Here is a 57,671-nt window from a genome sequence, read left to right on the forward strand (position 1 = left end):
TAACTTTATTAAGGATAATAAAGTGACAAACCCAAAGGACATCACTGTCGTAGTGCCAGTTTATAACTGTGTGGCATACCTCGCGGAACTACTTGATTCATTACGTAATCAATCTGGCCCATCATTAGAAATTATCGCGGTTAATGATGGGTCGACTGATAGCAGCCTTTCTCTGTTAGAAAACATGGCCCGCCTTGACCCGCGAATAATCATTATTAATCAGCCTAATCAAGGGCTTTCTGTGGCCCGCAACACTGGAATAGCGCGCGCTACCGGAACCTGGATTGCATTTGCTGACGGGGATGACTGGCTCGCTCCCGGTGCTTTATTCACTTGGTTTGAGCAGGCAAAACAGCAGCAACTCGACTTACTGATTGGCAATGGCTATATCTTCAATTTGGATCCGCAGCAACCGACCCGCCGCCCACTGCTGCATAAGCAGCCTTGGGGTCAGGTACTCGGGGGGAATCAGTGGGTTATCCAGAGTGTCGAAAACAATGAATGGCCGCATTATGCTTGGCTACAACTCATTCGCCGTGATTTGCTCCACACTCATCAACTGGCATTCATTCCAAAGATGTTGCATGAAGATATTCTGTGGACAACTCATTTGGCATTAGTGGCCCAGCGTATCGGCTATTGTGCTAAACCCTTTTATGGTTACCGGAAGAATCCTGAGTCAATCACCCACTCCCACGCCCCTCAAGCCTTACTCCACCGTGCTAACAGTTATATGCATATTATCAAAGGATTAGTTGATATAGCCGAGACCTTAGAACCGGCCTTACGCCATGCGCTATTTCGTCATGCTAATCAGGAAAGTCGCCATTTTTTGGGATTAATACGTAAACGGCTACCAGCCTCACCAGCCCGCAGTGCGCTGGCGGCCGAGTTCAGTCATTTGGGATTATGCTCTGCTCTGTTCCGTGGAACTAGCAATCTGCATGAGTTCTGGCGGGCACTACGTTGCACGCTAATTATTAGCGGTTATGCGCGGCAAAAGTATTTATTACCTAAATAGAAACTAAATTAACGCTTATTTTTGTTATTGCTCGGAAGATTTTAATGTTTAATAAGGCATCAAATTATTTCTGGGAAAAAAGCATCAATGCAGCGGATTTTAGTCATTCGGATTGATTTCCTTGGCGATATGATATGCACCACTGCTTTATTACATGCATTGAAACAGCGTTGGCCTTCTGCTGAAATTCATGTTTTAGCCAATAAATATAATCAGGAAGCATTAGCACGTAACCCCGATATCAGCGCTGTTTACACTTACGTTTACAGTAAACAATGTGAACGAAACCAAAAATCTGGCCGAGTTAAGGCCATTTTTGACCGGTTGGCTCTGATTTGGCAATTACGGCGTTTGCGTTTTGATCTGCTGGTTATCCCCAATGGCGGCGTGAGTAAAAATAGTATTCAGTTCGCCAAACAACTGAATGTGGTAGATAGCCGCTGGCATACCGATGCCACAGAGTTTGATGACCGCAATCCGGAGCATGTTGCCAACCGCCCAATACACCATGAGGCACTTTCTGGTTTCGCGCTGCTGCCCGAATTGGGCCCGGTGGATATCAATAAACTCAAGTTATTCCTCTACCCTGATCCACAATTGCAAGCCAAATGGCGGGTAAGATTCGGCGACAGAAACCGGCCGCGTGTCGGGCTGTTTGTCTCTAATAAATCTCCGCAACGGCGTTGGAGTTGGGAAAAGTGGCAACAATTAGCACTGAATCTTAGCGATCAAGCCGATGTCGTGATTTTATATGACCCCTGCGCCCCCCCGAGCGAACAGCAGTTGGCCAGCATAAAAGGCCGCCATGTGTTAACGCCGTCAGTCGATGAGTTTGTTGCTGCGGTGAGCCAATTGGACGTGGTTATTTCCGCCGATAGCGCGCCGGTGCATATTAGCTCAGCATTACAAATACCCGTCGTCGCCTTGTTTGAGTCGCGACCAGAAAAATACCTACGCTGGTATCCACTAACCCGTCATGTTCTGTTGCACGCCGGGCCAGAGATCGAAGATATCAGTGCCGATGCCGTCGAAACTGCCGCCCGCGAGTTATTGAGCCAGATACCCTCAACTCTAACAGCAGAGACGCCAAGGCGAAGGTATACCTCGCCTATCGCAGTTTAAAAGGTGTTAAAGAGATGGCGAAATTTCACCTTTGAGGAAAATGCGGGCATCGCCGGAGATAATGGTGCGATCGCCCGCCAATGTGCAGAAAAGCTCGCCCCCGCGTGCAGATACCTGGTGAGCATGCAGTGATGCCCGGCCCAATCTCGCCACCCAATACGGCATTAAAGTACAGTGGGCAGACCCTGTCACCGGATCTTCATTGCTGCCAAGGGTAAAGTAGCGCGAGACAAAATCCACCTGATCCCCCGGCGCAGTGACAATCACCCCACGGCCAGTAAAAGCAATCAGTGCCGCAATATCCGGCTGCAACTGGCGCACCTGTTGCTCATTCTCCAGCACCACCAGCAGCGATTTTGCCTGCCACAGTTGCCTAATTTCAGCACCCAGTAGGGTTACCAACTCGGCCGAAACCACGATTTGCTCGGGCGGCAATGACGGGAAATTCAGCGATAATCGGCCAAAACTATCGGCGGTGCGCTTCACATGTAAATCACCGCTGGCGCTGCGAAAACAGATATCTTGCAAACCGGGATTCACGCGACTGAAAATCACGTGTGCCGCCGCTAAAGTACCGTGGCCACATAAATCGACTTCGCGTTCTGGTGTGAACCAACGGATCGCCAATTTATCCCCTTCATCCCAGACAAAGCTGGTTTCTGGCAAATTAATTTCAGCGGCAATACGTTGCATCTGCTCTGCCGACAGCGGTTTTTTCAACAAATACACCCCGGCCGGGTTACCGGAAAGCCCTACGCCGACAAAAGCATCAACGTGAAAATAGTTATAATCCATCAATTAGCTCCGGTGATTCATTAATGCCAGATCAACAATACACAGGCCGCCGTCAGCAACCCCATCGAGATATTAAAGGTAAACCAGGCACGGCGACTGCTTAGTAAGCGGCCAATCAAAGTCCCAAAACCCAGCCAAATAATACCGGCCACCAGATTCACCATAAACATGCCAAAGCTTATCATGACGATGGAATGGTTATATTGAGCACCAGCCAGGCTAAAACTGGCTACCGACCCTAATCCCATCAGCCAGGCTTTTGGATTAAGAAACTGTAATAACCAGCCTTGATACAAACGCAGTGGTTTTGGCGGCACCAGATTGGTTTCTAATTTTTCATAGGCCGAAGTGGCAACTTTCCATGCCAGCCACAGCAGATAAAGGCTTCCCAAAACTTTCAGTATGAAGTGAATGGAAGGGTAGACCAAAATCAAGCCGCCCACGCCAAATGCCACCATCAGCAGCATGCTTTGCATACCTAACATAATGCCAAGCATCAACCAGATAGAGCGCCTAAAGCCAAAATTGGCGCCAGCGGAGGTCAATAACATATTATTCGGGCCAGGGGTAATAGCAGCAACCCAAAGAAAACCCACCATTGAAAGAAATAAACTCAGTTCCATGAGACGGGTGCCTCCCACCCAAAATGATGCGCAATATACCCATGAAGCTAACAGTGTGCTATTGATCACACAAGAGCAACAACATGATTTCCATTCATCATATGCATGAAACATTCCGTCCACTGGCCGGTGCCAGTAACCCACACTTACAGACGCTGCTGCCACGGCTGGTCAGGCGGCGGGTACAATTGCAGCCTTTTTGGCAACGGCTAGAATTGCCCGATGGCGATTTCATTGATCTCGCCTGGAGTGAAAATCCTGAGCTGGCGCGCGATAAGCCCAGGTTAGTGTTATTCCACGGTCTGGAAGGAAACTTTTACAGCCCCTATGCCCACGGTTTGTTACACGCCGCTCAAGCTAAAGGGTGGCTGGGTGTGGTGATGCATTTTCGCGGATGCAGTGGCGAGCCAAATCGCAAGTCGCGCATTTATCACTCTGGTGAAACTGAAGATGCCCGCTTTTTTCTGCGCTGGTTACCCGAAAACTATGGCCAAGTGCCCACCGCCGCCGTCGGTATCTCTTTGGGTGGCAATATGCTGGCGATGTATTTAGCTGAACAAGGGCAAAACAGCCGGTTACAAGCCGCTGTCGTGGTTTCTGCGCCCTTAATGCTGGAACCTTGCGCGGATCGTATGGAACAAGGTTTTTCCCGCGTTTATCAGCGCTATTTACTGAACCAGCTCAAGTTAAATGCCACCCGGAAACTGTTGCATTACCCCGACAGCCTGCCTTTGAGTCTGGCTCAATTGAAAGGACTGCGGCGAATCAGAGATTTTGATGATGTCATTACAGCTAAAATACATGGCTTTAATGATGCAGTGGATTACTATCGTCGCTGTAGCGCCCTGCCGCTATTGCCGCAGATTACAACTCCGTTGCTTATCATTCATGCCAAAGATGATCCTTTCATGACTGCCGAGGTTATTCCGGATCTCCGCGCCTTGCCGGGCAATATTGCTTATCAGCTCACTGAGCATGGCGGCCATGTGGGTTTTGTCGGCGGCAGTTTAAAGCAACCAAAAATGTGGCTGGAACAACGAATTCCAACCTGGCTTTCCCCTTATCTGGAGCAGCAGTAATGATTATCCCCTGGCAACAAATCGACAGTGAAACACTGGATAATTTGCTTGAGACTTTTGTACTACGTGAAGGCACTGATTATGGTGAACATGAGCGCTCGCTGGCGCAAAAAGTCGAGGATGTCCGCCGTCAATTGGTGACGGGTGAGGCGGTGCTGGTGTGGTCTGAGTTACATGAAACTATCAATATTATGCCCCGTGGTGCCTTGCGCGCGGGTGCTGAAGAGTCGCTATAACTCTCGTCTTATCACCGCAGGTTTTGTGTAAAATCAGAGTGACAAGCGGGACTCTTTGCCCTAAAAATAACCATCGGCGAAAAAACAGGCCATTACCGGCTGTTTATCGTGGCTCTCTACCCAATAGATTTCAAGTTGCAGTAGGCAGCAACCTAATCAACCTAACATACTGATATAAATAAAATAGTTAGGTTAGCCATGCAGCCAATACCCCAGCATCTTGAAAGATGACGGGCATAACCCCGCGGAGTTACAGCTACTATGTCAATTAAACATCCGGTTATTGCCGTGACCGGCTCCAGTGGTGCCGGGACGACCACCACCAGTCTGGCGTTTCGCAAAATTTTTCAGCAATTAAATATTCGTGCCGCGCAAATTGAAGGTGACAGTTTTCATCGCTATACCCGCCCAGAAATGGATGCAGCCATTCGTAAGGCCCGGGATCAAGGGCGGCATATTAGCTATTTTGGCCCTGAAGCCAATGACTTTGGTCAGTTAGAGGACAGCGTGTCGCAATACGGCGCGCACGGCACTGGCAGTTCCCGTAAATATTTGCATACCTATGATGAGGCGGTGCCTTATAACCTTATTCCGGGCACCTTCACGCCGTGGGAGGCGCTGCCAGAACCTACCGACGTCCTGTTTTATGAAGGATTGCACGGCGGGGTCGTGACTGAACATCATGATGTGGCAAAACATGTGGATTTACTGGTCGGCGTGGTGCCAATCGTCAATCTGGAGTGGATTCAGAAATTAGTGCGGGATACCGGCGAGCGCGGTCATTCTCGTGAAGCTGTGATGGACTCCGTGGTGCGCTCCATGGATGATTACATTAATTACATTACCCCCCAGTTCTCCCGCACCCATATAAATTTCCAGCGCGTGCCAACTGTCGATACCTCCAACCCCTTCGCTGCCAAAGCTATTCCATCTTTGGATGAAAGTTTTGTTGTCATTCACTTCAGGGGCTTAGATCAGATTGATTTCCCTTACTTACTGGCAATGTTGCAAGGGTCATTTATATCGAATATCAATACGTTGGTGGTGCCGGGTGGGAAAATGGGGCTGGCAATGGAGTTGATTATGGCCCCATTAGTGCAACAGTTACTGGAAGGCAAAAAGATTGGTTAACTTAAGCTGACCCCAGCTACAGGTAGGCAACAGCGCCTCCTGTAGCTTCAAACATCATGCGGTTAACTACACAATGTCTTTGATTTCAAAACTGTGGGTGATGGTCGCCGCCTTACCCAACATCAAAGACACCGAGCAATATTTCTCTGCTGACAACTCAACCGCCCGCTCAACCGTTTTATCGGTTAGCCCTTTGCCGCTGACAATAAAGTGCAGGTTGATTTGCGTAAACAAACGCGGGGCTTCTTCCCGGCGCTGAGAGGTCAATGTCACTTCGCAATCGCGCACATCATTGCGCCCTTTTTGCAAAATAGAAACGACATCAATGGCACTACAGCCACCGGCCGACATTAACAACATTTCCATTGGGCTAGGCGCTTTATCTCCAGAGTTCCCATCCATCAAAATCTGGTGACCTGATGCCGATTCACCCAAAAATGTTAGCCCCTCAACCCACTTTACACGTGCCTGCATAACTCACTCTCCCGGTTAAATTTATCACTCCAGACTACCCTTTCATTTACAAACTCGCAATGTAACCAGATGTTCATCATGCTGAAGCGATACAACACAAGACACTGGCCTCATCCTGTGCTACAAACAGAACCGAAAGTATTGCTTCTGGAATTAAATAGGGTAGCTTCTCAATACTCAGTGAAGGGTTTCTATCCGGTACGTATCTTGGTTATACCTTTCGGCAGTTGAGCAAATTAATATGCTAAGAGAAAGTGTATTTTATAAGCACGCCGCGCAGGGAACTCTGAGCCCTGTTAAGTTAGGCAGCGATAACAACAGAGGATAACAGCGAATGGTTCTCGGCAAGCCACAAACAGACCCGACTCTTGAATGGTTCCTGTCTCATTGCCATATCCACAAATATCCATCAAAAAGTACGCTTATTCACCAAGGTGAAAAGGCCGAAACGCTTTACTACATCGTGAAAGGCTCCGTTGCGGTGCTTATCAAAGATGAAGAAGGTAAAGAGATGATTCTTTCCTATTTAAACCAGGGAGATTTCATCGGTGAGCTTGGATTATTTGAAGAAGGCCAAGAACGCAGTGCTTGGGTAAGAGCAAAAACTGCCTGTGAAGTGGCTGAAATTTCTTACAAAAAATTCCGTCAGTTGATCCAGGTAAATCCAGATATCTTGATGCGCCTGTCTTCACAAATGGCGAATCGCTTACAAATCACATCAGAGAAAGTGGGTAACCTCGCCTTCCTTGACGTGACTGGGCGCATTGCACAAACACTGCTTAATCTGGCAAAACAACCTGATGCCATGACCCACCCAGATGGGATGCAGATTAAAATTACCCGCCAGGAAATTGGTCAAATAGTTGGCTGTTCCCGCGAAACTGTGGGGCGGATACTAAAAATGCTGGAAGATCAAAATCTGATCTCCGCACACGGTAAGACGATTGTCGTTTACGGCACCCGTTAATCCCACATCAACCGGTGCTGATAATCTCAGCACCGGTTTTCTTTATCTACGCAATTAATAAATTTCTGGGGCCGACATGAAATGGCAACGGTTGATTTATCATCCTGAAGTTAATTATGCCCTGCGGCAAACCCTTGTTCTCTGTATACCTGCGGCATTGGGCTTTGCTTTTGGCGATTTGCGGCTGGGGTTGATGTTTTCCCTGATACCCGCCTGTTGTAATATCGCGTCGCTAGATACCCCGCACCAACATTTTTTCCGGCGTCTGATTATTGGCGGCGCACTCTTTACACTGAGCAGCTTCTTAACCCAACAGTTGTTACTGTGGGAGATTCCATTACCTTGGATAATGCTGGGGCTGGCGCTGACACTCGGTGTCACCGGATCTATCAGCCAGCTCAATGGCCGCATGTTACCCGCCGCCATGATCGCGGCTATTTTTAGCCTCAGCATGGTAGGCCGAGCCCCTATTTGGCAAGCACCCTTGATGTGTGCGGTCGGCACCCTCTGGTACGGCGTATTTACCTGGCTATGGTTCCGGCTATGTAAAGACCAACCGATCCGCGAGCCTTTGAGCCAGCTTTATCATTTACTGGCAAATTATTGCGATACTGAATTCCGTTTATTTATTCACAATCCTGAGCCAGAAAAATCATTGCCGCAGATGCTCGACCGTCAGCAAGGGATAATGGATAAAATTAACCAACTTTATCAACAATTTAACCTTCTCCCTAACACGCCAAAAAAAGAGCAAAAACGGCTATTGAGCTTGTTTCAGATGGCGCTCGATTTACAAGAGCACATCACGGCGGCGCTGAATCAGCCAGATAAAATGCAAGAGTTAATTGAGCAAAGCCCAATAGAGGATGTTCTTGACCGCAATATGCAGGCTATCTCAGCTCAAATGCGCACTATTGCTGATGATATTCTCTATCACCACCATGCGATGGAACATTTCAGCACCAGTGATGCTCTGATAGAACTGAAAAATATCGCCCAGCAGCACCCTAATAACTCGGTGGCGCAATTCTGTTATTACCATATCAGCAATATTAGCCAGCTCCTCAGTGAACGGCGTCCGCAATATGACCGCGACTTGATGTCCAGCCAACTATATCAGCCTTTCTGGCCAGCGCTTGTCAGCTATTTATCTTTTAAATCCATTGCATTGCGGGATTCAGCTCGGATAGGGGTAACTCTGGCAGCAGGCAGTTATATCGGCAGTTTGATCCACTTGCCAAAACCTTATTGGATCTTACTCACCGTGATGTTAGTGACGCAAAACGGCTATAACGCCACCAAAATTCGCATCCATCACCGCGCCCTTGGCACCCTCATTGGGCTGATATTGGCAGCTGGCTTATTACATTTGCAGATGTCTGAAGGGATTACATTGAGCATCATGTTGCTCATCACCCTGCTTTCTTATCTGGTGCAACGCAAAAACTATGGGTTAGCGGTCATCGGCAGAACCATCACTGCGGTTTATATCTTGCAATTATTGACCGGAGAAGGCGCTGACTTCTTAGTCCCGCGGCTGCTTGATACCTTGATAGGCTGTGCTTTGGCTTTTGCCAGCACCTTATGGCTGTGGCCTCAGTGGCAAAGCGGTTTACTGCGTAAAAATGCGCATCAGGCGCTGGAGAATGACCAGAAAATCCTAAGGCTCCTGCTGACACCTCACCCAGATATTACCCAGTTGGAATATGAGCGCATTCATGTGAATAAGGCCAGCAATGCTGTTCTGAACTCACTGAATCAAGCCATGCAAGAGCCGGGATTTAACTCGAAATACTTGGCTGATATGCGGCTATGGGCAACCCACAGCGAGCTTATTGTCGGGCATATCAACGAGATGACCATCCTGACGCGCGAACATCCGTTAACAGAATCGCCCCCGACGTCCAAAGATAATCATCCTCACCTGAGCATTACAATCGCGCAGAAATATTTACAGCTATGTGAGATGGCGATTCAGCAATGCCAACAACGGCTGGAATCAGATAACAGTGAGGGAAATAACGATTTTGTGCAAATGCCGGACATCTCTGCTGACACACAACTATCTGAAATAGAAAGAAATACACGGCGTATTTTATCGCATCTCAATGTGATGCATACCGTGTCATCCTTGGCCTGGCAGCAGCAACCACACCACGGTATTTGGCGGCGGAAGTTGCGGGCTAAGGCCTAAAAAGAAAAGAGAGGCCCAGAGCCTCTCTTTTTTACTGTGCTTTGCTGCTAAACAACCAGACTGGCAATGGCCGCATCCAAACGCGCCATTCCTTGCTTGATATCTTCTAATTCAACCACCAGCGAGGGGGCTAAACGCAACACATCTGGCCCTGCATTGAGGATCATTACACCATTCGCTGCCGCCACCGTCAGGAACTCCCGCGCCCGCCCACGGTATTGCGGCGATAATTCTGCGCCAATCAATAACCCCATGCCGCGAATATCACTGAAAACTGAATACTTATTATTGATAGCTTGCAGAGCCTGCACAAACAGGCCGTGGCGCTGTTCAATGCCATCAAGTACCTCAGGGGTGTTAATGACATCCAAAGCCGCCTCTGCGACCGCACAGGCCAAAGGATTACCACCATAAGTGGTGCCATGAGTTCCCACCGCCATCACCGACGCAATTTCTTCCGTCGTCAGCATGGCACTGATAGGGAACCCGCCCCCCAAGGCTTTTGCCGTGGTGAGGATATCCGGCGTCACACCATAATGCATATAGGTAAACAGTTTGCCGCTGCGACCCATCCCACTTTGGACTTCATCAAAGACCAACAGCGCTTTATGCTGAGAACAAAGCTCGCGCACGCCTTGCAGAAATTCTGGTGTGGCGGCAGTAATGCCCCCTTCGCCTTGAATTGGCTCCAAGACCACCGCACAAGTGTGGTCATCCATTACCGCTTTCACTGCTGCCAAATCATTAAATGGCACGTGGATAATATCGGCAGGTTTTGGGCCAAATCCATCTGAGTACTTTGGTTGCCCACCGACTGAAACAGTAAACAGGGTGCGACCATGAAATGCATGGTGGAAAGCAATAATTTTGGTTTTATAGGGGCTATGGCGCTCAATGGCGTAATGGCGGGCAAGCTTAAAAGCGGCCTCATTTGCCTCAGCCCCCGAGTTGGCAAAGAACACCCGGTCAGCAAAGGTGGCGGCAATCAGTTTTTGTGCCAACCGCAGTGCCGGTTCGTTGGTGAATACGTTACTGGTATGCCATAACGTTTCCCCTTGCTGATGCAAAGCTGCCACCAGCGCCGGATGACAGTGGCCCAGTGCAGTTACCGCAATACCACCTGCAAAATCAATGTATTCCTTGCCTTGTTGGTCCCAGACGCGGCTGCCTTTCCCTTTAACCGGAATAAACTGCGCTGGTGCATAAACAGGCAAAATAACCTGATCAAATGTACTGCGATTTACTGCTAACTTATCTGCCATTGCGCTGCCCACCCTAAGAAACCATTAAACTGCCGATTACTGGAATGTGAAAATATAATCACAAAATATGCATAAAAAATCACAATCAGGCAAACAAAAAAATCATTTAATTAATGTGTTTGGTTCAACGCTCTAATTTTTAAGAAAATTATCTAATAACTGATGGCCTTGTTCGCTGAGAATGCTCTCTGGGTGGAACTGCACACCTTCAAGGGGCAGTGTTCGATGGCGAATCCCCATAATCTCATCCACCACACCCTCTTGTTCTGTCCATGCCGTCAGTTCAAAGCATTCTGGCAATGAATCGGGCGCAATCACCAGAGAGTGATAGCGGGTAACCGTCAGTGGCTGGTTAAGCCCCCGGAAAACCCCCTGCCCGTTATGACAAATCGCCGTGGTTTTGCCGTGCATCACTTGCCGCGCCCGTACAATTCGCGCACCAAAAGACTGCCCCAGAGCTTGATGCCCCAGACAAACACCCAATATGGGCAATTTATCGGCAAAATGCTGGATAGCCGCTAAAGAAATCCCGGCCTCGTTAGGTGTGCAAGGGCCGGGAGAAATGACCAGATGGGAAGGTGATAATTTTTCAATATCAGACAGTTGTATTTCATCATTACGTTTCACTACCACCTGTGCGCCCAGCTCACAAAAATACTGGTACAGGTTGTAGGTAAATGAATCGTAATTATCAATCAGTAACAGCATTTCATATCCAAAATCAGGTTAACGCTTGCGCCCACCGGTAATTGAACCCAGAACACCGCGCAAAATTTGTCGACCCAAATCGCGCGCCATACTTTTGGCCGCAGTCTGGACGATACCATCTCGTTTTCCACCACGCGGGCCGGTAGAGCCAAACAGCAAATCATTCAGCCCATCCATCAAACCACCGCCTTGACTGGCAGGTTGCTGAGGGGTGGCCGCTTCACCTGCTGCCGCGTCGCCCATCGTGCTAAATCTGCCGGAGGATAATTTCTCATACGCAGATTCACGATCCACACTCTCTTCGTAGCGGCCATACAGCGGCGAATGATTGATGGCGTGATTACGTGCCGCCACATCCAGTGCGCCCATTTTGGATTGCGGGGCAATCACCATCCCGCGCTCAACCACATTCGGCCGCCCTTTCTCATCAAGAAAAGAAATAAGTGCCTCGCCAACGGCCAGCTCGGTAATCACCTGCTCGGCACTGAAGGCCGGGTTGGCTCGCATTGTTTGCGCCGCCGCTTTAACTGCTTTTTGATCCCGTGGAGTAAAGGCGCGCAGGGCATGCTGCACCCGATTACCCAATTGCCCCAGGATTTTATCCGGGATATCCAGCGGGTTTTGTGTCACGAAATAGATGCCAACCCCTTTTGAACGAATCAGCCGCACCACTTGCTCGACTTTATCCACCAGCGCGGTCGGTGCATCAGCAAACAACAAATGGGCCTCGTCAAAGAAAAAGACCAGTTTAGGTTTATCCACATCGCCCACTTCCGGCAATTGCTCGAAAAGTTCTGACAGGAGCCACAGCAAGAAAACCGCATAGAGTTTGGGTTGGTTGATCAAGCTATCCGCCGCCAGCAGATTAATAACCCCCTGCCCATCACTGTCGGTTTGCATTAAATCATGAATATCCAGCATGGGTTCGCCAAAGAACTGATTGGCACCCTGCTCTTCCAGGGTCAGCAACCCGCGCTGGATAGCCCCAATCGACGCCGGCGTAATATTGCCGTATTGCGTGCGGAATTGTTTGGCATTGTCGCCCACGAATTGCACGATGGCGCGCAAGTCTTTCATGTCCAGCAACAGCAGGCCATTGTCGTCTGCTATCTTAAACACCAATTGCAGCACGCCGCTTTGCACCTCATTGAGATCAAGCAGACGCCCCAGCAATAGTGGGCCGAGGTCAGAAATGGTGGCCCGGATCGGGTGGCCTTTTTCAGCAAAAATATCCCAAGGGATAATCGGGCAAGCTTGGGGTTGCCAATCGGTGACACCTATTGCCGCCAGCCGTGCCAGCAGTTTTTCTGACTCAACACCTTCAGCACCAATACCGGATAAATCGCCTTTTACATCAGCCAAAAACACGGGCACACCAATGCGCGAGAATTGCTCCGCCATTTTTTGTAAGGTGACAGTTTTACCTGTACCGGTTGCCCCAGTAATCAGCCCGTGGCGGTTCGCCAATGCCGATAAAATCGCTAAATCCTGTGTCGGCGGTACTTTCGCGATAAGCAATGTTTCACTCATAAACCTTACCCCAGCTGAGTCAGATAATTGATTATAAGCAACCTATTCGGGCAGGCGAGTGAATTTATAGCGGGGGGAGGGAATATTTACCCAAAGTCATTGGCGTTGCAGCTCGCCAGCAAGTGAACTTATCCGATGAGCTTACTTAACTGAGTCATTCGGGTAAGTGGGTGCAGCTAACACCCCTGCAACGTCAAGGACAGCGGGTAATTTAAGGTAAAACTTTCGCGGACAAGATGGTGATCGGCTTAACAGGCACATTCTGATACGGGCCAACATTTTCGGTCTGAACTTGAGAGATTTTCTCTACTACATCCATACCCTTAACCACTTTACCAAACACGGCATAACCAAAGTCGCGTTGACCGTGGTCGAGGAAAGCATTGTCTGCCACATTCAGGAAGAACTGGCTGGTGGCGCTGTCTTTATCTGCGGTACGGGCCATTGAAATCGTGCCGCGCAAGTTGCGCAAGCCATTATCCGCTTCATTTTTGATTGGCGTTTTAGCGGTTTTCTGTTTGAAATCAGCAGTAAATCCCCCGCCCTGAACCATAAAGCCAGGGATGACGCGGTGGAAAATAGTGTTGTTGTAGTAGCCGTCATTAACATAATCAACGAAATTCTGTGTTGAAATGGGTGCCTTCTGGCTATTGAGTTCTAACTCAATATTCCCAGCCGACGTTGTTAACAAAACATGAGGTTCACCGGCAGCTAAAGCAGCGGGCACCACGGCGCTAAGGGAACAAAGGGTGATGAAGGTCACTAAAGTACGTTTGAACATTAACGGTTCCTTTCTGTGGGATGCGAACAACGGAAAAGCGCTTTGATTCTAGAGAGCTGACCTGTGCAATGCCACCAATTTACCGATTTTTACGTAACAGAATGCACATTCTTGCTAAAAAACCGCGTCACCGGCAGATAAAGTGGGTTAGAGGAGAAAGGTGCCCAATGGGCCGCAGCGGCCAAAGCGCCTCTCTGTGCAACTGCCCTGACGGGCACGAAATTGCCACTGAAAACGTCAGTTTTTCATTCACCTCTGTGGTTATTCCTTCGCCAATTTAAACTATGCAGCCAATCCCTGACAACAGTGAAATTCTGCAACCGAGATCACGTCTTGCTGATTCTTTTACCCTCTTCCTGCCATTTTTGGGAGAACCATCTCATTTTGTTTTTGCTGAATCGCTAGTCTGCTTCCAAATGAGAGCGCTCTCATTTCTAATTTACCCATTTGGAGGCCCAAGATGAAAACCTTTAAAATTGCCATTATTGGCGGTGGCAGTAGCTATACCCCAGAGCTGGTGGATGGATTAATCCAGCGTATTGATGAGTTACCGGTCACTGAACTGGCGCTGGTTGATGTCGAGTTGGGCCGCCAGAAAGTAGAAATTATTGCGGCATTGACCCGAAGAATGCTGGATCGCCACGGACTGGAACAAGTGAAGGTCAGTGTTCATTTCTCACTCGAGACAGCTATCACCGGTGCCAGCTTTGTTCTGACGCAATTTCGTGTCGGCCAACTTCCGGCACGGGCAGCCGATGAGCGCCTGGGGCTGAAATACCATCTGCTCGGTCAGGAAACCACCGGAGTCGGGGGCTTTGCCAAAGCGCTACGCACTATTCCAGTGATGTTGGATATTGCCGCGAAAGTCGAAAAACTGGCCCCAGACGCCTGGATAATTAACTTCACCAATCCGGCCGGCATTGTCACCGAGGCCGTCACTCGCTATAGCAAAGCGAAAATTATTGGCCTGTGTAATGTCCCTATCAGCATGCATCATATGATTGCGAATTTGCTGCATGCACCTTATGAAGATATCCAGCTGCGCTTTGCCGGACTCAATCATATGGTATGGGTGCACGAAGTTTTACAACAGGGTAAAGATGTCACTGCGGATGTGCTCAATATGTTGTGCGACGGCGCTTCGCTGACCATGAACAATATTAAAGAAGCACCTTGGCCACCAGAATTCCTGCGCGCAATGGGGGCGATCCCTTGTCCATATCATCGCTATTTTTATCAGACACAAGATATGTTGGCTGAAGAAATGGCCGCCGCCGCCGAACGTGGCACCCGAGCCGAGCAAGTGATGCAGGTGGAAAAAGAGCTGTTTGACCTGTACGCTGACCCCCATCTGGATAGCAAACCAGAGCAACTCAGTTTCCGTGGCGGATCATTTTATTCTGAAGTTGCACTGGAACTTATTCGTTCAATTCATAATAATTTAGGTACACAACTTGTTGTGAATACCACAAACCGTGGGGCAATCCGCGGCTTGTCGGATAGTTCAGTGGTAGAAACCAACTGTATTGTTGATGCGAAAGGTGCTCATCCACTCACTTTTGGCCCTTTACCGGTGGCAATGCACGGGCTAACTCAGCAGGTAAAAGCCTATGAAAGGCTAACCATTGAAGCTGCGGTGCACGGAGATCGTCGGAGTGCTTTGTTGGCTTTAGTGACCAACCCGCTGATTGCTAATGCCAGTATTGCGCAACCGCTGCTGGAAGAAGTTCTTCAGGTAAATAAGCCTTACTTGCCTCAGTTCACAGATCTGTGATGGTAAATTAATTATTGTGGCGACCTTTGTTTTTAGGGTCGCCTATTATTGGGAGCTGCAAATGGTAACACTGGAAGACGTCGCGGTATTAGCCGGGGTTTCCCGCGCTACGGTATCCCGCGTGGTCAACGGTGATACCAATGTAAAATCCGTGACCCGCGAGAAAGTCGCACAAGCCGTCGCAGTATTGGGATACAGCCCAAATCCGGCTGCGCGCGCGCTGGCCTCCAGTCAAAGTAATACCTTGGGATTGGTTACCACCTCATATCGAGGCGGATTTTTTGGTGCGCTGATGGATTTTGTGCAAACCGAAGCTGAATCTCAGGGCAAACAGCTATTGGTCACTCAGGGGCGGGATAACGCAGATAAAGAATGGCAAGCTATTCAGCGCCTGTATAACTTACGCTGCGATGGTTTAATTTTGCATGTCCGTTTTCTCAGTGATGAAAAATTGCGCCAGCTCGCGGCAGCAGGTAAATCATTCGTGTTATTGGACAGGTTGGTTCCCGGTTTAGAAGCCCGCTGCGTCTCTTTTGATCATCGCCATGCCAGTCAAATAGCAACTCAAGTACTTATTGATGCGGGCCATCGCCGCATCGCGTGCATCAGTGGCTCTGCGCAACGCCATGCCAGTGGGTTACGCCGTCAGGGTTTTATCGATGCAATGAAAATGGCAGGTTTAGAACCCGTCGCTTGTATGGAAGGGGTTTATGATCTGGAGAGTGGTTATCAGCGCGCCAATGAAATCCTTAGCCAGCCACAACTCCCAACAGCCATTTATTGTTGTAATGAAGAAATGGCTATTGGCGCACTGCTGGCCATCAATAAGCATCACTTGCAGGTGCCGCAGGATATTTCATTGCTGTGCTATGACAGTGGGGAACGCGCCCCTTTTGTGAGCCCGGCATTAACCAGTTTGCATTTTCCTATTGCGGAAATGGCGCAATACGCCACGCAATTACTGATTAACCCGCTCATTCCTACTGCCAATTTCCCGCCAGCCATTATCTTGCGCAATTCGGTGACACCGCCCAAAAATACCCCTTAGCAGCTGACACGCGAGTAAATCCTGGGGCTGTTTATTACCAACTCAGATAAGGCATTGAGGCCTTTTGCGGGCTCTCCACCACCAAACTTGTGACGCATAACCGTTTATCGCCATCAAATTTCATCTATTACATTAAAAATTGAATGTATATCACAAAAACTCACTATGCCTGTGCTAGGATCCGCGACCTCAGTACTGAACTGGTTTTAATCTTTTTTGTACTTGTTCTTACTATTATTGTCTTAATCCTATGCTGACACAGGCCCCATCTATGAATAACAGCAATCGCATTCGACTAACTTGGATCAGTTACTTTTCTTACGCCCTTACTGGTGCGTTAGTTATTGTCACCGGGATGGTGATGGGGAATATCGCAGAGTATTTCAATCTGCCTATTGCCAGTATGAGTAACACATTTACCTTCCTTAATGCCGGCATCTTAATCTCTATTTTCCTTAATGCCTGGTTGATGGAAATCATTCCATTAAAACGTCAATTAGTGTTTGGTTTTATTCTGATGTTAATTGCCATTGCCGGATTGATGGTTGGCCATAATCTATTGGTCTTCTCAATCAGCATGTTCATCCTTGGGGTGGTCAGCGGGATAACAATGTCGATAGGTACCTTCCTGGTTACCCATATGTACGAAGGGCGTCAGCGCGGTTCACGTCTGCTATTTACCGACTCATTCTTCAGTATGGCGGGGATGATTTTCCCGGTGGTCGCGGCAATGCTATTGGCTCGCCACATTGAATGGTACTGGGTTTATGCTTGTATCGGCCTGCTGTATCTCGGCATTTTTGTGCTGACACTGTATTCTGAGTTTCCGGTGCTGGGCCATAAAGCCACCGACCAAAGCAAACCTGTCGCGAAAGAAAAATGGGGCGTCGGCGTGCTGTTCCTGGCAATTGCCGCACTGTGCTATATCCTCGGCCAGCTTGGTTTCATCCAATGGGTTCCTGAATACGCGACCAAAAATTTCAACATGGATATCAGCCAGGCGGGCCAATTGGTCAGTAATTTCTGGATCTCTTACATGATTGGGATGTGGGTATTCAGCTTTATCCTGCGCTTCTTTGATTTGCAGCGCATCGTGACCATACTGGCAGCGCTGGCAACTTTGGCGATGTATATGTTTGTCAGCACGAATAACCCTGAACACCTGAGCTACTACATTCTGGCTTTAGGTTTTGTCTCCAGCGCCATTTACACCACCCTGATTACCCTGGGTTCGCTGCAAACCAAGGTGTCTTCGCCAAAACTGGTGAACTTCATTCTGACCTGCGGCACTGTCGGCACCATGCTGACCTTCGTGGTGACCGGCCCGATTGTGGCGAACAGTGGTGTTCATGCCGCGCTGGCAACAGCAAACGGCTTGTACCTGGTGGTCTTTGTGATGTGCCTGATTCTGGGCTTCTTCACCAAGCACCGCAGCCACGGTCATGTAACTCACTGATTTAGCTGTTTTACTGCCCTGCCACTCTTTGGGTGCAGGGCAGTTCCCGCCTTATTTAAAGTTGATAACTTCCTCTTGCCCTAAATAAATCCGGCTCTCTGCGGGCTGCGTCTTGGCGATGACCACGCCACGGCGGATAGAATACTGCACCGGCACCTGACGCCGAACCGCATCAAAACCATTTTCGGCGGGTAAAATAATCAGGTTAGCGCTATTACCCGGCTGCAAACCATAATCCGATAAATTCAATGTTCTGGCACTATGAGTGGTTATCAAATTCAGCCCATCATTGATTTGGCTATATCCCATCAGTTGGCAGATATGTAATCCCATATGCAATACCTGCAACATATTCGCCGTGCCCAGCGGATACCACGGGTCAAACACATCGTCATGGCCGAAACAGACATTAATGTCTGCTGCCAGCATCTCTTTCACCCGCGTGATGCCGCGCCGCTTCGGATAAGTATCAAAACGCCCTTGCAGATGAATATTCACCAAAGGATTGGCCACAAAATTAATACCGGACATTTTCAACAGGCGGAATAACCGCGAGGTATATGCGCCATTATAGGAATGCATTGCCGTGGTGTGGCTGGCAGTCACCCGCGCGCCCATGTTCTCCCGGTGTGCCAATGCCGCTACAGTTTCGACAAAACGGGACTGCTCATCATCAATTTCATCGCAATGAACATCCACCAGCCGCTGATATTTCTGCGCCAATGCAAAAGCAATATGTAGCGATTCGATGCCATATTCGCGGGTAAATTCAAAGTGAGGAATAGCACCAACCACATCAGCGCCCAGCCGTAGCGCCTCTTCCAACAGGGCCGCCCCCTGTGGATAGGACAAAATCCCTTCTTGTGGGAAGGCGACAATTTGCATCTCCACCCACGGGCTCACTTCTTCTTTGACTTCCAGCATTGCGCTTAAAGCTGTCAAACTGGGGTCAGAAACATCGACATGGGTACGAACATGCTGGATCCCATTGGCTATTTGCCATTTCAGTGTTTGCCATGCGCGCTGTTTAACATCTTCACGGGTCAGCTGTGCTTTGCGCTCAGCCCAACACTCAATGCCCTCAAACAAAGTACCGGACTGGTTCCAGCGGGGCTGCCCGGCGGTTTGAGTGGTATCCAAATGAATATGTGGCTCAATAAAAGGCGGCAATGCCAACCCACCCTGAGCATCCAGTACACCCGCGCCAGTGGCGGCTTGCTCCGGTTGAGGCGCAATCGCGGTGATTTTGCCCTCGGCAATGGCGAGCTGCCACAGCCCTGCTTGCCCGGCAAGCCGCACATTATTGATAGTGTTTAATAAATGATTTGCTAAAGATTGCCCTGCCATTGACGCCTCCAATATTCATTACCGCTTTTCTTTAGCTTACCCGACCGGCCGCCCTGCGCCCGATTTTCTTTTCATCCACGGCATTTTTCTTTTAAGAAAAAAAATCACCAAAACTGAAACCATTCAGCTAAAGATGAATGAAATCCGCGACTTATCAAAAAACGTTAAAAATCAGCAATCTACCACCTTAGAGGTATATGAGAAGCTAATTGATTTACATCAAGAAACGCGCGGTGCGGAAGATTAAGGTGAGGGTAGAAAATTAAAAATCGAGGCAAAAATGAGCAAAGTCAAACTTGCCATCATCGGCAACGGTATGGTCGGCCACCGCTTTATTGAAGACTTACTGGATAAAGCAGATAAAGACCAATTTGAGATAACCGTTTTTTGCGAAGAACCTCGCATTGCTTATGACCGGGTACATCTTTCATCTTACTTCTCCCACCATACTGCCGAAGAACTGTCACTGGTTCGCGAAGGCTTTTATGAAAAACACGGTGTGAAAGTGTTGGTAGGCGAACGCGCCATTACCATCAACCGCACTGAAAAAGTGATTCATTCCAACAGCGGCAGAACCCTATATTACGACAAGCTGATTATGGCGACCGGTTCTTACCCGTGGATCCCGCCCATTAAAGGCAGCGAAGGGCAAGATTGCTTTGTTTATCGCACCATTGAAGACTTGAATGCCATTGAAGCTTGCACCCGCCGCAGTAAACGTGGCGCGGTCATTGGCGGTGGGCTGTTAGGATTAGAAGCCGCCGGCGCACTGAAAAGCCTGGGTGTTGAAACCCATGTCATTGAATTTGCTCCTGTCTTAATGGCAGAGCAACTTGACCCAATGGGCGGTGACCAACTGCGCCAGAAGATTGAGCGCATGGGTGTGAAAGTCCATACCGGCAAAAATACCCAAGAAATTGTGCACTCGGGCCAAAATAGCCGCAAAACCATGCTGTTTGCTGATGATACCCAGCTAGAAGTCGATTTTATCGTCTTCTCCACCGGGATCCGCCCGCAAGATAAATTGGCACATCAATGCGGTTTAGCCACAGCACGCCGTGGTGGTATTGCTATCAATGATTATTGCCAAACCTCCGACCCGGATGTGTACGCCATTGGCGAATGCGCCTCTTGGCAAGAGCGCACTTTCGGGCTAGTCGCCCCGGGTTACAAAATGGCGCAGGTGACGGCTGACCATTTACTGGGCCGCGAGAATGCATTCCGTGGGGCAGATATGAGTGCCAAACTCAAACTGCTTGGTGTCGATGTGGGCGGTATTGGTGATGCCCACGGCCGCACCGAAGGCGCACGCAGTTATGTTTATCTGGATGAAAGCAAAGAGGTTTACAAGCGTTTGGTGGTCAGTGCCGACAACAAAACCTTGCTGGGAGCCGTGCTGGTGGGTGATACCAGCGATTACGGCAATTTGCTGCAACTGGCACTGAACGCTATCCCATTACCAGAAAATCCAGACAGCCTGATTTTACCTGCCCATGCGGGCAGCAAACCGGCAATGGGGGTTGACTCCCTGCCAGATACCGCGCAAATCTGTTCTTGTTTTGATGTCACCAAAGGCGACATTATTCAAGCTATAGGTCAGGGCTGCCATACTGTCGCGGCGCTTAAATCAGCCACGAAAGCCGGCACAGGTTGCGGCGGCTGCATCCCATTGGTTACCCAGGTTTTAAATGCCGAACTCAGCAAGCAAGGCATTGAAGTTAATCATCATTTATGCGAACACTTTGCTTATTCTCGCCAAGAACTGTATCACCTGATTCGTGTTGAAGGGATTAAAAGCTTCGATGCTTTACTGGCAAAATACGGCAAAGGCTATGGTTGTGAAGTGTGCAAACCCACGGTCGGCTCACTGCTCGCCTCCTGCTGGAATGACTATATATTAGCGCCGCAACACACGCCGTTGCAGGACACCAATGACAATTTCCTCGGCAATATCCAAAAAGACGGCACTTACTCGGTTATCCCGCGCTCACCGGGCGGGGAAATCACGCCAGATGGCCTGTTAGCTATAGGTCGCATTGCTAAACAATATAATTTGTATACCAAACTGACCGGCTCTCAGCGGGTGGGGATGTTTGGCGCACAAAAAGATGACCTGCCAGCTATCTGGGCACAATTGATTGAAGCGGGCTTTGAGACCGGGCACGCCTATGCCAAAGCGCTGCGGATGGCGAAAACCTGTGTCGGCAGCACCTGGTGCCGCTATGGTGTCGGCGACAGTGTTGGTTTTGGTGTCGCGCTGGAACACCGCTACAAAGGGATCCGGACACCGCACAAAATGAAATTTGGTGTCTCTGGTTGCACCCGTGAATGTTCTGAAGCTCAGGGCAAAGATGTCGGGATTATTGCCACCGAAAACGGCTGGAACCTGTATGTCTGCGGGAATGGTGGAATGAAACCACGTCATGCCGACTTACTGGCTGCGGATCTGGATGAAGAGACGCTGATGCGCTATCTCGACCGCTTTATGATGCTCTATATCCGCACCGCCGATAAGCTGCAACGCACATCCGTGTGGCTGGAAAGTCTGGAAGGCGGCATTGACTACCTGCGCGCCGTGATCCTTGACGACAAACTGGGTATCAATGACCAGCTCGAAACTGATATTGCCCGCCTGCGCGACAAAGTCACCTGTGAATGGAAAGCTACCGTCGAGAACCCAGCGGCACAAGTTCGTTTCGCCCACTTTATCAACAGCCCACTGCGCGACCCCAATGTGCAAGTGGTGAGTGAACGTGAACAACATCGCCCGGCCCGCCCGGATGAGCGCATTCCTGTTCGGGTGCTGGAACTGGAGGATAACCTATGAGTCAGTGGACCCCACTTTGCCCATTAAATGACATTTTACCCGGCAGCGGCGTCTGTGGTTTGGTTGGCGAGCATCAGGTTGCGGTTTTCCGCCCTTATGCTGATGAGCAGGTTTTTGCCATCAGCAATATCGACCCCTTTGCGCAGGCCAGTGTACTGTCGCGCGGATTAATTGCTGAGCATCAAGGTGATTTATGGGTTGCCAGCCCACTGAAAAAACAGCATTTCCGGTTACATGATGGCCTGTGCATGGAAGATGACACGCGCTCAGTGGCCCATTATGACGCCCGAGTCCGGGACGGCATGGTGCAAGTTAAAGTCTGATATATAACAAGAAAATACGATAAAAACGGATTTATACAACATAACCTTCAGCCATCTCCAAAGATATTGGCGTTGCAGCAAGGCAGCAAACGAGCTCATCCCGATGAGCTGACCCAAGTCAGTGATTCGGGTGAGTGAGAGCCGCTAACACAGTTGCAGCGACAAGAGCGAAGGAGATTTAGGATAAAAAATGTATAGCGACACCATCAACAAATGCGCGGCCAATGCGGCGCGAATCGTCAAACTGGCTAAAGAAAGCCCGCTGGGCTTTTGGATTGGTTCGGCGATGGCCGGTGCTTATGTCGGCCTCGGTATTATTTTGATTTTCACACTGGGTAATTTGATTGACCCGGCTTATCGCCCATTAGTGATGGGGGCAACTTTTGGCCTGGCATTGACGTTGGTGATTATTGCCGGTTCTGAACTTTTTACCGGCCATACCATGTTTCTGACCTTTGGTGTCAAAGCTGGCACCATCAAATCTAGCCAAATGTGGGCGGTATTACCGCAAACTTGGTTGGGAAATCTGGTGGGTTCAGTGTTTGTTGCCCTGCTCTATTACTATGGCGGCGGCAATTTGTTGTCGGTGGATACCAGCTTGGTACACACCGCAGCACTGGCAAAAACCTCGGCACCCGCTATGACCTTATTCTTCAAAGGTGTATTATGTAACTGGCTGGTTTGTTTGGCAATCTGGATGGCAATTCGTGTCGAAGGCGCAGCAAAATTCATTGCCATCTGGTGGTGTTTACTGGCCTTTATTGCCTCTGGTTATGAGCATTCCGTGGCAAACATGACTTTGTTCGCCCTGTCTTGGTTTGGTCATCACAGTGAGGCGTACACCCTGAGCGGCATCGGCCACAACCTGTTGTGGGTCACTCTGGGTAATACCCTGTCAGGCGCAGTCTTTATGGGTCTGGGTTACTGGTATGCCACACCACGGGAGCAGCGCCCACAGCCTGCGGCAATCGACGCGCCACAAACAGTAAAAGAGTCACTGTGATTTAACGGTGAAATGAAGGGGGAATTGCACCCCGAGGAGCCGTCGCCCCTTCAATCACTGAAGCCAAATTCACCACTGCCAACCCAACACTGAAGGATTGCCGATGGACTACTTCCCGATTTTCTGCCAATTGCAACACAAAGCCTGCCTACTGGTCGGTGGCGGTGAAGTTGCCGAGCGCAAAGCCCGCCTGCTGCTGGATGCGGGCGCGGCTGTCACTGTCAATGCGTGCGATTTTACCCCTCAGTTTCACGATTGGGCGGAGGAAGGGCGGCTTTCATTGGTCAGCGGTGAGTTTGTGCCAGAACTCTTGGCAGAAAAATGGCTGGTCATCGCCGCCACCGATCAGATGGCAGTCAATGCATTAGTTTATCAAAGCGCCAATCAGCAGCGGGTATTTTGTAATGTGGTTGACGACCCGAAGCGCACCAGTTTTATTATGCCGTCAATTATTGACCGCTCCCCTATCATGATAGCCATTTCTTCCGGCGGCAAAGCCCCGGTATTGGCTCGATTATTGCGGGAAAAACTCGAGGCAATTTTGCCACAACACTTGGGGCAACTGGCACAATTGGCAGGTAATTTACGCCAACGGGTAAAAACACATTTTTCTGCCATGACCGATCGCCGCCGCTTTTGGGAAAAACTACTGACCCATGACCGCCTGGCGCAATCACTGGCGAATGAAGATAACGTCAACGTCGAGCAGCATATTGAGCAACTGTTCAATGCGCCACTTTCCTCTCGTGGTGAAGTGGTATTAGTCGGGGCTGGGCCGGGTGATGCCGGTTTACTGACATTGAAAGGTTTACAACAAATTCAGCAAGCTGATGTGGTGGTATACGACCGCCTGGTCTCCGATGAAGTTATGAATCTGGTACGGCGCGATGCGGAGCGCATTTTTGTTGGCAAAGAATCCGGCCGCCACAGTGTCCCGCAAGACCAAATCAATCAGATATTGTTGCAGCAAGCACAGATGGGAAAACGGGTCGTGCGCTTGAAAGGTGGCGATCCATTTATTTTTGGTCGTGGCGGCGAAGAACTGGAAACATTAGCCGAATACAATATTCCGTTTTCAGTGGTGCCAGGAATAACTGCGGCGTCGGGCTGCTCCGCTTACAGCGGCATTCCCCTCACCCACCGAGATCATGCTCAGAGTGTCAGGCTGATTACCGGTCATGCCAAGAAAGACAGTCAGTTGGATTGGGCTAATTTAGCAGCAGAAAAACAAACGCTGGTGTTCTATATGGGGCTATCGCAGGCAGGAGAAATCCAGCAACAACTGATAAAGCACCATATGCCAGCCACAACACCGGTGGCACTGGTCGAAAATGGTACCTCGCGACATCAGCGAGTGGTTAGCGGCGAACTCAGTCAGCTAGCATTACTGTCCCAGCAAGTTACCAGCCCTAGCTTGATTATTGTTGGTAGCGTGGTCAGTTTACGTGAAAAATTGAATTGGTTTTCCAGCGCCGAACATGGCAAAGCTGGCGTAAAAATACAGGCTGAAAGAGTGGGTTAAGCCGATTTGATACTGAAAGAATTGATAGCGAAGGGGGAAATCCCCCTTCGAATAACGAATTGATTTACTTATGGATGAGCAACAAAACCAATAGCTTCGTATACTTTCGCCAATGTTTCCTGGGCACGACTACGCGCCTTGGCAGCACCTTCACGCATCACTTCCTGCAAGAAAACCTCGTCATTACGGAACCCATTATAGCGGTCTTGTAACTCAGTCAGCATGCCAGAAACGGCTTCGGCCACTGCGCCCTTCAAGTGGCCGTACATCTGGCCTGCAAACTGTGCTTCCAGTTCAGGAATAGACTGCCCCGTGACGCCAGCCAAAATATCCAGCAGGTTAGAAACACCGGCTTTCTTCTCGGTGTCATAGCGGATAACTGCGGGTTCGTCAGAATCTGTCATCGCGCGTTTGATTTTTTTCACAACGGATTTTGGATCTTCCAATAGTTCGATGACGTTACTGCGGTTGTCATCAGATTTAGACATTTTTTTGGTTGGATCTTGCAATGACATCACCCGCGCACCGGCTTTAGGAATAAACGGCTCAGGGATTTTAAAGATGTCGCCATACAGATTATTAAAGCGGCCAGCAATGTCGCGGCTCAGTTCCAGATGTTGCTTCTGGTCTTCGCCCACCGGCACTTGGTTGGTCTGATACAGCAGAATATCGGCCGCCATCAATACCGGATAATCAAATAAACCGGCGTTAATATTTTCAGCATAGCGGGCTGACTTATCTTTGAACTGAGTCATGCGGCTCAGTTCACCAAAATAGGTATAGCAGTTCAGCGCCCAGCTCAGCTGCGTATGTTCTGGCACATGGGATTGAACAAAAATGGTGCTTTTCTTCGGATCAATACCGCAGGCCAAATACAGCGCCAAGGTATCCAGAGTGCGCTTTCTTAACAGTGCCGGATCCTGACGCGCGGTAATGGCATGCAGGTCAACAATGCAATAGATGCAATCATAATCATCTTGCATCTGTACCCACTGACGCAACGCACCCATGTAATTGCCAATCGTCAATTCGCCAGAGGGCTGCGCGCCGCTAAATACGATAGGTTTTATTGCGTTATCGGAGATAGTTGGTTCAGTGGGTTTACTCATTTTATGCTTCCTGATCTTCTAAAGATGGCAGCCCGAGAGCGGGCAATAAATCGGCAAAATGTGCCAATACACAGTCAGGGTGACTGGTGGCAATAGCTTCGCCGTAGTTATATCCATAGGTCAGCCCAATATTTGGGCAACCCGCCGCCTGCGCGGCCATAATGTCATTGCGCGAATCGCCGACAAACAGCATTTCGCGGGCATGTAAGCCGAGCTTAGCTAATAACAGATACAAAGGCGCTGGATGGGGTTTCTTCACGACAACATCGTCGCCGCCAATAATGACGGAGAAATACTGATTAATTCCCAGTGATGTCAGCAGCGGAGCAACAAATGGCGTGGGTTTATTGGTAATCAGCCCCATTGGCAGCCCATGAGCCGCCAGTTGTTCCAGTGTGGCTTTAACCTGTGGGAATAGCTGGCTCCCCTGCTCAACCGTCTGGGCATAATAATGGTCGAACAGCTCGCGCATATGAGCCATCGCCTGTGCATCAGGTTCACGACCCGCCCAACGCAAGGCGCGTTCCACTAAAATATCGGCACCATTACCAATCCAGGTCGAGACTAAATCTTTACCGGCAACCGGCAACCCCAAATGCTGTAACGCCAAATCAATGGCGCTGGCAAGCCCTGGTGCGCTATCAACTAATGTGCCATCCAAGTCGAAAGCCAGGCCACGAATAGAGTCGAACTTAGTCATTGGCAGACATCGCCAATTCACTGCGCATGGCATCAATGACTGTGGCGTAATCAGGTTGATTGAAGATAGCCGAGCCTGCCACGAACATATCCGCACCGGCTGCCGCTATTTGGCGAATATTATCTACTTTCACTCCGCCATCAACTTCCAGACGAATGTCATAACCGCTGTCATCAATGAGTTTGCGCACTTGGCGCAATTTGTTCAGTGTCTCTGGGATGAATGATTGCCCACCAAAGCCGGGGTTCACTGACATCAACAAAATGACATCCAGCTTATCCATCACATACTCAAGATAGCTTAGAGAAGTGGCCGGATTTAACACTAACCCGGCCTTGCAACCACTCTCTTTGATGAGCTGCAAGGTGCGGTCAACATGCTCTGAGGCTTCGGGATGGAATGAGATATAAGTCGCACCCGCGCGGGCAAAATCCGGGATAATGCGGTCAACCGGTTTCACCATCAGGTGCACATCAATAGGTGCGGTAATACCGTAATCACGCAGAGCTTTGCACACCATCGGCCCGAAGGTCAGATTGGGCACGTAATGGTTGTCCATCACATCAAAGTGTACAACATCAGCACCTGCGGCCAGCACCTTAGCAGTGTCTTCACCTAAACGCGCAAAATCAGCTGACAAAATAGACGGGGCAATTAAAAAGTTTTTCATCCGCTTCTCCAAACATGTCTCTTTGTTTTATGAAATATCCGCGCTATCGCAAGCATCTATTTGATAAGTATCAGTTTAATGCACATCCACGTCAGGCTTTCTATTTCATAAATCACGGGGGTTTGAATCTTTACTGAGCGGCGGTTTCCGCGCAGCTATACAGCGCCAAAAGCTCGTTTACTTTACTACGGCCAAGGATATTACGGCTGATAGTACGGCGCGCTTTTACCACATGCAGTGACGCCTGATGATACCAATCGCGCGTCAATTCTGTGTCATGGTTAGAAATTAGGACTGGGATCTTGTTTTCAGCGGATAGCTGGTATGCAAGACGAGCCAAATTTTGTTGATCCGCAAGACCAAAATTATTGGTGTGATATGCCGTAAAATTAGCCGTTGCTGACAATGGCGCATACGGAGGATCGCAATAAACTACCGCCCCATGCACTGCTTTTAATAAGGTTTCCTGATAATGCTCGCAAACAAAAACAGCATTTTTCGATTTTTCAGCAAACCAATACAGTTCAGCTTCCGGGAAATAAGGTTTTTTGTAACGACCAAAAGGCACATTAAATTCACCACTCAAATTATAACGACACAGCCCGTTATAACAATGGCGATTCAAATAGAGAAACAGTAATGCGCGGCGGTAAGCATGGGTGCTGGCGTTAAACTCTTGACGCAGCATGTAAAACTGCTCGGAATTATTGAAATCACCGGTAAATAAAACGCGAGCATCCTGCACAAACTCATCTGTGCGATCCTTCACGATATTATAGAGATTGATAAGGTCGCTGTTGATATCGGCCAGTATGTAAGAGTCATACTCGGTGTTAAGAAACACCGAACCCGCACCGACGAATGGCTCAATCAAGCAGTCTCCCGCAGGAAGATGGCGTCGAATGTCATCTACCAGCGGGTATTTCCCACCAGCCCATTTTAAAAAAGCGCGGTTTTTCTTCATGCCGTCAGTTAGCTACTTAATAATTCAGAGCCGCAGATTGTACTCTGTTTCAAACAGCACATCAGCGCACAAATAAGAATGATTTATTTTTTAAGGTCTTGCTGCACTTGTTGTACAGGTTTAACCCACGGTTTTTTCGCCTGAACATCAGCCGGTAGTGTTGTGATAGCCCTTTTTGCTTCAGCAGAAGAGGCGTAGTTACCACTCACTAAGATGTACCAAGGCTTACCATCACGTTTAGTTTCATACACATGATAGTCAGATAATTTTTGCTGCTTAGCATAGGCATTTAACGTGTCTGAACGTGATGCGCTGCTCAGCTGTAATGTGAAATGGCTGCCAGGGGCGTTTTTCAATGAACTGCTGTTGCCAGTAGAACCCGATTTAGTCACCGCAGATGCCGCAGGAGATACTGCGGTGGTAGGGCGGCTAGCCGGTTGTTTGGCCGTTGCTGTGGCTGGTTTTTGCGCCGGGTGAGAAACAACCTCGCGCGCGGCCGGTACTTTGGCCCCTTTCGTGTTCGACACTGTGGCCGGAGCTGTCGGTAAGGTTGATGTCTGGCCGTCATTCATATTCTGAGACAATGTATCGACCTGCCCCTGTGACTGCGAGAGGGCATCAGACATGTTGCCCGGCAATTCTACACGCTGGGTCGGGCTGTTCGCAGAAGACTGCGGTGCGGCCTCAGTTGGTGTCGGTGAAATTGGCGGCACAGTGATATCTTGTGGCTGAGCCATATTCTTCACACCATTTGCATCATGTGCATCACTGGCGTTATTGGCCACATCGGGTTGTGTGTTATTACCACTAGTGAGTGACGAAGAATCAGACAGATTAATATTTCTCGCCACATCAACATTCGGATTTTGTTGAGATGCCTCATGCTCTGTTGGTGCTTTCAGAGCTGAACCTATGGCAATAATAATCAACAACAGCACTAAAATGCCGATACCAATCATCATATGTTGGCGCGAAACAGCCAACTTAGGCCCGGTCGAAGACTTGCGAGCACGCGTAGGGCGACGGTCACTGGTATCTGGTTTCAGATCGTCTTCCGGCTTTAAATCATCCATCTAAACCCTCCAACTAGAGGCAAAAGCCTACCGCATTTATCACTGCGATCCGGCTGATTGATTTTACTGACTGCAAACAGGCGAGACCGCCCGCTGCAAAGGAATATGATATTCTTATGATACAACATCATAGCGCTTATGAGCATAGAACTTATAAACAAAGATGAACTTATAAACATAGAGTTATAAATTCAGATTTATGAATCTTGTATTTATGCCATTTCCTATCACTGACAATCAGCGATCGACGCCAGCACTATTTCATGTGCAACACCGCCACGAACTTCTGATTTACCTATCGCGGTTGGCAGTACCAGGCGCAACTCACCTGCCAGTACTTTTTTATCCCGCATCATATGGGGCAGATAGGATTCTGGCGTCATTTCTTGCGGCCCACACACTGGCAGACCTGCACGTAAAAGGAGTTTCTTGATACGCTCTACATCACTGGCTGAGAACTGGCCCAATCGATAAGAAGTTTGCGCGGCCATCATCATACCCGCAGCAACGGCTTCCCCATGCAACCAGACGCCATAACCCATTTCGGCCTCAATGGCATGACCATAAGTATGACCCAAATTGAGTAAAGCGCGCATCCCGGTAGTTTCATGTTCATCAGCAGCCACAACATCAGCTTTTAATTCACAGCAACGGCGGATGCAGTAAGCCAACGCGGACATATCCAGTTCCAGCAAAGCATCAATATTTTCTTCTAACCAAACGAAGAAATCGGCGTCAAGGATAATGCCGTATTTGATAACTTCAGCCAACCCGGAAGCAAGTTCACGTGGAGGGAGGGTTTTGAGACAATTAAGGTCAACCACCACCGATGCTGGTTGGTAGAAAGCACCAATCATGTTCTTGCCCAATGGATGGTTCACTGCGGTTTTGCCACCAACAGAGGAATCTACTTGAGAAAGTAAGGTAGTAGGGACTTGAATAAAGCGAACACCGCGCTGATAACAAGCAGCGGCAAAACCGGTCAGGTCGCCTACTACACCGCCGCCTAAGGCGACAAGTGTAGTATCACGACCGTGCGGTTTTTCCAGAAGGGCAGAAAATACCTGCTCCAGGACACTGAGAGATTTATACTGTTCACCATCAGGTAAAATCACCTGATCGACTTTGATGCCGTTTTGTTCCAACACTGCCCGGAGTGAATCCAGGTAGAGTGGAGCAAGTGTTTGGTTAGTCACCAGCATTACCTGGTCACCCGCCTTTAGCGGCTCAAAAGAAGCGGGATCATTAAATAATCCAGCCGCAATCGTGATCGGGTAGCTACGCTCCCCTAACGTGACAGTAATCTTCTCCATGTCGCGCCCAGTAACCTTCTTAACTTACGCCCGCAGGCATTAGTAAAATGCTAAAATCAGTTACTTTCCAGCATGTTGATAATCTGGTTAGCAACAACTTTCGCGCTTTGATCGTCAGTGCGGATGGTGACATCTGCAATTTCTTCGTACAACGGATTACGTTCTTTTGCCAGTGCTTCTAACACTTCACGTGGAGGCGAATCAACCTGCAACAACGGACGTTTTTTGTCACGCTGAGTACGGGCTAACTGCTTCTCGATAGTGGTTTCTAAATACACCACAACGCCACGGGCTGACAAACGGTTACGGGTTTCTCTGGATTTAACAGAGCCACCACCGGTTGCCAGAACAATGCCCTGTTTTTCCGTCAGTTCATTAATCACTTTTTCTTCACGATCGCGGAAACCTTCTTCGCCTTCCACGTCGAATACCCAGCCCACGTCAGCTCCGGTACGTCGCTCAATTTCTTGATCAGAGTCGAAAAACTCCATATTGAGTTGCTGAGCTAACTGACGACCAATAGTGCTTTTGCCGGCACCCATAGGCCCAACCAGAAAGATATTGCGTTTCTCTGCCATGTTTTTGGTATTACTAAGACTATTCGTTAATGATAACCCGCCCCGCCAATCAAATCAGCGGCGGGACCTAAACTGAAACCTCATGAGCGATAGTGCGAGATCAGACGAAAAATTATCTCAGCACATCTGGTAGTTTGGCAACCGAATAAATCGTTGTACACGTCGTGGGAGGGAAACCATACGTTTTTATCGGCGTATCAACGTTATTAAAAACCTCGGAGCTCAATTCGGTAACCCTTGTAAGCTAAATCTGGCGCAGCGTCAAATTTAGAAGCCTCCAATCACACAAAAAGTTGCAGAAAGTCACCAAGATTAGTCTGTTTTCATAAAACAGCCACCTATAAGACTCAAGCGTTGATTAACTTTGGCGTAATGAAAATGACTAACTCTCGCCGACTTTGTTGTTGAGCATCTTGTTTAAACAACACTCCCAACCACGGAATATCGGCCAATACTGGCACTTTATGAACGCCCTGAGTACTTTTTTGTTGGAAAATTCCTCCTAACACAATGGTTTCACCATCATTTACAGTTATTTGGGTTTTTATTTCCTGTTTATCTATTAGTAATGTTTCACTATCGCCACGTTTCATTGCCATTCCGGGCATATTTTGGCTAATTTTCAAGTCTAATGTAATTTTACCATTACGCAGTATTTTTGGTGTCACTTCCATTCCCAATACGGCTTCTTTAAATTCAACAGTAGAAATCCCTTTTTTACCCTTTGAAACAGTATAAGGGATATCCGAACCTTGCTTGATGCTGGCCGTCTGTTGATGTGAGGCCACCAAGTGCGGACTGGCAATAATATCAATTTGGTTTTCTTGCTCCAATGCACTCAATTCAAGCTCCAACAGCCTTCCACCAATGCGAGCGACATTAAATCCGGCACTGATAACACGATTCGGTAACGGCAAATTGACATTAAAATCATTCATTCTGAGCGAGCTATTTTGCTTGGCCTCTCCCATGCCCCAACGTACGCCCAGTTCCTGTAAGTTCTCACGGCTGATAGTCACTATGTGAGCCGCAAGCTGCACTTGCTGCAAGGGTAAATCCATTTCTACCAACCAACTTTGCAACAATGCTAGTGATGCCGGAGTATCACGAATTAATAACGTGTTGGTACGTTTATCTACCACCACACTGCCTAAAGGGGAAAGTACTCCTCCCTCGGCAAGATCTAAACTGTCGGCAACCTGCTCAGCATCAGCATATTGCAAGGCAATGCTTAGGTTACTAAGAGATTCAGGTGCAGCTTTTTGCTGACTACGTTGCCGCTTTTCCTCAAGTTCCTGCTCAGTAAAAACCATCATTACCGCGCCTTCCCGCTCAACTGTTAGCCGGCTCATACGCAACACAGTGGTCAGTGCCTGTTCCCAGGGAATATCCACTAATCTCAAGCTCAGGTTGCCACCAACGCCGGCTGCAATGACTAAATTCAACTGTTGATAATCAGCCAACGCTTGCAGTACCACAGACGCAGGAGCGTCTTGAAACTCCAATGTTACTGGCACACCATTTTGCCAGCTGCAAGCAAGGCACTGAGAAACAGAAAAAAAGGGATTTGTTGGCGGGCGGCCCTAAAAGAGGAATAAAACCAGCCTTTAAGATTAATTGTATCAATATCCATCAGATCAATTCCTTTCAATGCTGATTATTATCAGAAAAGTATTTTGAAGGTTGATGACAAACCGATATTTTCAGTTCCGAGTGAGTCGGCGCCTGCACCTATGGGTGTTTCGGCTACTGACTTAAGCAGCGCCCCCTCGGCACCTTCCCCTGTAATCAATTTTGTCAGCAATCTGTTAGTTTATTTCATCGACAACACCACTGTTCCAGACAATCCCAAACAGGCTCTGTCTGGGTTTACATGCTCTAAACTCACCTGCCGCGAGCTGATGTGAGTAACCTGCCAATATGGCAACAAAGGTGTTCCTGTCACCAGTTTTTGCCACTGCCCTTCAGAGTGCTGCACCCAAGCAGAATGGTACTGGTTACCATGAACAATGCCCTGTAATTGCCAATTGGCGAGTTTTTCTCGGTCATCACCACAAGACTGCGCCGAAATTTGCTGAAAAGGATCGCGCCCATACGCCGCCGATAAGGGCTCAGCACTCACGGTTGGCCCCCATAAAACCGCAATGAGTAGCAATCTCGCTAGCCATAGCACCATTGCCGGCCCTCCTGTGCGGCAACTCATTCACTTCCCTCGGTGAGATATTCTCTCAGGTTTAGCTTCACTATCAGTTCGCGACTATCGCGTTTAATTTCAATTAGCTGCAACTGAGTAGGCGATGAGATAGAAGAGAGTTGGTGAAGCAAGTGGAGCAATCCATAAAAATTAACCCGCAAGCTAACTTGCCACAGCTGGTGGCTGACTGAATGGGTCAGGGCGACTATCTCCGGCTCCAATTGCTGCTGCCAACCAATAACTAACCCACCATAGGGTGCTATCCATTGTCCCACCAAATTAGCCATTGAGACTGGCGGCCATGAGGTGCTTGTTGCTGTTAAGGCTGACAATTTCTGCTGTAGAGAAGAGTGTGATGGCAACTGCGCCAGTGCTAACTTCTGGTATTCAACCTGCTGTTGAAGTTGAATAATTTCATCTACCGCGAGTTGCTGCGGTTGCCATCTGGGGTATAGAACCAAGCTATAGACTATCGCGCCGAGTAACCCCAGCCCCCCTAATTGGTATAAAGCAATTTGCCAACCCGGCCGGTCTATCCAGCGCTGAAGCTGCTTACTCATCATTATTATTCCCTTCATCCTGCCAGCTTGCGTGTACAACAAAGCGGAAATGCCCCTCATCTTGGGTAATTCTTTGTAGGATGACATTAGTCAAAAGAGATAGGCGGCTTAACATTATTAGAAAATCATCAATGGCGGCGTAATCTTGGCAGAAAGCGGAAAAAACCAGCGTATCCTCTTGCGGTATTATGCTAACCAACCAGCAACTCTGCGGTATTTGCTGTGATAACAGCCGCAATAAACTTGAATATCGGCGCGCGGGTTGATGCGCCAGCCGGTAAACCTGCAAGCGCTGCTCGGCATGCTGTAACTGCGCCATCGTCTGTTGCACCTTTTGCTGCTGCTGGCTTAAGGCGATTTGCTGTTGCAGGAGTGCGGCCAAGCGGCCCTGCTGATTGATGTTCATTCTGTGCGATTGCGCCAGTATTGCCCACAGCACAAGGACAAAAACGACACATTGGCACAACCCGATATTGCGCCAAAACCGATAGCGCGCGAGCTGGCGCTCAGTGCGCCATAATGAAAAATTAACCTGATACATCAATAATCTGCCGGTCGTAATGCCAGCCCTCCTGCCAGGGTAAATGCTGCGGGCAACGATGGTAAAGGCGGCTGATAGTGAGTGAATGCAGTAAAAGGTAACCAGGCGATGGTATTTTCAGGCGGAGTTTCTGCCACCGTGCTGCTGTAATACATTTTCAGTGGCGCATCACCCTGCCCGGCATAACGAGAATGAAGCTGCATCAACAAGGTGGAAAGCGGGTTAGCGCCTTTAGACAACAAGGCTGGTGAGTCGCTCTCATCCGCGTCAATCGCCACTACACCAAAATCAAATGGCAGCTCAGCAGAGGAAACCCACAGCCACTCATTCGCCAGCCGGTGCACTAAGTAATACGCCCCGGATAAGCCGGCGGCCGTAGCCATATAGCGCAGGGCGCACGGAGTGATATCAATTATATTTGATGACAAACCGGCCTGCTGCAAACAGGTTTGCCATTGCTGAACTTCTGACTGACGGGCGGCCGTGATGAGCAGCTCATCGCCAGAGGTTGCTCCAGACCGATAATCCAGTGCTAATTCCTGACTATTCACTGGGAATAACCTGCTTGCCGCCGCATTGATAAACCCCTCTCGCTCGGGTTCTCGCAGCCGCCTGTCTGGTGCTTGAAGTGTTTGTTGCAATATGCGCTGCGCGGGTAATGCGATACGTAATGAAATATGTCGTGGTAATTGTTTACGTAATAATTTGAGTTTGTCGCTAACTCTATCTGGCTGTTGTAAAATACCTTCGCGCAACACGCCAGAAGGTAAGGTCTGAGACCACCAATAGCGCAGTTGCCAACCATATCGACGCCTGACAACAGCCAGTGCGCGTATAGCCTCTATTTGAATATCTAGCCCAACCTGCCAATATTGTGAGTACATCTTTACCGACCTCCATGTCGAGAGAGAATAAAAGAACGTATCCATGTTCAGAGCTTGCCTTTATACTACGGCGCGGTTGTTTATAAACTGCCCAATTGACATTGAATGGGAAATCTCAGGTGAAGTTCGTAAAGTATTTTTTGATCCTTGTAGTGTGTTGCATTTTACTGGGAGCAGCCTCGATATTTGGCTTGTACAAATATATTGAGCCGCAGCTGCCCGATGTTGCCACACTGAAAGATGTCCGGCTGCAAACACCTATGTTGGTGTATAGCGCCGAAGGCGAATTGATCGCTCAATTCGGTGAAAAACGCCGTATTCCATTGACACTAAAACAGATTCCACCAGAAATGGTGCATGCGTTTATTGCCACGGAAGATAGCAGATTCTACGAGCATCACGGCGTTGACCCGGTCGGGATCCTGCGCGCGGCGACTATTGCAGTGGTTTCCGGTCATGCCTCTCAGGGGGCCAGTACCATTACCCAGCAATTAGCACGAAACTTCTTCTTAAGCCCGGAACGCACCTTGATGCGAAAAATCAAGGAAGCCTTCCTGGCTATCCGTATTGAACAGTTACTGACGAAAGATGAAATTCTTGAGTTGTACCTGAACAAGATTTATCTGGGCTATCGCGCCTATGGCGTTGGTGCTGCGGCACAGGTTTATTTCGGCAAAGAGGTCAACGAACTGACACTCAGCCAAATGGCCATGATTGCCGGGTTGCCAAAAGCGCCTTCGACCTTCAACCCACTCTATTCACACGACAGGGCTGTTGCCCGCCGTAATGTCGTGTTGTCGCGCATGTTGGATGAAAAATACATCACGCAGGCGCAGTACGACCAAGCGCGCAGTGAAGAGTTGGTTGCCAACTACCATGCGCCTCAAATTGCTTTCTCCGCGCCTTATTTGTCAGAAATGGTACGCCAGGAGATGATTAAGCGTTACGGTGAAAATGCGTATACCGACGGCTATCAGGTCTATACCACTATCACCAAAAAGCTCCAGTTGGCAGCGGTTGATTCCTTGCGCGCCAACGTGTTGGCTTATGACATGCGCCACGGCTATCGCGGCCCATCCAATGTGTTATGGAAAGTGGGTGAAAGCGCCTGGAGCAATGAGCAAATTGTTGATTCGCTGAAAACATTGCCGGTTTATGGCCCGCTGTTACCTGCGGTAGTCACTCAAACCAATGCCGAGCAAGCCACTGCATTATTGGCTGATGGGAGTAGCGTAGCGCTACCTATGGCTGGCATGCGCTGGGCGCGGGCATTTAAATCGGATAATGCACAGGGGCCGATACCGAAAAAAGTGACTGATGTGGTTCAACCAGGTCAGCAGATTTGGGTGCGAAAAGTGGGTGATATTTGGTGGCTGGCACAAGTGCCAGACGTCAACTCCGCTTTAGTTTCTATCGACCCGAACAATGGCGCGATTAAGGCTTTGGTGGGCGGTTTTGACTTTAACCAAAGTAAATTTAACCGTGCTACACAAGCGCTGCGTCAAGTGGGTTCGAATATCAAACCCTTCTTGTATACCGCCGCGATGGATAAAGGTCTGACCTTGGCCACTATCCTCAATGACCTGCCGATTACACGTTGGGATGCTGGTGCGGGCACCGATTGGCGGCCAAAGAACTCGCCACCAACTTATGATGGCCCAATTCGTTTACGCCAAGGTTTAGGCCAATCGAAAAACGTAGTTATGGTGCGAGCAATGCGCGCCATGGGTGTGGATTATGCCGCTGAATACCTGCAACGCTTTGGTTTCCCTGCACAAAATATCGTGCATTCAGAATCATTAGCCTTGGGTTCAGCTTCATTTACACCACTGCAACTGGTGCGTGGCTATGCGGTATTGGCAAACGGCGGCTATTTGGTTGACCCGTATTTTATCGCCAAAATCACGGATGATACCGGTCATGTGCTGTTTGAAGAGAAACCGAAGATTGTCTGTGAAGCGTGTAACTTGCCGGTCATTTACGGTGATACACAACGTTCTGTCACACTGTCTGACGATAGCACTGAAAATGTTGCAACCTCACAGACGAATAATGCCAGTACAGTGCCAATGCCGGAGCTGGAACAAGTAACCCCTGCGGCAACCAAGCTCGATAGTGAATATGCACCGCATGTTATCAGCACACCGCTGGCGTTCCTGATCCGTGATGCATTGAACTCTAACATCTTCGGGGAACCGGGCTGGATGGGCACAGGCTGGCGTGCCGGGCGTGATTTAAAACGCAAGGATATTGGCGGTAAAACCGGCACCACCAACAACTCAAAAGATGCTTGGTTCTCAGGCTATGGCCCGGATACCGTGACCTCAGTCTGGATTGGTTTTGATGACCATCGCCGTGACTTAGGGCGCAGTACAGCATCTGGGGCGATACCAGACCAGATTTCTGGGGCGGAAGGTGGGGCGAAAACGGCCCAGCCGGCTTGGGATGACTTTATGAAAGTCGCTCTTGAAGGGTTACCAGAAAAACCGGTTTCACCACCGCCAGGTATCGTTAGCGTCGTGATTGATAAGCAAACAGGCAAGCTATCCAGTGGCGGGCCAGGCAGCCGCACAGAATACTTTATCGAGGGCACACAGCCCACCGAGTATTCAGTGCATGAGGCCGGAACTACGCTGATGGATAACGGCCAGACTCACGAACTGTTCTGATGATGATGTTGGATTGGTTCTGATAACTGAGTAGTGAAAACAAAGCCGGGGATAACCCCGGCTTTTTATCTTTGGCGGCTCAAGATGAAAATAACCCTGTTTCATTAAAAAATGCCTGCGCCAAAAACAGCGCACTGACATTGCGGGCCTCACAAAAGCCGGGCTCATCAAGTAGCGCCATCATATTCGCAATCGGCCAACGCACCTGTGGTAGAGGCTCAGGTTCATCACCTTCTAAACTTTGTGGATAAAGGCCCCGGGCGATAACAATATTCATTTTGCTGGAGAAATAGGACGGAGCCATAGTTAGCTTTCTGAGATAGTCGAAGTGCTCAGCCCCAAACCCAACCTCTTCCATCAATTCTCGGTTCGCCGCTTCCAACACGTCTTCACCGGGATCAATCAGCCCTTTAGGAAAGCCCAGTTCATACTCTTCAAGGCCAACCGCATATTCGCGGATCAGCAATAAATCATTACCAATAATCGGCACAATCATCACTGCTTCACGGTTCGATGGCCGCATGCGTTCATAAACCCGTTGCACGCCGTTACTGAATTCCAGATCCACCGCCTCGACGGTAAATAAGCGCGAATGGGCAATCGTTTCTATTTTAAGTATTTTAGGTTTTTGCAGGTGTTTCATGATAGCCCCAAATTAAAAACTCACCGCCTATCGGGCGCACACCAAAGTAATTCGGGCCATATTAGGTTACTTAATAAGCCACTTTTTTCTTGTGTGTATCAGCCAGACACTTTATATCGGCATTTATTAGAACTTGATCACATTGTGCGTTAATGAGAACCTTTATCGCAATGTCAGTTAGATATAATTTATCTGTTTTTAACATGGCGACGAGTTTAGTCAAGATTCAACCGGTTAATTTTCACCCCATTTCGGCTCAATACACGTAAATAGTTGTGTTTGAAAATAGGATTATGCTGATATTACCGATGTTTTAGCCTTGCTATTCTTATTAGTCTACGGGCAGTTTCAGAGCACTTGTATTAGGTTATTTGATGAATCCGATAACTCTGCCATATGCCTTTGTACTGTTTTATGCATAAAATAATGCATTTTTTCAAAGAGTTGACGTTAGTCAGGGGCACTCGGATGGGGATGGGATGAGCACGATAGTGTTAATTTTGGCCTTGCTGTTGACTGGTCTTATCGCCGCAGCCTTGCTGTGGTGGTTCCGATCCCGCCGCACTGCCCCCGTAACGGCAACACTGCTGTTCGCAAAACCTATTCACCGCAAACTGACTCAGGAAGAGCGGGTGAATATCGAAAATTACTTGCTCAATCAGCAAGATAAACTTGGCTTCAAGCCCCAATCTACCTTTGATTCCCGCGAACTGGTCAACAGTGGAAAGCTGAGCCTAACATCCCAAAGCGATGATGTTTATTCGGTGACGCGCGCCATAACCCGCTACGGCGTGGCCAGTGACGAACCCAATAAATGGCGTTATTACCTTGATTCCATTGAGATTCACCTACCCGCTTCGTGGGAACAATATATTGCTCAGGATAATGATGTCGAACTTATCCAAACCCAAACGATACCTTTAGTTATTTCCCTCAATGGGCATACGCTTAAAAATCATCAATCAGAGCATACCTATCCGCCTATTTTGGCCTCTGTGGCGCAAAATGCGTCAATTCGTAAGGCTGACAGTGAACATATTGAACTGCTGAATATTCGAAAAGAAACGCCAGAAGAATATGCGTTGCATGGCTCGAATGGTTTAAAAGAAGCGGGCGCGATTTGTGTGGCATTGCTATTGCTGTTTTTCGCTCTGACCGGCCCGGCAGTCACTCTCCCCTGGCTTGTTATTGTGGCAGTTGCGCTAACCGGTTGGGCCTGCTGGAATATGTTCCGCCCATTATCAGAAAAAGATTTACGGGAAGTCCATTGCTTGAGTGGTACGCCAAAGCGCTGGGGGTTGTTCGGCGAATCAAATCAGGGGCAGATGAGCAATATCTCGCTCGGGATTGTCGATTTGATTTATCCCGCTCATTGGGGGCCGTATTTCGCCCATGATCTGGGCAAAAAAACCAATATTGATATCTACCTCAACCGCCAGGTTGTCCGGCAAGGGACGTTTTTGTCTCTGCATGACGAAATGAAAAACTTCCCGTTACAGCGCTGGGGCAAAAATCTGACACTGATGCTTGGCTCACTGTTAGTGCTGGCGCTGTTACTGATTTATGTGCCGCTGGGTTTACCACTGAAATTAAGTGTCGCATGGATACAAGGTGCGCAAAGTCAGCAGGTTACCAGTGTTGATGCGCTGGAAAAAATGCCACTGCGTATTGGCGATATGCTAAAAGCACAGGGCACCGGTATGTGTTATGTTCCGCCGAATACTCAGACTCCGCACAGCTTTGTTTTTACACCTTTTGATTGTTCCGGTATCTATTGGAATAATGCAGCACCCCTGCCGCAGCCTGAATCTGACATCATTGAAAAAGCCGCAGCGCTGGTTTCCACAATCAATCAGCAGCTACACCCTCAGGGCGCAGATGCCAGCATCAATCCACAACTGGCGACGGCCATTGAAAAATCCGGCATGATTTTGCTGGATAACTTTGCCGATATCGTCTTAAAAACCCAGGCATTATGTGGTGGTGATACAGATTGTATCCGCCTGAAGAATGCGTTAGTTAATTTGGGTAATGCTAAGAATTGGCAAGGGCTGGTGAAGCGGGCACAATCTGGCGCATTAAAAGGCATGAATGTGCTGCTGCGCCCTGTCAGCGCCGATACCCTGGAAAGTTTGGTGAAAAATGCCACTTCATCATTTGTTTACCGTGAAACCCATTTGGCGACCGAAGCATTAAACAGCCCACCGCCGGGAGGGTTCCTGATAACCAGCGACGAGGGTAAGCAACTAGTTAGCCACCCGGTGCCCGCGGTGCCAATGTTTGATTACAGTGCGTTAGAGCAGTGGCGCGAGTTACAACGGCTCTCCGGGTTGCTACTCAATACCCCCTTTAAAGCGGAAGGTATCATCACCAACATCACTACCGATGCCAATGGCACACGCCATATCGCATTGCACAGTGAGCCGGATATCATCACTCTCGGGCGCTATTTAGGCACCAGCTCGCTGCTGCTGACGCTGATTGTGTGCTTAGTGGTCAATGCCACGTTGTTAATTCAGCGCATACTCAAAAATCGTAGCCGTATGGATAATATTCAGCGCTACTATGATAATTGCTTTAACCAACCCCTCGCCCCGACATCTTTCCTGCGCTAGCGCGTTTTCGTTTATCATAAGCCTTATTTATTACCACTCTTGTGATTGTGGAGTCGCTATGCCCGCTGAATTTAATTGGCAAGAAATTGATACCGTGCTGCTGGATATGGATGGCACTCTGCTGGATTTAGAGTTCGACAGCCATTTTTGGTTAAAGCAGGTGCCAGAAACACTTAGCCAGCACCGGGGTATCTCGCTGGATCAAGCCCATAAAATTATTCATGATGAATATCTCGCCGTGCAACATACCTTAAATTGGTATTGCTTCGATTATTGGAGTGAGCGGCTGGATTTAGACATTTATGCCATGACCACCCAAGCTGGCAGCCGGGTGCAACTACGCCAGGATACCAAACCATTTTTAGCTGGTTTGCGTGAATGTGGTTTGCAAACAATTTTGCTCACCAATGCCCATCCACACAGCCTTGCGGTAAAAATTGAGCACACCGCCCTCGACCAGCACCTTGATTTATTACTTTCCACCCATACATTTGGTTATCCAAAGGAAGATCAACGACTGTGGCAAGCCGTCACGCAGCACACCGGATTAAACCCGGCCAGAACCTTATTTGTCGATGACAGTGAAACGATTCTGGATGCTGCGCACACCTTTGGTATCCGCTATTGTCTGGGGATAACAAACCCAGACTCCAGCTGTGCTGAGAAAACGTTTCACAACCACCCGGCCATCAATGACTACCGTAAATTGTTGCCCGCATTGCAGTTACGTAGCCAATAGCAGTTACGCAGTTAATCAATTGATGTGGTTATAAACCCGCTCGGCAGGAAAGGAGTTCTCATGAAGGATAAAACAGTCTCTGACGAATCGGTTCGGCTGGATAAATGGCTTTGGGCTGCCCGGTTTTATAAAACCAGAGCAATAGCGCGGGAAATGGTGGATGGCGGCAAAGTCCATTATAACGGGCAGCGCGGTAAACCGAGCAAGCCAGTTGAGCTGAATGCTGAAATCCGACTGCGCCAGGGTAATGACGAGCGCACCGTGCGGGTCTTGGCGCTACACAGTCAGCGCCGAGGAGCCAGTGAAGCACAAGCATTATATGAAGAAACCGAAGCCAGCATTGCTAATCGCGAAAAAGTGGCTCAGGCCCGTAAATTAAATGCCCTGACCATGCCACATCCGGATAGGCGACCAGATAAAAAAGAGCGTCGCAACCTGATTAAATTTAAACTAGGCTCTCCAGAGTAAATCCAAGACACCTCAAAAAGTAGCAGGGCGGCGAAGGAGCACATCGCGATGAACTGGCTCAAGTCAGTGATTCGGTAAGTTAAAACCGCCAATATCTCTACAATTTGAAAGATGCCGGGTTTAGATGGGGCCAAAATGAGAGAAAACTATGTCTAACCACGACCAATTACACCGCTATCTGTTTGCTAACCATGCGGTACGCGGTGAACTGGTTTCAGTTAATGAAACCTACCAGCAGGTATTAGCTAACCATGATTACCCACCAGCGGTACAAAAACTGTTGGGTGAAATGTTGGTCGCAACCAGCCTGCTGACCGCTACCCTCAAATTTGATGGTGATATTACGGTGCAATTACAGGGCGGTGATGGCCCACTGTCGCTGGCCGTCATTAACGGCAATAACCGACAAGAAATGCGCGGCGTCGCCCGTTTTAAAGGTGAAATCAGCGATGAAAGTACCCTGAAAGAAATGGTCGGCAATGCCTATCTGGTGATAACCATTACACCTGAGCAAGGTGAGCGCTATCAGGGTGTCGTGGCATTGGAAGGTGACACCATCGCCGCCTGTCTGGAAAGTTACTTTATGCAGTCTGAACAGTTACCTACCCGCCTGTTTATTCGCACCGGCAATGTAGCAGGTAAAGCTGCTGCTGGCGGTATGTTGCTGCAAGTTCTACCAGCAGAAGAACGTAATGAAGATGAATTTGATCATCTGGCACAACTGACCGCGACCATTAAGGCCGAAGAGTTATTCACTCTGCCAGCCAATGAAGTGCTGTATCGTTTATACCATCAAGAAGAAGTGACGTTATATGAACCGCAAAATGTCAGCTTCCGTTGCACCTGTTCCCGTACACGTTGTGCGGATGCATTAGTAACGTTATCTGAAGATGATATCAACGAAATGCTCGCGCAGGATGGCAATATTGATATGCATTGCGAGTATTGCGGCAGCCACTACCTGTTTGATGCCGTAGATATCGCCACGTTAAAGAGCGGTAACAGCCCGTCTTCAGAACAAATTCATTAATTCTGGTAATACATAGCTGGGTGCTGACTCGTGCCCAGCTATTCCTTCTCTCGTTTCACTCTTGCTACAATCCGTGTTCTATCTCTCATAACCTAGCGAAATGTAGGCCATATGTTGAAATCTTTGAACACTATCGCTGTTAATCAGGGATGAGTATTTACAATCGCTGGTAGAAAATTGACGATCCAGGAGTTATGACATGAGTGTTAAAGGAATTACCCCGCAGGAGCTCGCCGCCTATGGCATCCATAACGTCAGCGAGATTGTTTACAACCCAAGCTATGATTTACTGTTCCAGGAAGAGACCAAACCCACGCTTGAAGGATACGAGCGCGGAACCCTCACCACCACAGGAGCAATAGCGGTCGATACCGGTATCTTTACCGGTCGCTCGCCAAAAGATAAATATATTGTCCGCGACGATATCACCCGGGACACCGTGTGGTGGGCTGATCAGGGCAAAGGCAAAAATGATAACAAACCGCTAAGCCAAGAAACCTGGGCTCACCTGAAAGGGTTGGTTACCCAGCAACTGTCCGGCAAACGTCTGTTTGTGGTTGATACCTTCTGCGGTGCAAATGCCGATACCCGTCTGCAAGTGCGCTTTGTTACAGAAGTGGCCTGGCAAGCTCATTTCGTTAAAAACATGTTTATCCGCCCAACAGATGAAGAACTGGCCCATTTCGAGCCTGATTTTATCGTCATGAATGGGGCAAAATGCACTAACCCGAACTGGAAAGAACAAGGTCTGAATTCAGAAAACTTTGTTGCCTTTAACCTGACCGAACGTATGCAGCTGATTGGCGGCACCTGGTATGGCGGCGAAATGAAGAAAGGTATGTTCTCCATGATGAACTACCTGCTGCCACTGAAAGGCATTGCATCTATGCACTGCTCGGCCAACGTCGGTGAAAAAGGCGATGTCGCAATCTTCTTCGGCTTGTCTGGTACCGGTAAAACCACCCTGTCTACTGACCCGAAACGCAAGTTAATTGGCGATGACGAACACGGCTGGGATGATGACGGCGTATTTAACTTTGAAGGTGGCTGCTACGCCAAAACCATCAAGTTATCTGAAGAAGCAGAGCCCGATATTTATCACGCCATTAAACGTGATGCGCTGCTGGAAAACGTCGTGGTTCTGCCAGATGGCACTGTTGATTTTAATGACGGTTCCAAAACTGAAAACACCCGCGTTTCTTACCCAATTTATCACATCGAAAATATCGTAAAACCGGTTTCAAAAGCCGGTCATGCTACTAAGGTTATTTTCCTAACAGCGGATGCATTTGGGGTCTTACCACCAGTATCACGTCTGACGGCAAGCCAAACTCAGTATCACTTCTTATCTGGGTTTACTGCCAAACTGGCGGGTACAGAACGTGGTGTGACCGAACCGACACCGACCTTCTCTGCCTGCTTCGGTGCGGCATTCCTATCACTGCATCCAACTCAATACGCAGAAGTATTGCTGAAACGTATGCAAGCGGTGGGCGCACAAGCCTATCTGGTCAACACTGGCTGGAATGGCACCGGCAAACGTATTTCCATCAAGGATACCCGAGGGATTATCGATGCCATTCTGAATGGCGAAATTGATAAGGCAGAAACCTTTACCTTACCTATCTTTGATCTGGCAGTACCAATGGCATTACCGGGCGTGAACCCAGATATCCTTGACCCGCGTGACACCTACGCCGATGTCGCGCAGTGGCAAGAAAAAGCCGAAGATCTGGCGAAGCGTTTTACCACTAACTTCGATAAGTATACAGATACCCCGGCAGGGGCTGCATTGGTCAGTGCTGGGCCAAAAGTCTGATTTAGAACTGGTTTTATAGAAATACAAAGGGGCATCAATAAGTGCCCCTTTTGTTTTTTCTGGGGGAGTTGCTGCCGCTTTCGGGCGGTGAGATAGCGGATTTGGGTCGATGAGTTATCTGGTTCGGTTGACATAATATTGACTGCAACCTTATCCCCGCAGACTCAGCTGCCAAAAGCGGGTTTTATTAGTGACTCAGTTAACTCACCACCAATCACCCGTTCCCTACGACTACCGGTAATTTCGGTTTTACATCCAATGGCAACGGAATATACGCCCGGATCCGTAATCCGCCACGTTCACTGGCGCCAATCTCTAACGAACCGGCGTGCGCATCAATAATCCGTTGAACAATCGCCAGCCCCAAACCGGTGCCGCTGGTGCTCCGCGCGCTATCGCCACGGACAAAAGGCTGGAACAAATGCTTCAAATCTTCCGGCTTAATCCCTGGCCCATCATCTTCAACCTGGAACCAGGCCCGCTGAAGTTCAGTGCCGCTGCTCACTTTTATCCAGCCATTACCGTAACGAGCAGCATTCACCACCATATTCGCCAAAGCGCGTTTAATTGATAACGGATGGATATCCACCATGACTTCACCATCACATAAATCAGTTTCAATCACCCGCTCATAACCGCTTTCTGCTGCGATCACTTCACCCAACACAGCATTAAGATCACTCGACTCAGTCGGCATCTCCTGTCCGGTGCGCAGATAATCAATAAATTGCTCAATAATGGCATTGCATTCTTCAATGTCTTTATTGATGGATTCCGACAGATAACCGTCGGCTTCACTCATCATTTCGGTCGCCAGACGGATTCGGGTCAACGGAGTCCGTAAGTCGTGGCTAACCCCGGCCATGAGTAATGTCCGGTCATCCGCCAACAACTTCACGCCAGCGGCCATTTGGTTAAATGCCCGAGTAACGGAACGCACCTCCGATGCCCCATATTCGCGCAACGGCGGCGGAATAATACCCTTCCCGACTTGCACAGCCGCGTGCTCAAGCTCGACCAAGGGCCGATTTTGGATGCGGATAAACAGCCAGGCACCGCCGACTGCCAGTAACATAATTGCCAGGGTATAGCGGAACAATGGCGAGAAATCGCCCTGATGAATTTCGGTTAATGGCACCCGCACCCAGATATCCGGCGACAACCACGTCTTTAGCCAGACAACCGGGGAGTTTTTATTGACCTCAACCCGAACATCCGTTGGCCCACCCAATTGCTGGGCCATCTGGTCACTGAGAAACTTGTAATGCTGTGCCCAGCGCAGGCCACTTTCCTCAGCCGCAGCATTGGTATAAAGCGAAATCCCCAATTCACGGTAAATCTCACGCCGAAACGCCGGCGGGACTTCAAGTAGCGTGCCATCTTCCAGTTGCAGCCGGTCAGTCATCAGCATACGAACTTCATAAGCCAATACTTTATTAAACTGCTGCAAACTGGGCAAAATGGCGAAATTTAGCACCACCAAATACGTCGTGACCAAGCTGACAAACAGCAAGGTCACAATCAGTAATAAGGTTCGGGCAAATGAGCTACGCGGAGAAAAGCGCCATCGCCTCATGCTTTACTGCCGTCCGGCACAAAGACGTAACCCAAGCCCCAAACGGTTTGGATATAGCGCGGGTGAGCTGGATCTTCTTCTACCATGCGGCGCAGACGTGAAATCTGCACATCAATCGAACGTTCCATGGCGCTGTATTCGCGGCCCCGTGCCAGATTCATGAGTTTATCGCGGGATAGCGGCTCACGCGGGTGGCTAACCAAGGCTTTCAGCACCGCAAATTCACCACTGGTCAGTGGCATAGGTTCGTCTTCACGGAACATCTCGCGAGTACCAAGATTCAGTTTGAACTTGCCAAAGGCAATCACAGCTTCTTCTTGAGAAGGCGCGCCCGGTAATTCGTTCGCCTGACGGCGCAGCACTGCGCGGATACGTGCCAGTAATTCGCGGGGATTAAATGGCTTAGGAATATAATCATCCGCACCAATTTCCAGCCCGACGATACGGTCAACTTCTTCGCCCTTCGCCGTCACCATAATGATCGGCATGGGGTTGCTTTGGCTGCGCAGGCGGCGGCAGATAGACAGGCCATCTTCGCCCGGTAACATCAGGTCGAGCACCATCAAATGGAAAGACTCACGGGTTAGCAAGCGATCCATTTGTTCAGCATTGGCGACACTGCGCACCTGGAAACCTTGCTCTGTTAGGTAACGTTCCAACAGCGCACGCAGGCGCATATCGTCATCAACGACCAGAATCTTGTGATTCTCTTGCATTTTATTACTCCCAAAGGACGTATTGCCCGAATCTGTGCATTGTTAGAAAAACTCACTTCATACCCTAAATAACTCAAGTGGTGAGAAGGCGGCAACTGAACGAATCCTCCAGGGCTTACATCAGTAAGTGACTGGGGTGAACGTAAGGAAGTCAACGCACACGCAGCTTGAAGTATGACGTGTATTACAGACAGCTATTTATGGTATATATTCTAGTCGAAATTGTTACAAAGCTTATTGTTGTGCCTAATTATCAACACTTTCGTCAAATGGCCGGTAGCGAATTTCTAAAATACAGTAAATTGCTTCGCCATTAGGCGTTTGAACCGTCACTTCATCATCCACTTGTTTGCCAATTAAAGCGCGGGCAACCGGCGAATCAATAGAAATCCATTTTTTGGCGGGATCAAACTCATCCGGCCCCACTAAACGGAAGATTCGCTGCTCTCCTGATTCATTTTCTACTCGCACCCAAGCACCGAAATACACTTTCCCTTCCTGGCGTGGGTCTGGATCGACAATCTTCAGTACTTCCAATCGCTTAGTCAAAAACCGCACCCGACGATCAATTTCTCGCAGGCGCTTCTTACCATAGATATATTCGGCATTTTCCGAGCGGTCGCCCATTGCTGCGGCTTCAGACACCGCTTGTGTCACGACCGGTCGCTCTTCGCGCCACAGATAATGCAGCTCTGTGTCCAGCGCCTGCCAGCCCTCACGGGTTATATAATTGCTTTTAGACATAAAGTTATCCAAGTATCCCTTTGGGATAGATGCCACCACTATACCCTAACTTTTTACCGATAAGTTCGTGTTAGCTCAAGCCCGATAACCGCTCTGCTGGCAATTTATCCGGGCAATCCGTATAACTACCTTCTGCCATTTTTCCTACTCACTAATTGATATCAGACTTATGAATGAACAACTGAGCCGCATAATTGCAAGCGAACTACAGGCGCGACCGGAACAAGTTATCTCCGCAATACGCCTGCTGGATGAAGGTAATACCGTGCCTTTTATTTCACGGTATCGTAAGGAAGTTACCGGCGGGTTGGATGATACCCAATTGCGCCAGTTGGAAAGCCGTTTGGGCTACTTGCGCGAACTTGAAGATCGCCGCCAAACCATTCTTAAATCAATTGAAGATCAAGGCAAGCTCACCGAGCAGCTAGCCGGTGCCATCAAAGGCACTATGAGTAAAACCGAGCTGGAAGATTTATATCTTCCTTATAAACCCAAACGCCGCACCCGTGGGCAGATTGCGATTGAAGCCGGTCTGGAGCCCTTGGCAGACAGCTTATGGAATGACCCGCAACAAACCCCAGAACAGGTGGCTCTCGCCTATATTGATGCTGATAAAGGGGTTGCTGATACCAAAGCGGCACTGGATGGCGCGCGCTATATCCTGATGGAACGTTTTGCCGAAGATGCCACTTTGCTGGCCAAAGTGCGGCAATACCTGTGGAAAAACGCCCAGTTAGTGTCAAAAGTGGTGGAAGGTAAAGAGCAGGAAGGGGCAAAATTTCGCGATTATTTCGACCACCACGAACCTATCGCCCAAGTGCCATCTCACCGCGCATTGGCAATGTTCCGTGGCCGTAATGAAGGTGTACTGCAACTGGCGCTAAATCCTGATCCCCAGTTTGACGAGCCGCCGCGCGAAAGTCAGGGCGAGCAGATTATTATTAATCACCTGGATTTGCGACTGAATAACGCCCCCGCCGACAGCTGGCGTAAAGCCGTGGTCAACTGGACATGGCGTATCAAAGTGCTGTTGCATCTGGAAACCGAGCTGATGAGCACTTTGCGTGAGCGCGCCGAAGACGAAGCAATCAATGTTTTCGCCCGTAACATGCAAGATTTGCTGATGGCAGCACCGGCAGGGATGCGCGCTACTATGGGGCTTGATCCCGGTCTGCGCACTGGGGTGAAAGTCGCGGTGGTTGATGCTACCGGTAAGCTGGTGGCCTTCGATACCATTTACCCTCATACCGGGCAGGCCGCCAAAGCCGCAGCGGTGGTGGCGGCCTTGTGCATTAAACATCAGGTTGAGCTGGTGGCTATCGGTAATGGCACGGCCTCGCGGGAAACTGAGCGCTTCTTTATTGAGCTGCAACAACAGTATCCGGCGGTAACGGCGCAAAAAGTCATTGTCAGTGAAGCCGGCGCATCGGTTTACTCCGCCTCTGAGCTGGCCGCGCTGGAATTCCCGGACTTGGACGTTTCTATCCGTGGTGCGGTTTCTATTGCCCGTCGGCTGCAAGACCCACTGGCTGAATTAGTTAAAATTGATCCGAAATCCATTGGGGTCGGCCAGTATCAGCATGATGTCAGCCAAAGCCAGCTGGCGAAAAAGCTGGATGCCGTGGTAGAAGACTGCGTAAATGCCGTCGGGGTAGATTTGAACACCGCGTCAGTGCCCTTACTGACCCGAGTGGCAGGTTTAACCCGCATGATGGCGCAGAATATTGTTAACTGGCGTGATGAGAATGGCCGCTTCCATAACCGCGAACAATTACTGAAAGTCAGCCGTTTGGGGCCAAAAGCTTTCGAACAGTGCGCCGGTTTCTTGCGCATCAATCACGGGGATAACCCGCTGGATGCATCCACGGTGCATCCGGAAGCCTATCCGATAGTCGAGCGCATTTTGGCGGCAACCGAGCAGGCGTTGCAGGACTTAATGGGCAATTCAGCCGCCTTACGCAATCTTAATGCCCGCGATTTTACCACCGAGCGTTTTGGCGTGCCGACCGTCACCGATATCCTGCGCGAGCTGGAAAAACCGGGCCGTGACCCACGTCCTGAGTTTAAAACGGCGACCTTTGCTGAAGGCGTTGAGACACTCAATGACCTGACTCCGGGGATGATCCTCGAAGGCTCAGTCACTAACGTGACTAACTTTGGTGCTTTTGTGGATATTGGTGTCCACCAAGATGGTTTGGTGCATATCTCGTCACTGGCCGATAAGTTTGTCGACGACCCGCATAAAGTGGTGAAAGCTGGGGATATCGTCAAAGTCAAAGTGATGGAAGTGGATTTGCAGCGCAAGCGCATTGCCCTGACCATGCGCCTTGATGAGCAGCCGGGTGAAAGCGGCTCGCGCCGTGGTGGTGGTGAAAACCGAGCCAGCACCAATAGCGATAATCGCGGAGCCAGCCGCCCGCGCAACAGCAATGACAGCAATAACCGCGCTCCCGCTAAAGGCCGAGCAGACAGTCACTCGGGCAATAACAGTAATTCGGGCAATAACAGCGCCATGAGTGACGCGCTGGCGGCGGCGTTTAAAAAACGCTAGTGGCTTTTAAAAAGTAAATAGCTTTAAAAAGGCAACTAACTGAGTTAAGGGTCACTTTTTGTGGCCCTTTTTTATTTTCCCACCGGCTTTTTCATGCTTTTTTTCGGTGATTTTGTAAAATTTTTTTAAAATTAATTAGCACGCAATTCTTTTATTTCACGGTGTAACTTCACTGGATCAGGAATGTTAAATCTGACAGAAATCACATTTAATTAATATCCTGGTTAATTCGTCCTGCTATCACACTTAACTTATAAATAATTACGATAACATTCTGTGGGTTAATTAAAACCCGCGCAAGACTTGATTCAGATCATAGTGAAATAGTGAGGTTAACTATTGGTATTCGTCAGTATAGACAGAGACTTATAGAAACATTTAGTTAACTGATTTAACCTCTTATTCGCATTTGCGATTATGCTGATTTGGTGGTAAAACAAGCATAAATAGAAATCAGACTCATTAATTATAAAAATCAAATCACAACAGATGCTTACTTTTTAGTATTTTGTCTGAGTTGAATATGAAAACGATTCTTACTATTATTATTTAACTCATTATTAATTAGCCTGATATCACTCTGAATTTTGGTACGCTATTAATCACCACGAATAGCCAAAATCATTGACGTTGTAGATAGGCCACCAGCGAACTCATCCTGTAGTGATTACTGAAATAAGTGATTCAGGTGAGTGAGAGTAGCTAACACCCCAGGGCTTCAAACCCGAAGGGTAACAAGAGGTTGCTATGCATTTGATCCCACAACGCTCCTACAAAATTATTGGCTTCTCACCTGAAATTAGCCCGGCTTATCGGCAGAAACTATTGTCCTTGGGTATGTTACCCGGCTCTTCATTTAATGTTGTGCGCCTCGCGCCATTAGGTGACCCCATTCAGATAGAAACCCGTCGGGTCAGTCTGGTGGTGCGCAAAAAGGATTTAGACCTACTGACACTCGACCTACAGCCCTAGCGTTTCAGGTCAACGTCTTATTCTGTCTGCTGGATGATGAATTAAACTCGCCCAGCACCGTCTTAATCTATTGATATCACGTTGGAAAATGAAAGCACTCACCATCGGCCTGATAGGCAACCCCAATGCGGGTAAAACCACCCTTTTCAACCAGCTAACTGGTGCTCGTCAGCGGGTCGGTAACTGGGCTGGGGTCACTGTAGAGCGCAAAGAAGGCCATTTTAGCACCGCACAGCATCAGGTGACTTTGGTTGACCTGCCGGGAACTTACTCGCTGACCACCATTTCCGAGCAAACGTCGCTGGATGAGCAAATAGCCTGCCATTATATTTTAAGCGGCGAAGCTGATCTGCTAATTAATGTGGTTGATGCCGCCAATCTGGAACGCAATCTCTACCTGACACTGCAACTGATCGAGTTGGGCATCCCCTGCATTCTGGCACTCAATATGTTGGATATCGCCAAAAGTCAGCATATTGATATTGATATTGCTGCACTTTCTCAGCAATTGGGCTGCCCGGTTATTCCGCTGATTTCCACCCGTGGGCGCGGTATCAATGAATTAAAAAATAGCATTGATGAGTTTCAACCCGTCACCTTCAAAGCATTGGTGGACTACCCGCCAGTGCTGCTTTCGGAAGTGGAGAAGCTGGCACAAAACATGCCGGAGTCTTGGCCCAGCCAACAGCGCCGCTGGTTGGCGCTGCAAATTCTGGAGGGGGATATTTACAGCTTGGCCCGTGCGGGTATTGAGCCGTCACAGGTGGCTCAAGCACGTGAAAATCTGCGGCAGCATCAACACGAAGATCCCGAACTCATCATTGCCGATGCCCGCTATCAAAGCATTGCCCGCATCTGCGATACCGTCGGGAACTCACAGCAGGCCATGCCAAACCGCCTGACTCAAGCACTCGACAAAGTGATTCTTAACCGCTGGTTAGGGGTGCCAATTTTCTTATTTGTCATGTACATCATGTTCGTGCTGGCCATCAATATTGGTGGGGCATTACAGCCTATTTTTGATATTGGCTCTGCGGCTATTTTTATCCAAGGGCTGCAATGGGTCGGTTATACCCTGCATTTCCCGCAGTGGCTGACTGTCTTCCTGGCGCAAGGTGTTGGTGGCGGCATTAACACCGTGCTGCCGCTGGTGCCGCAAATTGGCATGATGTATTTGTTCCTCTCCTTTCTGGAAGACTCCGGCTATATGGCCCGCGCCGCATTTGTGATGGATAGGCTAATGCAGGCATTGGGATTGCCGGGTAAATCATTCGTACCGCTGATTGTTGGCTTCGGCTGCAATGTGCCCTCAATTATGGGCGCACGGACACTGGATGCCCAACGCGAGCGCCTGATTACCATCATGATGGCACCTTTTATGTCCTGTGGTGCACGGCTGGCTATTTTCGCCGTATTTGCCGCTGCATTCTTTGGGCAAGATGGGGCCAGCATTGTTTTCTCTCTCTATTTACTGGGCATTGCCGTCGCCATCCTCACCGGCTTGGTACTGAAACACACCATTATGCGCGGCGAAGCCTCTCCTTTTGTGATGGAGTTGCCGGTTTACCATGTGCCCCATCTCAAAAGCTTGTTATTGCAAACCTGGCAGCGGCTGAAAGGCTTTGTCCTACGGGCCGGGAAAGTCATTGTTATTGCCAGTATTTTCATTGGTGGCTTGAATAGTTTTTCTTTCAGCGGCAAACCCGTGGATAGCATCAATGACTCGGCGCTGGCGTCGGTCAGTAAAGTGCTCACCCCGCTACTGATGCCAATGGGCGTTCATACCGATAACTGGCAAGCGACTGTTGGCCTGGTGACCGGGGCGATGGCGAAAGAAGTGGTGGTCGGCACATTGAATACCTTGTACACCGCCGAGCAGATTAAAAATGAACCCTTTGATGCTGAAAACTTCAATTTACTGGGTGAATTGGCCGGAGCGGTTGATACCACCTGGCAAGGGTTAAAAGACACCTTTAGCCTCAGCGTGCTATCTAACCCTATTGAAGCCAGCAAAGGTGATGGCGAAATGGCCGCGGGTTCTATGGGGATGATGAGCAGTAAGTTCGGCTCCAGTATTTCCGCTTACAGCTATCTGATTTTCGTGCTGCTGTACGTGCCTTGTGTCTCAGTGATGGGGGCGATTGCGCGGGAAACCAGCCGCGGCTGGATGACCTTCTCAATACTCTGGGGGCTGAATGTCGCTTACTCCCTGGCGACCTTGTTCTACCAAGCCGCCACCTTTGGTGACCACCCGCAGCAAAGCCTCGGCATTATTGCGTTGGTCATTATTATTAATGCCGCCATCTTGTTTGGCTTACGCCGTGCTCGTAGCCGAGTCACCCTGAGATTGGCCAACAGTGCGCCCGTCAGTTGCTGCCAAAGCTCAGGTAATGACTGCCACTAAACCGGATAACAATTGAGGATATATCATGGCCAGCCTACTGCAATTGCGCGATGCAATCGCCCTCAATGGCAGTGCTGATGCACATCAGCTGAGCCATCAATTCGCTATGCCCTTGCCCTTGGTTGAAGCCATGCTGGAAAAGCTGACGGCCATGGGCAAGCTTGAACGTATTGAGCAAGATAATCGCGGTTGCCTGACCGGCAGCTGCAAGCAATGCCCCGAGGGGCAGGCTCAGTGCAACACGGTGATTTATCACATCGCGCCCAACTCATGATTCGGTTATTTCAGCGGTTATGTTGCTGGGCGAAATCTAAAATTAAGTTAGAAAAATCATCAGGATGAGAAACAAACGGCGCGTGAGCGGCCCCTGGCATTATCACTGATTGCGTCCCCGGCCATTCGCGGTCTAACAATGAGGCCACTTTGCGCGGCACCAGCCCATCCAGATAACCATAAATCCGCAAAAAAGGCAGGGAACACTGTGCCAGTGCCGAGCGCAAATCGGAGGTGCGCAAAATATCTAACCCGCCAGTCAGTACCTCAACCGCGGGCATCTGATGTTGCAGCACCACCGCTTTCAGTAAGCGGGCATCCTGACGGGCGCTTTCAGTTCCTAATGTTTGCAACGCCAAGAAACGCTCCACTGTGCGCTGAAAATCCTCACTGAGCTGTTGCTCAAACCCGGCTAATACTTCAGGGCGGATCCCCGGCCACTCTTCATGAGCGGTAAAGCACGGAGAGGATGAAACTGTTATTAGCCCTTGAACGCGCTCTGGATAGCTCAATGCTATCTGGCTGGCAACCAGCCCGCCCATCGACCACCCCAGCCATAGCGCCTGTTGCGGTGCTTGCTGTACGACAATTTCAGCCATCTCAGACAATGACATAGCAGAAAATGCGTTACTGCGGCCATAGCCGGGAAGGTCAACCAGATGCAGGCGAAAATGCGGCGCAAGTCTGTCAATTATGCAATGCCATACCTCCGCGTTCAGCCCCCATCCGTGCAGCAGCACAAGATCGCGATCGCCTGTGCCGCAGATGTTCCAATACAGTTGTTTCATGCGCTAGTATCCTGTCGTCTTAGCTCTTTATATCCCCACCATCGTGCCAGATAGCAGGGGATAGAATTGTTCATCAAGGAAGATGTCTATGCTAACCATCGTCAGCCAGTGTTGGCTATGCCAGCAGCCTTTATATCACCCTAAGCACGGTATTTGTTGCTACTGCCGCCGTCATTTGCCCAAATTACCGCCCTGTTGCCCTTGCTGCGGTTTGCTAAGTAGCAACCCGGTTTTGCCCTGTGGCCGCTGCCTGATCCAACCGCCGCGCTGGGGAAGTCTCACTTTTGTTAGTGATTATGCGCCCCCATTGAATCAATTGATAAAAAAGCTAAAATTTAGCGGTGTAACCCCACTGGCACCAGTATTGGCACGTTTATTATTACTGCGCTGGCTCGATGCCCGCCGTTTGGGTCTGGTCAGCAAACCGGACAGAATTATCAGTGTGCCACTGCACCGCTGGCGGTGCTGGCGTCGTGGTTATAACCAAACAGACTTGTTAGCACGGCCATTGGCGCATTGGCTTGGCTGCCATTATAGCCACACGACCTTACAGCGTATTCGCGCGACGCCAGCCCAGCAGCAATTAAATGCCTCTGCACGGCGTAAAAATATGCGCGGAATATTTCGCTGTTTGGAACCTGTTCATGGTCAACATATTGCTTTGCTGGATGATGTTGTGACCACTGGCAGTACACTGAATGAGATTGCCAAGCTATTATGGGCTAAGGGGATTGCCTCATTACAGGTTTGGTGTATCTGCCGAACCTTGTAGTCACCCTAACAATGGGCGTATTATAACCGACAAGAATAGTCAACTATTGAGCAGATGCCATGATCACAATAACAGACGCAGCACAATCTCATTTTGCCAAACTGTTGGCAAATCAAGAAGAAGGCACCCAAATCCGTGTATTTGTTATCAATCCGGGTACCCCAACCGCTGAGTGCGGTGTGTCTTACTGCCCACCGGATGCGGTTGAAGCAACAGATACTGAACTGAAATTTGAACAGTTGTCAGCTTATATTGATGAACTCAGCAAACCTTATCTGGAAGATGCTGAAATTGACTTTGTTACTGACCAGCTAGGTTCTCAGCTAACCCTGAAAGCACCGAATGCCAAAATGCGTAAAGTGGATGACACAGCACCGCTGATGGAGCGAGTTGAATATGTGCTGCAATCACAAATTAACCCACAATTAGCGGGTCACGGCGGTCGTGTGACCTTGATGGAAATAACGCCAGATGCACTGGCTATCCTGCAATTTGGCGGTGGCTGTAACGGTTGTTCTATGGTCGATGTGACGTTGAAAGAAGGCATCGAGAAAGAACTGTTGCAGAAATTCCCAGAATTGAAGGGTGTCAGGGATTTGACCGAGCATCAGCGCGGCGAGCACTCTTACTACTAATTATCCTGCGTCCTTGGTGCTACAGCGGTGTTAGCGGCTCTCACTCACCCGAATCACTGACCTTGGTCAGCTCATCGGGATTTGTTCGTTTGCTGCCTTGCTGTAACACCAATGACTTTGGCTAATCGTTTTCACATGACTCATTAGCCCGCATCCTCAGCTCTACCGCGGTGTTAGCAACTCTCACTCACCCGAATTGCTGGCCTGTAGTTGGCTTACATCAATAAGCTCATCGGGATTTGTTCGTTTGCTGCCTTGCTGTAACACCAATGACTTTGGCTAATCGTTTTTTCAATACTGGCAAAGTTAGATATCAAATGAAGGGAAAAACATCACGTTTGGGTCGTAGCGGCGTGAGCTGCCGAAGTGCTCGTAAGTGCGGTAAACCCTTCACTCACTGTTCTATAAAACAGATTTGTCAGTCACTTTAGGGCGATTACTCACCCTA

50 protein-coding genes and 1 pseudogene are annotated in these 57,671 nt (G+C 49.1%); 26 read left to right on the forward strand and 25 right to left on the reverse strand.

What is annotated here, in order from left to right; translation table 11 throughout:
* Nucleotides 1–22: 22 nt before the first annotated feature.
* Nucleotides 23–1,021, forward strand: coding sequence for a glycosyltransferase (locus YROHD0001_RS09035; RefSeq protein ID WP_032816928.1), 999 nt, complete (start codon nt 23–25; stop codon nt 1,019–1,021).
* Between the two features lie 87 nt (nt 1,022–1,108).
* On the forward strand, nt 1,109–2,143 hold the full coding sequence (locus YROHD0001_RS09030; protein ID WP_004714670.1) for a glycosyltransferase family 9 protein: 1,035 nt from the start codon (nt 1,109–1,111) through the stop codon (nt 2,141–2,143).
* 6 nt (nt 2,144–2,149) lie between these two features.
* On the opposite strand, the gene YROHD0001_RS09025 is transcribed toward YROHD0001_RS09030, so the two are convergent.
* On the reverse strand, nt 2,150–2,938 hold the full coding sequence (locus YROHD0001_RS09025) for a PhzF family phenazine biosynthesis protein (protein ID WP_004714671.1): 789 nt from the start codon (nt 2,936–2,938) through the stop codon (nt 2,150–2,152).
* 20 nt (nt 2,939–2,958) lie between these two features.
* Nucleotides 2,959–3,561 carry a LysE family translocator gene (locus YROHD0001_RS09020; RefSeq protein WP_004714672.1) on the reverse strand — a complete coding sequence of 201 codons (603 nt, stop codon included), beginning with the start codon at nt 3,559–3,561 and terminating at the stop codon, nt 2,959–2,961.
* 101 nt (nt 3,562–3,662) lie between these two features.
* Here YROHD0001_RS09020 and YROHD0001_RS09015 point away from each other — a divergent pair, with 101 nt between their 5' ends.
* The 3 genes from YROHD0001_RS09015 (at nt 3,663) to YROHD0001_RS09010 (ending at nt 6,007) form a co-directional block, all read left to right on the forward strand.
* Nucleotides 3,663–4,640 (forward strand): hydrolase, encoded by a 978-nt coding sequence (locus YROHD0001_RS09015; protein ID WP_032816931.1) that lies wholly within the window; start codon nt 3,663–3,665, stop codon nt 4,638–4,640.
* Nucleotides 4,640–4,876, forward strand: a complete 237-nt coding sequence (locus tag YROHD0001_RS0117895; RefSeq protein ID WP_032816897.1) for a YheU family protein — start codon at nt 4,640–4,642, stop codon at nt 4,874–4,876. Before YROHD0001_RS09015 ends, YROHD0001_RS0117895 begins: the two co-directional genes overlap by 1 nt.
* A 261-nt stretch (nt 4,877–5,137) precedes the next feature.
* Complete coding sequence (locus YROHD0001_RS09010; protein WP_004714674.1) at nt 5,138–6,007, forward strand: phosphoribulokinase; 870 nt, start codon at nt 5,138–5,140, stop codon at nt 6,005–6,007.
* 66 nt (nt 6,008–6,073) lie between these two features.
* Here the strand turns inward: YROHD0001_RS09010 and YROHD0001_RS09005 are convergent, their stop codons facing one another.
* Nucleotides 6,074–6,481, reverse strand: coding sequence for an OsmC family protein (locus tag YROHD0001_RS09005; protein ID WP_004714675.1), 408 nt, complete (start codon nt 6,479–6,481; stop codon nt 6,074–6,076).
* 334 nt (nt 6,482–6,815) lie between these two features.
* On the opposite strand from YROHD0001_RS09005, the gene crp reads away from it, so the two are divergent.
* Both crp and YROHD0001_RS08995 read left to right on the forward strand, forming a co-directional pair.
* On the forward strand, nt 6,816–7,448 hold the full coding sequence (crp, locus tag YROHD0001_RS09000; protein WP_002212297.1) for a cAMP-activated global transcriptional regulator CRP: 633 nt from the start codon (nt 6,816–6,818) through the stop codon (nt 7,446–7,448).
* 76 nt (nt 7,449–7,524) lie between these two features.
* Nucleotides 7,525–9,642 carry a YccS/YhfK family putative transporter gene (locus YROHD0001_RS08995; protein ID WP_004714676.1) on the forward strand — a complete coding sequence of 706 codons (2,118 nt, stop codon included), beginning with the start codon at nt 7,525–7,527 and terminating at the stop codon, nt 9,640–9,642.
* 47 nt (nt 9,643–9,689) lie between these two features.
* On the opposite strand, the gene argD is transcribed toward YROHD0001_RS08995, so the two are convergent.
* The 4 genes from argD to ppiA form a co-directional block, all read right to left on the reverse strand.
* Nucleotides 9,690–10,904: a bifunctional acetylornithine/succinyldiaminopimelate transaminase gene (gene argD / locus YROHD0001_RS08990; protein ID WP_032816899.1), complete on the reverse strand. Its 1,215-nt coding sequence runs from the start codon at nt 10,902–10,904 to the stop codon at nt 9,690–9,692.
* Between the two features lie 132 nt (nt 10,905–11,036).
* Nucleotides 11,037–11,612 (reverse strand): aminodeoxychorismate synthase component II, encoded by a 576-nt coding sequence (locus YROHD0001_RS08985; protein ID WP_004714678.1) that lies wholly within the window; start codon nt 11,610–11,612, stop codon nt 11,037–11,039.
* A gap of 18 nt (nt 11,613–11,630) precedes the next feature.
* Entirely contained in the window at nt 11,631–13,142 is a 1,512-nt protein-coding gene (locus YROHD0001_RS08980; protein WP_004714679.1) for a helicase HerA-like domain-containing protein, read from the reverse strand.
* A 211-nt stretch (nt 13,143–13,353) separates the two neighbouring features.
* Nucleotides 13,354–13,923: a peptidylprolyl isomerase A gene (gene ppiA, locus YROHD0001_RS08975; RefSeq protein ID WP_004714680.1), complete on the reverse strand. Its 570-nt coding sequence runs from the start codon at nt 13,921–13,923 to the stop codon at nt 13,354–13,356.
* Between the two features lie 460 nt (nt 13,924–14,383).
* On the opposite strand from ppiA, the gene YROHD0001_RS08970 reads away from it, so the two are divergent.
* The 3 genes from YROHD0001_RS08970 to tsgA all read left to right on the forward strand — a co-directional run bounded on the left by YROHD0001_RS08970 (nt 14,384) and on the right by tsgA (nt 18,201).
* On the forward strand, nt 14,384–15,697 hold the full coding sequence (locus YROHD0001_RS08970; RefSeq protein WP_004714682.1) for a 6-phospho-beta-glucosidase: 1,314 nt from the start codon (nt 14,384–14,386) through the stop codon (nt 15,695–15,697).
* Between the two features lie 61 nt (nt 15,698–15,758).
* The gene (locus YROHD0001_RS08965; protein WP_004714684.1) at nt 15,759–16,745 is read left to right on the forward strand and encodes a LacI family DNA-binding transcriptional regulator; all 987 of its coding nucleotides are present in this window, start codon (nt 15,759–15,761) and stop codon (nt 16,743–16,745) included.
* A gap of 271 nt (nt 16,746–17,016) precedes the next feature.
* On the forward strand, nt 17,017–18,201 hold the full coding sequence (gene tsgA / locus YROHD0001_RS08960; protein WP_032816900.1) for an MFS transporter TsgA: 1,185 nt from the start codon (nt 17,017–17,019) through the stop codon (nt 18,199–18,201).
* A gap of 51 nt (nt 18,202–18,252) precedes the next feature.
* On the opposite strand, the gene YROHD0001_RS08955 is transcribed toward tsgA, so the two are convergent.
* Nucleotides 18,253–19,548 carry a cytosine deaminase gene (locus YROHD0001_RS08955; protein WP_004714687.1) on the reverse strand — a complete coding sequence of 432 codons (1,296 nt, stop codon included), beginning with the start codon at nt 19,546–19,548 and terminating at the stop codon, nt 18,253–18,255.
* A gap of 280 nt (nt 19,549–19,828) precedes the next feature.
* On the opposite strand from YROHD0001_RS08955, the gene nirB reads away from it, so the two are divergent.
* The 4 genes from nirB (at nt 19,829) to cysG (ending at nt 25,223) form a co-directional block, all read left to right on the forward strand.
* The gene (gene nirB / locus YROHD0001_RS08950; RefSeq protein WP_004714690.1) at nt 19,829–22,375 is read left to right on the forward strand and encodes a nitrite reductase large subunit NirB; all 2,547 of its coding nucleotides are present in this window, start codon (nt 19,829–19,831) and stop codon (nt 22,373–22,375) included.
* Nucleotides 22,372–22,698: a nitrite reductase small subunit NirD gene (gene nirD / locus YROHD0001_RS08945; RefSeq protein WP_032816901.1), complete on the forward strand. Its 327-nt coding sequence runs from the start codon at nt 22,372–22,374 to the stop codon at nt 22,696–22,698. The genes nirB and nirD overlap by 4 nt, the downstream gene beginning before the upstream one ends.
* A gap of 190 nt (nt 22,699–22,888) precedes the next feature.
* Entirely contained in the window at nt 22,889–23,701 is an 813-nt protein-coding gene (nirC, locus tag YROHD0001_RS08940; RefSeq protein WP_004714692.1) for a nitrite transporter NirC, read from the forward strand.
* A gap of 103 nt (nt 23,702–23,804) precedes the next feature.
* Nucleotides 23,805–25,223, forward strand: a complete 1,419-nt coding sequence (gene cysG, locus YROHD0001_RS08935) for a siroheme synthase CysG (RefSeq protein ID WP_004714693.1) — start codon at nt 23,805–23,807, stop codon at nt 25,221–25,223.
* Between the two features lie 68 nt (nt 25,224–25,291).
* Here the strand turns inward: cysG and trpS are convergent, their stop codons facing one another.
* From trpS to pilM, 12 genes and pseudogenes are all read right to left on the reverse strand, one after another.
* A complete protein-coding gene (gene trpS, locus YROHD0001_RS08930; protein WP_004714694.1) occupies nt 25,292–26,332 on the reverse strand; it encodes a tryptophan--tRNA ligase in 1,041 nt (346 codons plus the stop codon).
* A 1-nt stretch (nt 26,333) separates the two neighbouring features.
* Entirely contained in the window at nt 26,334–27,032 is a 699-nt protein-coding gene (locus tag YROHD0001_RS08925) for a phosphoglycolate phosphatase (RefSeq protein ID WP_032816902.1), read from the reverse strand.
* Nucleotides 27,025–27,702 carry a ribulose-phosphate 3-epimerase gene (rpe, locus tag YROHD0001_RS08920; protein WP_004714698.1) on the reverse strand — a complete coding sequence of 226 codons (678 nt, stop codon included), beginning with the start codon at nt 27,700–27,702 and terminating at the stop codon, nt 27,025–27,027. The genes YROHD0001_RS08925 and rpe overlap by 8 nt, the downstream gene beginning before the upstream one ends.
* 130 nt (nt 27,703–27,832) lie before the next feature.
* On the reverse strand, nt 27,833–28,666 hold the full coding sequence (dam, locus tag YROHD0001_RS08915) for an adenine-specific DNA-methyltransferase (protein WP_004714699.1): 834 nt from the start codon (nt 28,664–28,666) through the stop codon (nt 27,833–27,835).
* Nucleotides 28,667–28,749: 83 nt separating this feature from the next.
* Nucleotides 28,750–29,739 carry an SPOR domain-containing protein gene (locus YROHD0001_RS08910; RefSeq protein ID WP_004714700.1) on the reverse strand — a complete coding sequence of 330 codons (990 nt, stop codon included), beginning with the start codon at nt 29,737–29,739 and terminating at the stop codon, nt 28,750–28,752.
* Nucleotides 29,740–29,966: 227 nt separating this feature from the next.
* Entirely contained in the window at nt 29,967–31,052 is a 1,086-nt protein-coding gene (aroB, locus tag YROHD0001_RS08905) for a 3-dehydroquinate synthase (protein ID WP_004714701.1), read from the reverse strand.
* Between the two features lie 56 nt (nt 31,053–31,108).
* Nucleotides 31,109–31,630 (reverse strand): shikimate kinase AroK, encoded by a 522-nt coding sequence (gene aroK, locus YROHD0001_RS08900; RefSeq protein ID WP_004391482.1) that lies wholly within the window; start codon nt 31,628–31,630, stop codon nt 31,109–31,111.
* Between the two features lie 347 nt (nt 31,631–31,977).
* Nucleotides 31,978–33,186, reverse strand: a pseudogene (gene hofQ / locus YROHD0001_RS08895) (DNA uptake porin HofQ); the annotation flags it as partial.
* 257 nt (nt 33,187–33,443) lie between these two features.
* On the reverse strand, nt 33,444–33,806 hold the full coding sequence (locus tag YROHD0001_RS08890) for a hypothetical protein (protein WP_004714704.1): 363 nt from the start codon (nt 33,804–33,806) through the stop codon (nt 33,444–33,446).
* 23 nt (nt 33,807–33,829) lie between these two features.
* Nucleotides 33,830–34,384, reverse strand: coding sequence for a hypothetical protein (locus tag YROHD0001_RS0117900; protein ID WP_032816932.1), 555 nt, complete (start codon nt 34,382–34,384; stop codon nt 33,830–33,832).
* Entirely contained in the window at nt 34,377–34,925 is a 549-nt protein-coding gene (locus tag YROHD0001_RS0117905; protein WP_032816903.1) for a PilN domain-containing protein, read from the reverse strand. The genes YROHD0001_RS0117900 and YROHD0001_RS0117905 overlap by 8 nt, the downstream gene beginning before the upstream one ends.
* Nucleotides 34,925–35,809 carry a type IV pilus biogenesis protein PilM gene (gene pilM, locus YROHD0001_RS08885; protein ID WP_004714707.1) on the reverse strand — a complete coding sequence of 295 codons (885 nt, stop codon included), beginning with the start codon at nt 35,807–35,809 and terminating at the stop codon, nt 34,925–34,927. Before pilM ends, YROHD0001_RS0117905 begins: the two co-directional genes overlap by 1 nt.
* Before the next feature lie 119 nt (nt 35,810–35,928).
* On the opposite strand from pilM, the gene mrcA reads away from it, so the two are divergent.
* Entirely contained in the window at nt 35,929–38,478 is a 2,550-nt protein-coding gene (mrcA, locus tag YROHD0001_RS08880; protein WP_032816905.1) for a peptidoglycan glycosyltransferase/peptidoglycan DD-transpeptidase MrcA, read from the forward strand.
* A gap of 79 nt (nt 38,479–38,557) precedes the next feature.
* On the opposite strand, the gene nudE is transcribed toward mrcA, so the two are convergent.
* Complete coding sequence (gene nudE, locus YROHD0001_RS08875; protein ID WP_004714709.1) at nt 38,558–39,121, reverse strand: ADP compounds hydrolase NudE; 564 nt, start codon at nt 39,119–39,121, stop codon at nt 38,558–38,560.
* 479 nt (nt 39,122–39,600) lie between these two features.
* On the opposite strand from nudE, the gene YROHD0001_RS08870 reads away from it, so the two are divergent.
* The 5 genes from YROHD0001_RS08870 to pckA all read left to right on the forward strand — a co-directional run bounded on the left by YROHD0001_RS08870 (nt 39,601) and on the right by pckA (nt 45,792).
* Nucleotides 39,601–41,736 carry an intracellular growth attenuator family protein gene (locus YROHD0001_RS08870; protein WP_032816907.1) on the forward strand — a complete coding sequence of 712 codons (2,136 nt, stop codon included), beginning with the start codon at nt 39,601–39,603 and terminating at the stop codon, nt 41,734–41,736.
* A gap of 58 nt (nt 41,737–41,794) precedes the next feature.
* The gene (gene yrfG / locus YROHD0001_RS08865) at nt 41,795–42,475 is read left to right on the forward strand and encodes a GMP/IMP nucleotidase (protein WP_004714713.1); all 681 of its coding nucleotides are present in this window, start codon (nt 41,795–41,797) and stop codon (nt 42,473–42,475) included.
* 60 nt (nt 42,476–42,535) lie between these two features.
* On the forward strand, nt 42,536–42,943 hold the full coding sequence (gene hslR, locus YROHD0001_RS08860; RefSeq protein WP_004714714.1) for a ribosome-associated heat shock protein Hsp15: 408 nt from the start codon (nt 42,536–42,538) through the stop codon (nt 42,941–42,943).
* Between the two features lie 148 nt (nt 42,944–43,091).
* Nucleotides 43,092–43,973 carry an Hsp33 family molecular chaperone HslO gene (gene hslO, locus YROHD0001_RS08855; protein WP_004714715.1) on the forward strand — a complete coding sequence of 294 codons (882 nt, stop codon included), beginning with the start codon at nt 43,092–43,094 and terminating at the stop codon, nt 43,971–43,973.
* A 199-nt stretch (nt 43,974–44,172) separates the two neighbouring features.
* On the forward strand, nt 44,173–45,792 hold the full coding sequence (gene pckA, locus YROHD0001_RS08850; RefSeq protein ID WP_004714716.1) for a phosphoenolpyruvate carboxykinase (ATP): 1,620 nt from the start codon (nt 44,173–44,175) through the stop codon (nt 45,790–45,792).
* A 214-nt stretch (nt 45,793–46,006) separates the two neighbouring features.
* On the opposite strand, the gene envZ is transcribed toward pckA, so the two are convergent.
* From envZ to greB, 3 genes are all read right to left on the reverse strand, one after another.
* Nucleotides 46,007–47,368 (reverse strand): two-component system sensor histidine kinase EnvZ, encoded by a 1,362-nt coding sequence (gene envZ, locus YROHD0001_RS08845; RefSeq protein WP_032816909.1) that lies wholly within the window; start codon nt 47,366–47,368, stop codon nt 46,007–46,009.
* Nucleotides 47,365–48,084, reverse strand: a complete 720-nt coding sequence (ompR, locus tag YROHD0001_RS08840) for an osmolarity response regulator transcription factor OmpR (protein ID WP_004709363.1) — start codon at nt 48,082–48,084, stop codon at nt 47,365–47,367. Before ompR ends, envZ begins: the two co-directional genes overlap by 4 nt.
* Before the next feature lie 246 nt (nt 48,085–48,330).
* A complete protein-coding gene (greB, locus tag YROHD0001_RS08835; protein WP_032816910.1) occupies nt 48,331–48,828 on the reverse strand; it encodes a transcription elongation factor GreB in 498 nt (165 codons plus the stop codon).
* A 169-nt stretch (nt 48,829–48,997) separates the two neighbouring features.
* Between greB and YROHD0001_RS08830 the strand changes: the two genes are divergently transcribed.
* From YROHD0001_RS08830 to YROHD0001_RS08815, 4 genes are all read left to right on the forward strand, one after another.
* Entirely contained in the window at nt 48,998–51,379 is a 2,382-nt protein-coding gene (locus YROHD0001_RS08830) for a Tex family protein (protein WP_004714719.1), read from the forward strand.
* 747 nt (nt 51,380–52,126) lie between these two features.
* Entirely contained in the window at nt 52,127–52,351 is a 225-nt protein-coding gene (gene feoA, locus YROHD0001_RS08825; RefSeq protein WP_004714720.1) for a ferrous iron transporter A, read from the forward strand.
* Between the two features lie 88 nt (nt 52,352–52,439).
* Nucleotides 52,440–54,755: a Fe(2+) transporter permease subunit FeoB gene (gene feoB / locus YROHD0001_RS08820; RefSeq protein WP_004714721.1), complete on the forward strand. Its 2,316-nt coding sequence runs from the start codon at nt 52,440–52,442 to the stop codon at nt 54,753–54,755.
* A 25-nt stretch (nt 54,756–54,780) separates the two neighbouring features.
* Nucleotides 54,781–55,029, forward strand: a complete 249-nt coding sequence (locus YROHD0001_RS08815; RefSeq protein WP_004714723.1) for a FeoC-like transcriptional regulator — start codon at nt 54,781–54,783, stop codon at nt 55,027–55,029.
* A 10-nt stretch (nt 55,030–55,039) separates the two neighbouring features.
* Here the strand turns inward: YROHD0001_RS08815 and bioH are convergent, their stop codons facing one another.
* The gene (gene bioH, locus YROHD0001_RS08810; protein ID WP_032816911.1) at nt 55,040–55,816 is read right to left on the reverse strand and encodes a pimeloyl-ACP methyl ester esterase BioH; all 777 of its coding nucleotides are present in this window, start codon (nt 55,814–55,816) and stop codon (nt 55,040–55,042) included.
* A gap of 88 nt (nt 55,817–55,904) precedes the next feature.
* Between bioH and gntX the strand changes: the two genes are divergently transcribed.
* Both gntX and nfuA read left to right on the forward strand, forming a co-directional pair.
* A complete protein-coding gene (gntX, locus tag YROHD0001_RS08805) occupies nt 55,905–56,588 on the forward strand; it encodes a DNA utilization protein GntX (protein WP_004714725.1) in 684 nt (227 codons plus the stop codon).
* 59 nt (nt 56,589–56,647) lie between these two features.
* Complete coding sequence (nfuA, locus tag YROHD0001_RS08800) at nt 56,648–57,223, forward strand: Fe-S biogenesis protein NfuA (protein WP_004714726.1); 576 nt, start codon at nt 56,648–56,650, stop codon at nt 57,221–57,223.
* Nucleotides 57,224–57,671 lie beyond the last annotated feature (448 nt).

Source organism: Yersinia rohdei ATCC 43380, from assembly GCF_000173775.1.
Lineage (GTDB): Bacteria > Pseudomonadota > Gammaproteobacteria > Enterobacterales > Enterobacteriaceae > Yersinia > Yersinia rohdei.

Bases quoted from the DNA above. Each gene is read 5' to 3' on its own strand.
- YROHD0001_RS09030 (WP_004714670.1), top strand. From the start codon at position 1,109: ATGCAGCGGATTTTAGTCATTCGGATTGATTTCCTTGGCGATATGATA.
- YROHD0001_RS09025 (WP_004714671.1), bottom strand. From the start codon at position 2,938: ATGGATTATAACTATTTTCACGTTGATGCTTTTGTCGGCGTAGGGCTT.
- YROHD0001_RS09020 (WP_004714672.1), bottom strand. From the start codon at position 3,561: ATGGAACTGAGTTTATTTCTTTCAATGGTGGGTTTTCTTTGGGTTGCT.
- YROHD0001_RS09015 (WP_032816931.1), top strand. From the start codon at position 3,663: ATGCATGAAACATTCCGTCCACTGGCCGGTGCCAGTAACCCACACTTA.
- YROHD0001_RS0117895 (WP_032816897.1), top strand. From the start codon at position 4,640: ATGATTATCCCCTGGCAACAAATCGACAGTGAAACACTGGATAATTTG.
- YROHD0001_RS09010 (WP_004714674.1), top strand. From the start codon at position 5,138: ATGTCAATTAAACATCCGGTTATTGCCGTGACCGGCTCCAGTGGTGCC.
- YROHD0001_RS09005 (WP_004714675.1), bottom strand. From the start codon at position 6,481: ATGCAGGCACGTGTAAAGTGGGTTGAGGGGCTAACATTTTTGGGTGAA.
- crp (WP_002212297.1), top strand. From the start codon at position 6,816: ATGGTTCTCGGCAAGCCACAAACAGACCCGACTCTTGAATGGTTCCTG.
- YROHD0001_RS08995 (WP_004714676.1), top strand. From the start codon at position 7,525: ATGAAATGGCAACGGTTGATTTATCATCCTGAAGTTAATTATGCCCTG.
- argD (WP_032816899.1), bottom strand. From the start codon at position 10,904: ATGGCAGATAAGTTAGCAGTAAATCGCAGTACATTTGATCAGGTTATT.
- YROHD0001_RS08985 (WP_004714678.1), bottom strand. From the start codon at position 11,612: ATGCTGTTACTGATTGATAATTACGATTCATTTACCTACAACCTGTAC.
- YROHD0001_RS08980 (WP_004714679.1), bottom strand. From the start codon at position 13,142: ATGAGTGAAACATTGCTTATCGCGAAAGTACCGCCGACACAGGATTTA.
- ppiA (WP_004714680.1), bottom strand. From the start codon at position 13,923: ATGTTCAAACGTACTTTAGTGACCTTCATCACCCTTTGTTCCCTTAGC.
- YROHD0001_RS08970 (WP_004714682.1), top strand. From the start codon at position 14,384: ATGAAAACCTTTAAAATTGCCATTATTGGCGGTGGCAGTAGCTATACC.
- YROHD0001_RS08965 (WP_004714684.1), top strand. From the start codon at position 15,759: ATGGTAACACTGGAAGACGTCGCGGTATTAGCCGGGGTTTCCCGCGCT.
- tsgA (WP_032816900.1), top strand. From the start codon at position 17,017: ATGAATAACAGCAATCGCATTCGACTAACTTGGATCAGTTACTTTTCT.
- YROHD0001_RS08955 (WP_004714687.1), bottom strand. From the start codon at position 19,548: ATGGCAGGGCAATCTTTAGCAAATCATTTATTAAACACTATCAATAAT.
- nirB (WP_004714690.1), top strand. From the start codon at position 19,829: ATGAGCAAAGTCAAACTTGCCATCATCGGCAACGGTATGGTCGGCCAC.
- nirD (WP_032816901.1), top strand. From the start codon at position 22,372: ATGAGTCAGTGGACCCCACTTTGCCCATTAAATGACATTTTACCCGGC.
- nirC (WP_004714692.1), top strand. From the start codon at position 22,889: ATGTATAGCGACACCATCAACAAATGCGCGGCCAATGCGGCGCGAATC.
- cysG (WP_004714693.1), top strand. From the start codon at position 23,805: ATGGACTACTTCCCGATTTTCTGCCAATTGCAACACAAAGCCTGCCTA.
- trpS (WP_004714694.1), bottom strand. From the start codon at position 26,332: ATGAGTAAACCCACTGAACCAACTATCTCCGATAACGCAATAAAACCT.
- YROHD0001_RS08925 (WP_032816902.1), bottom strand. From the start codon at position 27,032: ATGACTAAGTTCGACTCTATTCGTGGCCTGGCTTTCGACTTGGATGGC.
- rpe (WP_004714698.1), bottom strand. From the start codon at position 27,702: ATGAAAAACTTTTTAATTGCCCCGTCTATTTTGTCAGCTGATTTTGCG.
- dam (WP_004714699.1), bottom strand. From the start codon at position 28,666: ATGAAGAAAAACCGCGCTTTTTTAAAATGGGCTGGTGGGAAATACCCG.
- YROHD0001_RS08910 (WP_004714700.1), bottom strand. From the start codon at position 29,739: ATGGATGATTTAAAGCCGGAAGACGATCTGAAACCAGATACCAGTGAC.
- aroB (WP_004714701.1), bottom strand. From the start codon at position 31,052: ATGGAGAAGATTACTGTCACGTTAGGGGAGCGTAGCTACCCGATCACG.
- aroK (WP_004391482.1), bottom strand. From the start codon at position 31,630: ATGGCAGAGAAACGCAATATCTTTCTGGTTGGGCCTATGGGTGCCGGC.
- YROHD0001_RS08890 (WP_004714704.1), bottom strand. From the start codon at position 33,806: ATGGTGCTATGGCTAGCGAGATTGCTACTCATTGCGGTTTTATGGGGG.
- YROHD0001_RS0117900 (WP_032816932.1), bottom strand. From the start codon at position 34,384: ATGAGTAAGCAGCTTCAGCGCTGGATAGACCGGCCGGGTTGGCAAATT.
- YROHD0001_RS0117905 (WP_032816903.1), bottom strand. From the start codon at position 34,925: ATGTATCAGGTTAATTTTTCATTATGGCGCACTGAGCGCCAGCTCGCG.
- pilM (WP_004714707.1), bottom strand. From the start codon at position 35,809: ATGTACTCACAATATTGGCAGGTTGGGCTAGATATTCAAATAGAGGCT.
- nudE (WP_004714709.1), bottom strand. From the start codon at position 39,121: ATGAAACACCTGCAAAAACCTAAAATACTTAAAATAGAAACGATTGCC.
- YROHD0001_RS08870 (WP_032816907.1), top strand. From the start codon at position 39,601: ATGAGCACGATAGTGTTAATTTTGGCCTTGCTGTTGACTGGTCTTATC.
- yrfG (WP_004714713.1), top strand. From the start codon at position 41,795: ATGCCCGCTGAATTTAATTGGCAAGAAATTGATACCGTGCTGCTGGAT.
- hslR (WP_004714714.1), top strand. From the start codon at position 42,536: ATGAAGGATAAAACAGTCTCTGACGAATCGGTTCGGCTGGATAAATGG.
- hslO (WP_004714715.1), top strand. From the start codon at position 43,092: ATGTCTAACCACGACCAATTACACCGCTATCTGTTTGCTAACCATGCG.
- pckA (WP_004714716.1), top strand. From the start codon at position 44,173: ATGAGTGTTAAAGGAATTACCCCGCAGGAGCTCGCCGCCTATGGCATC.
- envZ (WP_032816909.1), bottom strand. From the start codon at position 47,368: ATGAGGCGATGGCGCTTTTCTCCGCGTAGCTCATTTGCCCGAACCTTA.
- ompR (WP_004709363.1), bottom strand. From the start codon at position 48,084: ATGCAAGAGAATCACAAGATTCTGGTCGTTGATGACGATATGCGCCTG.
- greB (WP_032816910.1), bottom strand. From the start codon at position 48,828: ATGTCTAAAAGCAATTATATAACCCGTGAGGGCTGGCAGGCGCTGGAC.
- YROHD0001_RS08830 (WP_004714719.1), top strand. From the start codon at position 48,998: ATGAATGAACAACTGAGCCGCATAATTGCAAGCGAACTACAGGCGCGA.
- feoA (WP_004714720.1), top strand. From the start codon at position 52,127: ATGCATTTGATCCCACAACGCTCCTACAAAATTATTGGCTTCTCACCT.
- feoB (WP_004714721.1), top strand. From the start codon at position 52,440: ATGAAAGCACTCACCATCGGCCTGATAGGCAACCCCAATGCGGGTAAA.
- YROHD0001_RS08815 (WP_004714723.1), top strand. From the start codon at position 54,781: ATGGCCAGCCTACTGCAATTGCGCGATGCAATCGCCCTCAATGGCAGT.
- bioH (WP_032816911.1), bottom strand. From the start codon at position 55,816: ATGAAACAACTGTATTGGAACATCTGCGGCACAGGCGATCGCGATCTT.
- gntX (WP_004714725.1), top strand. From the start codon at position 55,905: ATGCTAACCATCGTCAGCCAGTGTTGGCTATGCCAGCAGCCTTTATAT.
- nfuA (WP_004714726.1), top strand. From the start codon at position 56,648: ATGATCACAATAACAGACGCAGCACAATCTCATTTTGCCAAACTGTTG.